Source organism: Niallia sp. 03133 (assembly GCF_052663225.1).
The window spans coordinates 346029-403699 of the sequence record NZ_JBQTCY010000003.1 but is presented as its reverse complement, the minus strand read 5'-3'; the positions used below and the strand labels follow the sequence as shown (position 1 = coordinate 403699).

The following is a 57671-nucleotide window of genomic DNA, read 5'->3' as shown; positions in this document are numbered from 1 at the left end:
ATTATCCGATCTTGTGGGTAGAAGGCGCATGTTTATTATCGCTATGGGACTGTTCGGACTGGGATCTCTTTTGGGAGGATTGTCAGAATCACAGCTTATGTTAATCACATCAAGAGGATTGCAAGGCCTTGGTGCTGCACTGCTATCACCAGCAACTTTGTCGCTAATCATGTCTAATTTTAATGAGGGACCAGAGCGCAACAGGGCAATGGGAATTTGGGCATCAATGGGTGGTGTCGGAATGTCACTTGGCCTCCTGCTTGGCGGAATCCTTACTAGTTACGTCGGATGGGAAGCTACATTCATTGTCAATGTACCTATTGCGATAATTGTAATTCTTCTTGCACCGATGGTGCTTACAGAAAGCAAAATTTCCTCTGTCACGAAGGAGTATGATGTTGCCGGTACGATATCAGTTACATTGGGACTGCTATTAGTTGTATATTACCTCGTTCAGTCCCCAGTAGAAGGATGGTTTAGTACATCGACACTTCCTTATGTACTTATTGGCAGCACTTTTTTGATTGCTTTCATTGCTATTGAAAAACGAACTAAAGAACCTTTAATATCCTTTGGTATTTTTCGCAACCGAAATCTAACGGGAGCTACACTAACTGCTTTTCTATTTTCAGCTTCGTTCGGATCACTTTATTACTTTTTAACGCTTTATACACAAGAAGTACTGGAGTATTCGGCTATTCAATCAGGTCTTAGTTTTCTTCCGCTGACGATTAGCGCTTTTCTAGGAGCTAAGTTGATAAACAGGATGCTCAGCTCTGTTGGTATTGCAGGAACAATTGCTGTAGGGATGGGACTTGGAATTGTTGGTTTCCTTCTGTTGAGCAACCTTTCCGAAACAGGGGCGTTCTGGGGGATTATTCCGGGTACGGTTATTATCGGAATTGGTCAAGCGCTTGTCTTCACAACGATGTTTATAGCAGGCGGCATGGGCATTAATCAGAAAGAGCAGGGCGTAGCCTCCGCACTTATTTCTACTGGTCAGCAAATTGGAGGAGCAATCGGTTTAGCCCTTATTATGGCGATTATTACAGCTAGCCTTGGCTCAAACTCAACACTTGAAATGATGTTACCATCTGAACTAAACGATGCCATTCACACCGCATTTCTGATCTCGGCATCTATTACGCTACTCGGTATTTTAGTTGCCTTCTTTACACTCAAACAGTCTAAGCCATCTAATCTAGAGGAAACCAAGGTTACAGTTTCTCATTAAAGTGCCTTCTTCCAGCTGCCAACAGGCAGCTGTTTTTTTATAGGCAATGCAAAGGGAGATTGGCCTTTTTCTTTCTATACATGTCGTTATGTGTGCTGGGGAAAAATTACATAAGGAGCGAAAAAATAATGATTTTATGAAATCAGCTACGTCTTATTGGTGAGGTTATCGGATATTTAGACCAATATATTGGTGACGAGTTTTTTGAGTATAGAGTAAGATATTTAATCATGAATTTGTATTTGAAATAGAAGCTGTTCCAAAAACTATGAGGTTTTATAGTGTGAGACTCAAAAACGAATAACACCATTGAACTAACGGGGGCGTTAGTTGAAGAAGGAGCTAAATCATTTATTATAGGTAACTCTTTTGGTAGTTCTCCCAGCCAATTCTCACAAACAGAACAATGACCAGGTTTAGATTTCCTTGTTAAAATAGGGTTTGCTTTATTACAGTAAGGGCATTTAAACGATAAATATTGATTATGTTGGGTACAAAAATTCACCAATTGAAAATTCCAAATTAAACGTTCGTATACAATTTTTTGATTTACATAATCATCATTATAACAGGCTGGACACCAGGCTCTTTGACTTCGTAACAATCCTCTTGTGGGGAAAACTTGTGACCAATTTAATAATGTTGTTGCTTTTAAATCCTTTCTACATGTTATTTCTTCAAATATATCTAAAAATCTTGAGCAAGAGTACCCAAACCATTTAACCCATTTGAAGATTTATACAGACCTTCCCCTCCTTTTACTGCTTGATTAGTCAAATATCTCTTTTTCAACAGAGGTGCAATTATTTTCGCTACCATATCACCTGTCCTAATAGAATGTTGCGTTGCTAGACGTGAAATATAACCACTAAAAGATTCAACATTTGGCGTACCTACACCGATTGGTTCTAGATTATACAAGCTACTTCTCGCAATATTTGAATAGATTTCATCATCATGCCCACAAGCATGAGAAACTCCTGGTATTTCTGAAATATAACTTTTTTCTCCTTCTTCTACAATAGGAAGTGCATCCATGTCAGCTCTCAATGCTATTGTAGTTTCCCCTTCGGTTCCTTTAAGAAATCCCACAACACTAGGAGCTTCATAATCTAAAATTTTTATATTTAATTTTTCCAGCTGCTTTTTAATATATTTACATGTTTCGAATTCTTTGCCTGATAATTCTGGATATTTATGCAAGTGTCTTCGATGTTTAATAGCTATTTCTTTTAATTCCATTAAATTATTTATTTTCACTGAGTTCATTTTATTCCTCCTACTAAGCTTATTTTTGGCTTATAATAATTAATTTGAGAGTTAGTTTATTGTTAAATACTACAATAGTTTTCATTATCCAAATAATAAGAATGTTCTATTATTATCATTCATTTTTTTTATACACCAACTTTGCTAATAAAATTTTTATAGATTAGATAAATACACTGTTGACAATTACATAAAACAATAAAGGTATTACTATTAAATTATTCAATCGTTAGTATAAAATGTTCTAATTAGACAAACTCACTAAATAAAATTAACTTTTGGACAATAGAGAAAAATACTGGTTATGTACAGATAGGAAAATAGAAAGGAAGATTTGTAGGGCTCACTGCAACAGGTCTCTTGAAACATTAATGGCAGTGATAGCAAGAAAACCTGTTAAAAAAGAAAAATGGTCAATTTCTATAATTGTGCCGTTTTCTCATTAATTAAGAGGGGCATTAAGATGGCTGAAGAAACACTTGCCTATATATCAATTACTATTCCCATTACTGTTGCATAACAAATACTGCTATGGTTTTAATAGGAGCATCGATCGGTTTTATTACTGCATCAAAAATCCCTTTACTGTAGGTATTGATCAAGAAATTGCAGGGCTTCCATTATTCACAGGAATTACATATCGTATATTGTTATGTATACAGCAGGCGTTGTTTTTATCTGCAGGCATGCTCTGAAAGTAAAAGATATAAAAGGCCCTTCTGGCTTTTAAACGGGAATCCCCATCTCATTCAGCCGCTCATAAATAAATTGAATTCTCTTTTCATACTGTTTTTTCAACTCACCTGGCATCATTAATTGGACAAAGTTTATTTTTTCAAATTAAAAACCCCATCATCAAATTAACAGAGATGATAGGGTTCATAAATATTCAAGCATATAATTTCAATAAGTATATTCAAGCATAAGCTTTCATTTCAAGAAAATTTATGGTTGAAGTCACACATAGACAAATAAAAAACCACCAAATATGTATTTGGTGGAGACGGTGGGAGTCGAACCCACGTCCAGAAACATCGCCACTTAAGCTTCTACGAGTGTAGTCAACATATTCGCATTTCGCTCAAACTTCTGCCTGCTGACTGGCGTCCGATGAGCTAGTCTGATTATTCTCTTCCTTCATCCTCAGACGGTGGATTCCGGCGTAGCCCACTATCGTTGAGTCCCTTACCCTACCACATGGGCGATGGAGGGAGGAACCGCTAAGCGCTATTAAGCAGCTAAAGCGAAGTTGTTTTGTTGTTTGCCAGTTATAGGCTTTGACGTTTTAACGAGGCCGATCCCCTCGACTCGCAACTTAAGCTCGAACTATCCCTGTCGAATCCGTAACGTCCCCATTCGGATAAAATCATGTGATTGTTACATCACGTGATTCACGCATCGTGTGCGTTAACGTTAGGAAGCTCAAAAATAGGAGCTAAAGTTATGTTTGTCGTTATCGACATAAATTATTATAACATACTCCAATCATTTTTCAATTGTAAAGTTTTGGATTACATTTTTTGCCTTTCACGAAGGGCCCGCTCAATGTTTCGGTTTGCTTCTTTCTTTTTCAACGTCTCGCGCTTATCATAGTTTTTCTTACCCTTACCCAACCCGATTAAAACTTTTGCAAAGCCGTTTTTTAAATATAATTTTAACGGTACAAGCGAGTAGCCTACTTCTTTTGTATCGCCGATTAATTTAGCTATTTGTTTATTATGAAGCAATAGTTTTCTTGTTCTTAAAGGCTCATGGTTGTATCTGTTTCCTTGCTCATATGGGCTTATATGCATCCCATATAAAAATACTTCTCCATTATGAATGCGGGCATAGGATTCTTTTAAGTTGACTCTGCCACCACGAATTGCTTTTATCTCTGTTCCTTGCAAAACAATTCCCGCTTCGTATGTTTCTTCTATAAAATAGTCATGATTTGCTTTTTTATTTTGTGCAATCATTTTGCCTTCACCTTTTGGCATATCTCTTCCCCCTGACTCTAGCCACTATTGTAACAAATAATAATCCTACAAACAATTTTAATATACAGGGGGAAATTGTTCCTCCCCCATCAGAAGCTTAACGCCGTTTTTTCTTTCTTTTTGCTTTTGGCGCATTCTCGAAAAATTTTCTTTCTTTTTTTCCTTTTCTCTTTGACTCTCCATTGCCGCCTTTTCTATCTTTGTCTTGGCTGGATTTCCCTTTTCGAGGAGCCCTAGAAGTGCTGCCAGTAGAAAATACTTTTCCATCTTTTTTCGGATCTCTTCGGCGTGTTCCTTTCATGCCGACAATCTCGAAGTCAATGGCACGCTCGTCTTTATTTACGCTGACAACACGAACGGTAATTTCATCGCCGATTCTGAATACTTTGCCTGTTCTTTCCCCAATCATGGCGAAATGGCGCTCATCATAACGATAATAATCATCTGTCATATAGCTTACATGCACAAGACCTTCAATGGTATTCGTCAATTCCACAAACATTCCGAAGTTGGTTACAGAACTGATAATGCCATCATACTCTTCTCCAATCTTATCGAGCATATACTCCGATTTTTTCAATTCATCTGTTTCACGTTCCGCTTCAACTGACCTTCTTTCCATATTGGAAGAATGCTCTGCAATATCGGTCAGGCTGCTGTTCCATTTTTCTTGAGTAGGAGCACTTATATCCCCTTCAATTAAATAGGTTCGAATTAAGCGGTGGACAATCAAGTCAGGATAACGTCTGATTGGCGATGTAAAATGCGTATAAAATTCTGTTGATAGTCCAAAATGCCCTAAGCTTTCAGGATAATATTTCGCTTGCTGCATGGAACGAAGCATAACGGTGGAAATAACCATTTCTTCTGGTGAACCTTGTACTGATTCAATGATTTCCTGTAGTGCACGAGGGTGCACAGAATTCGCCGTTCCTTTTACGATATAGCCAAAATTGGTAATAAATTCAAAAAATCTCCTTAATTTTTCTTCCTTAGGATCCTCATGAATTCGATAAATAAAAGGAACCTGCATCCAATGAAAATGCTCCGCCACTGTTTCATTGGCAACCAGCATAAATTCTTCAATTAGTCTTTCTGCAACAGAACGTTCTCTAAGTACAACATCCAGCGGTTTTCCCTCTTCATCCACCAGCACTTTGGATTCTTTAAAATCAAAATCGATCGCACCACGGGTCATTCTTTTTGTACGCAATATTTGGGCAAGCTCTTCCATTAACTCAAACATTGGTACAAGGGCCTCATATTTACTTCTTAATTCGTCGTCTTTTTCTTGCAAAATAGAATTAACATCAGAATAAGTCATTCGCTCTGTTGTTTTAATAACACTTTGAAAAATTTCATGTGATACTACTTCCCCATTAGGACTAATTTCCATTTCACAAGAAAGCGTCAAACGATCCACTTTCGGATTAAGAGAGCATATCCCATTAGAAAGCCGATGTGGAATCATTGGAATTACTCTGTCCACAAGATATACACTTGTACCTCTTTCTTCTGCCTCCACATCAATCGGTGAATTTTCTGTTACATAATAAGAAACATCTGCAATATGCACCCCAAGCTTATAATGGCCATTTTCCAGCTTTACAACGGTTACGGCATCGTCCAAGTCTTTTGCATCAGCTCCATCAATCGTGACAATCGTTTCGTTTCGCAGATCCCGTCTATTTTCGATTTCTTTTTCATCGATAATTTCAGGCGCATCATTTGCTTGATCTAATACTTCTTCAGGGAAAGCGAGCGGCAATCCATGTTTATGTATAACAGATAAAATATCGACACCAGGATCATTTTTATGACCTAAAATTTTTACAATTGCCCCTTCGGCATTTTTCCGCCCTTCAGGATAAGCAGTAAGTTTTACGACAACCTTATGACCTTCAACCGCACCTTTTGTACTTCCTTTTGGAATAAATATATCCGTTGCGATTTTTTTATCATCCGGAATAACAAAACCAAAATGCTTGCTTTCAGAATAAGTGCCGACAATTTGCTGTACTCCTCTTTCAATTATGCGGACAATCGTTCCTTCCCTGCGCTGGCCGGAGCTTTCAGATGTTACTCTAGCTAATACGATATCTCCGTTCATTGCCGTATTTACTTCGTTGGGAGGGATAAAAATATCATCCAATCCTTGTTCTTCTGGAATAACAAAAGCAAATCCTTTCGCATGTCCAGCAATCTTGCCTCTTACTAAATTCATTTTTTCAGGCAGACCATATCGATTGCTTCTTGTACGAACGACTAAACCTTTTTCCTCCATTTGAACAAGCGCTTTTACAAAATCCTTAAATCCACTGGAATCTTCAATCCCAAATGCCTCTTCCAGTTCTTGCACAGTTAATGGTTTATAGGCTTCATCCTTCATATAAGTTAATAATTTGTCTATATGTTGTTGAATAATATCTTCCAATTTGCAACCTCCTCTATCTCTTCTTTTCTTTTATTCTTTCCAATCTAAGCGCTCTAAAAACGCATAAAAATCATGAAATACTTGTTCTTTTTCTTTATCATGCGTAATAACATGACCGGAATTTTCATACCACTTAATATCTTTCGGATCTCCTTCTACTTCACGGTATATGATATTAGCACTGTCCGTGTTTATCATATGATCATGCCTTGCTTGTATAACAAATACAGGGGCATAAATAAGATCCACATTTTCCCGAACATCCGAAATTAAGTTCTGCAATTCTTTTAATGTATTCATTGGAGCGAATTGAGACATTTCCTGTTCAATCGCTTCTTCTGATTTTTTTTCGCGGATCTTATAATTGCGTGCATATTCTAAAACACCCTCATACATCACTTCTTCGCTTTTTATATACATAGGGGCACACATTGTTATAATACCCTTCACAGGTACAGTGTAACCTAATTTAAGAGAAAATACGCCTCCTAGAGAAAGTCCGCCAACTGCGATTTCCTCATATCCTTGGCTTTTTAAAAATTCGTATCCCTCCATGACATCCTTCCACCAATCTTTTGGACCGTATTGAACTAATTCTTCAGGCGGAACTCCATGTCCTTTATATAAAGGAATATGACATGTATATCCTTTTTCATTTAGAAATCTCCCTAATAAACGCACATCAGAAGTATTGCCGGTGAAACCATGCAAGAGAAGTACTGCTCTTTTATTATCTCCTTCAAATGTTAACGGCTTTTGTTGAACCACTTTCATGTTAGAATCTCCTTTACCTCTAAAAATATCATACCCTGCTTCTTCGTATTCCCTACATCTATGTTACCTTGTTTTAATCGATGCAGTAAAATGTTTACCTTATTAGCAATCATTCGAAACTAAAGATAGGATTTGTTATACTCTCTATTTTAGGCAGAGTTAAAACGAACAATCCAGTATTAAATTCTAATTATAAAGTAAACTTCCATCAGTGGGGGTTTTTCTTCATCCCCGACTGATGGTTAGTTGCACTTATCGGACCTTTACGGGCAGTTTTTCCCCACCTAGCTTCCTCGATTTCTCGGCATCTCGAGGTAAGGATCTTACTGCCCGTTAAGAGTGGGATATACCATTATCCTGTTAAAATATTTAAATGGTCCTACAGATACATCACTTTCTCTTTTATTACCTCGTATCTTTATTTCTTCTATAATAAGTTATTCTGTTTTCTTTTAGACAAAAATCCGAAAAAAACCTGACCTTGAAAGGCCAGGTTTTCCATCTATACCAGTCTAATTTTATAAATCAAAATAGCTTACTGCAATTGTAAGAACAAAAAACAAAATTGCTAAAACAATCGTAGCATTGTGAAGAATTAGATCTAATCCTCTAGCTTTTTGTTTTCCAAAAAGCTGCTCTGCCCCACCTGATATGGCACCTGATAGTCCAGAACTTTTTCCAGATTGCAGAAGTACTACTACTATTAATGCTACTGCAACAATTACTAATAAAGTAATTAAAATTGTGTGCATCATCACACCTCCATTAAGACGAACATTACATTACTATTAATGTAACATATTTTAGAAATTCGAACAATAGATTGTTGAGAATATGATGTATTTCAATCCATCCATCTTATTATATTATTTCCTGTTACTATTATCAGCCAAAAAATCGGCTAATTATTCGATAATCCAATTGAATTGCATAAAAGACTCCCACATACTTAACAGGAGTCTTCATCTGTTTATATATAATTAGATAATACGAGCTGTAATAATGCCTTCAATTTGATTCATTTTTTCTGCTAAAGCAGGAAGAACATCTTCTTCTACATTATTGTCAATATCAACCATTGTATAAGCATAACCGCCTCTGCTTCTGTTTACCATATCAGCTATGTTCAAATTATAGTTTGATAATGCTTGTGTAATTTGTCCAACCATATTTGGAACATTTTGATGAAAAGCAGCTACGCGCAGTTTTCCTGTGTATGGAAGACTTGCATTTGGAAAATTAACAGAGTTTTTGATATTTCCAGTTTCTAAAAACTCTTTTACTTGACGAGCAGCCATAATAGCACAATTTTCCTCTGATTCTTGTGTAGAAGCACCTAAATGTGGAATCGGAATAACATTTTTCATTTTCAACACAGTTTCATTCGGGAAATCTGTTACATAGCGACCAACTTTTCCTGTTTCAAGTCCTGCTTCCATATCATTTTCATTTACAAGCTCACCACGTGAGAAATTGAAAATTTGCACGCCAGGCTTCATAATACTGAAAGTTCCTTGGTTAAACATGCCTTTAGTGTCATCCGTTAATGGAACATGTACCGTAATATAATCAGATTCAGCAAATAATTGCTCAATCGTCATTGCTCGTTGAACATTGCGGGATAAGTTCCAAGCTGTATCAACAGAAATAAATGGATCAAATCCAATTACATCCATATCTAGATCAAGAGCATCATTCGCTACTAGAGCACCAATCGCGCCTAAACCAATTACTCCCAACGTTTTCCCTTTAATTTCATTTCCAACAAACTGCTTTTTCCCTGCTTCCACAAGTTTTGGAATTTGGTTCCCTTCTCCTTCTAATGTCTTTGTCCACTCCACACCAGCAAAAAGGTTGCGGCTTGAAGCCATTAAAGTAGTTAGAACCATTTCTTTTACAGCATTCGCATTTGCACCTGGAGTGTTAAAAACGACAATCCCTTCCTCTGTGCATTTATCGACTGGTATATTATTAACTCCAGCTCCAGCACGTGCGATTGCTTTTAAATTAGCGTCTAGTTCCATCCCATGCATGTTAAAGCTGCGAAGCACAATAGCGTCAGGATTTTCACTATCATTGTCAATAAGATATTTCTCTTGATCTTTTTTAAACACATTTAAACCATTTTCAGCGATATTATTTAATGTTTTAATTGTTTTTACTTTATCTAAGATTACTGTGCCCATTTTATATATCTCCCTTTTTATATAATCTTGGTTTTATATACTCAAATAAATAAGCCATGTCTTTAGCAAAGGAATTTCCTACTATACGAATTTTATAAAAATTATATGTGTAGCCCTCATATCCCTCCTATAAACAGAAAGAGGCAAGGGAAACCAACTCCCTTACCTCTGCCCAGGCGAACGGCTACGACACCATATGCTCCCCCACGGTTATCCGTGCTTCGCCAGTCACATATGGTCTTTTTAATTAATTTCATTTTAACAAAAGATTTAAAAACCTTCAACCACTAATTTTCAAACTTTTTGTGAACTACCTATATTCTATTCTTCTTGAAGATAAAGAGAACCTTCCATCACTGGGGGTTTTTTTCTTCATCCTCCACTGATGGAAAGCTTGCTGTCCACAGGATGTGGATCACACAAATATTGCTACAGGAAGTGGCGACCTTAGTTTGCGGACCTCCCTCGGACTTTTACGGGCAGTTATCCCCCACCTAGCTTCCTTGATTTCTCAGCAACTTGAGGTGGGAGTCTTTCTGCCCGTTAAGCGTGGGATAAAAAAAAATAACTCAACTTTATGAGTATACTTTGAATTTCCCGATCTATTTACTGATTTGCTGTTAAAAATTCATCTAAACAGTCAAATTGTGAGGACATCCCTTCTACTATTCCCATTTGCATTACTTGTTGCAGCTGTTCAGAGGAGTCAAAACTTGATCGAATAGTCAGCAGCGTGCTCTCTTTTTGTTCGTTAAAGCTTAATGTAACTTGTATGCTTGGCATCTCAGCATTTGTGTTTTCGTTTGCATCTGAAAAACTATCTATATAAACAATTTTATTAGGCGGATCAATTTCTTTATACACAGCTTTTCCCCAGGACTCATATCCAAAAAAATCTCCTTGATTCTTATCTGTACATACCATGCAATAATGCCAGATACCGTTCGGTTCAAATTCAAACTTTAGATTTTTTGTTTGCCAGCCTTTTGGTCCCCACCAGCTTGCCAAACGATCTGATTCAGAGAAAGCTTGGAATAAAGCTTCTTTCGGTGCATGAAAAACCCTTTCCATCACAAGATCCTGCCCTTCAACACTAGTTTTCAACTGATTTATTCCTTTGCTTTCAGTCATTTCCATTCCTCCTGCCATCATTTTTTAACTCACTCTCCGTACTATTCGAGTTGATTCAAAAAAGTCCTTCTATTAATAGCTAAAAATAAAACACCCCCATTAACGAATGACTCATTAATAGGGGTGTCCCATAATTTATAAAAGATAAACTTTTACCTTTTATTATTTTTTAAGGTTGTAGAAAGATTTTAAACCATCATATACTGCTAAATCGCCAAGCTCGTCTTCGATGCGAAGAAGTTGGTTGTATTTAGCAATACGGTCTGTACGTGATAATGAACCAGTTTTGATTTGACCAGCGTTTGTTGCAACAGCGATGTCTGCGATTGTTGCATCTTCTGTTTCACCAGAACGGTGAGAAACTACAGCTGTGTAGCCAGCACGTTTAGCCATTTCAATTGCTTCAAATGTTTCAGTTAAAGTACCAATTTGGTTAACTTTGATAAGGATTGAGTTAGCAATTCCTTTTTCGATACCTTCAGCTAATTTTTTAGTGTTTGTAACGAATAGATCGTCACCAACTAATTGTACTTTAGAACCGATACGGTCAGTTAATAATTTATGACCTTCCCAGTCGTTTTCATCTAAACCATCTTCAATAGAAATGATTGGGAATTCATTTACTAATTCTTCATAGAAAGTAACAAGTTCTTCAGAAGTTAAACCAGTACGGCCTTCTCCAGCAAGATCATATTTACCAGTTTCTTTGTTATAGAATTCAGAAGAAGCAACGTCCATTCCTAAGAATACGTCTTTGCCAGGCTCATAGCCAGCTTTTTTGATTGCTTCGATGATTACTTCTAATGCTTCACGGTTAGAACCAAGGTTTGGAGCGAATCCACCTTCGTCACCTACAGCAGTGTTTAAACCTTTTGCAGATAAAACTGATTTTAGTGCATGGAATACTTCAGCACCAGTACGTAAAGCTTCTTTGAAAGTTGGAGCACCAACTGGCAAGATCATGAATTCTTGGAAATCCACGTTGTTATCAGCATGTGAACCACCATTGATGATGTTCATCATTGGAGTTGGCAATTGTTTTGCATTGAAACCACCAAGGTAACGGTATAATGGCAGACCTACTACTTCAGAAGCAGCATGAGCAGCAGCCATAGATACACCAAGGATTGCGTTAGCTCCTAATTTACCTTTGTTTTCAGTACCATCAAGCTCGATCATTGTTTTGTCGATTCCAGCTTGATCTGTAACGTCCATACCGATAATTGCTTCAGCAATTACTTCGTTTACGTTTTCTACTGCTTTAAGAACACCTTTACCAAGGTAGCGAGATTTGTCGCCATCGCGTAATTCTACTGCTTCATATTCACCAGTGGAAGCACCTGATGGCACAAGTGCACGACCGAAGAAACCTGATTCTGTTAAAACTTCTACTTCTACTGTTGGGTTACCGCGTGAGTCTAATACTTCACGAGCATAAACATGTTGAATATATGGCATATTAATTCTCTCCTTTTAATTAACGATTATTTTTTAATAATGGAAGTTCCAGTCATTTCAGCTGGTTTTTCTACTCCTAATAAATCTAGCATTGTTGGAGCTAAATCACCAAGTTTACCATCTGTACGTAAATCAGCACCAGGAACTGTTACAATAACAGGAACAGGGTTTGTTGTATGGGCAGTCATTGGCTTTCCATCTAAAGTTACTACTTCATCTGAATTACCATGGTCTGCAGTAATAATTGCTTTACCGCCTTTTTCTTCAATCAAAGTAATGATTTTGCCTAAGCATTCATCAACTGTTTCAATTGCTTTAATCGTAGGTTCAAGCATTCCGGAGTGCCCAACCATATCAGGATTTGCAAAGTTCAGGATAATTGCATCAAAATTATCTGCTTCAATTTCTTTTAGAAGTGCGTCCGTAACTTCATATGCGCTCATTTCTGGTTTTAAATCGTATGTTGCAACTTTAGGAGAGTTGATCAGAATACGTTTTTCACCAGGGAATTCTGCTTCACGGCCACCACTCATAAAGAAAGTAACATGTGGATATTTTTCCGTCTCTGCAATACGAAGTTGTTTTAATCCATTTTGTGAAAGAACTTCACCTAATGTATTGTCAAGGTTTGTCGGCTTAAATGCCACATACCCTTTTACTGTTTCACTAAAATGCGTTAAACATACAAAGTAAAGGTTCTTTGGATGGTTTTCTCCACGATCAAATGAACGGAAATCTTCATTTGTAAAAGTATTGGAAATCTGAATCGCACGATCTGGACGGAAGTTATAGAAAATTACTGCATCTTCATCTTGAATCGTTGCTACTGGCTCTCCGTTATCTTTTGTGATAACAGATGGCAGAACAAATTCATCGAAAATTCCATTGTTATAATTGTCTTCTACAACGTCTAGTGGGTTGGAGTAGCTAGGTCCTTCCCCGTATGCCATTGCACGATAGGATTTCTCCACACGATCCCAGCGTTTGTCTCTATCCATTGAATAGTAGCGTCCTGAAATCGTTGCAAATTCCCCTACACCGTATTCTTCGATTTTTTCTTGTGTAGCTTTAATGTATTTTTCAGCCGTCTTTTGACCGACGTCTCGGCCGTCAAGAATTCCGTGAATATATACATTTTCCACACCTTCTTCTTTTGCAAGACGAAGAAGTGCAAACATATGTTCAATATGACTGTGAACTCCTCCATCAGACAATAAACCAAAGAGATGAAGATTTTTGCCTTTTTCTTTTACATGTTTTATTGCATTAACGAAGGTTTCATTTTTTTCAAAACTACCTTCTCTAATTGCCACATTCACTCTTGTTAAACTTTGGTAAACAATACGTCCTGCACCTATATTTAAGTGGCCTACTTCCGAGTTCCCCATTTGTCCCTCTGGAAGACCTACAGCTTCGCCGCTAGCCACTAAAGTAGCATGTGGATAATTGTTCCAATATTTATCAAAGTTAGGCTTATTAGCTTGAGCAACCGCATTACCCATACGTTCGCTTCTTAAAGCAAAACCGTCTAATATGATTAATGCTACAGGTGATTTACTCATGCTTTACCTTCCTCCAATAATTGTAGGAAGCTTTGAGCTTCTAAGCTTGCTCCTCCTACTAAAGCTCCATCAATATCAGATTGAGCCATGTACTCTTTAATATTTTCAGGTTTAACGCTGCCGCCGTACTGAATGCGGATGCTTTCAGCAACTTCGCTTGAGAACTGTTCACTAACAACTTTACGAATATGTGCACATACTTCGTTTGCATCAGCAGATGTTGATGATTTTCCAGTTCCGATTGCCCAGATTGGCTCATATGCTACAACTGTAGCTTTAGCTTGCTCGTCTGTTAACCCTTGAAGAGCTTTTTGAACTTGAGCTGCAACAAAGTCATTTGTTTCGCCGTTTTCTCTTTGCTCTAATGTTTCACCACAGCATACAATTGGTGTTAAACCATTTTCAAATGCTGCAATTGTTTTTTGGTTTACCGCTTCATCTGTTTCATTAAAGAATTCGCGGCGCTCAGAGTGTCCAAGCACTACATATTTTACACCGATGTTTTCAAGGGCTACTGGGCTGATTTCGCCAGTAAATGCGCCGCTTTTTTCGAAGTGCATATTTTGTGCACCGATATTTACATCTGTGCCATTTGTAAGTTCTACTAATTGCCCCAAGAATAACGCAGGTGCACAAACAACTGTATCTACGTTTTCACTTGAAGGAACAGAACCTTTAACTTCTTTAATAAATTCTACAGCTTCTGGAAGTGTTTTGTTCATTTTCCAGTTTCCTGCAATAATAGGTTTGCGCATGTTTTGTACATCCTTTCATGCCTATAATTTAAATGCTTATTTGTCGTTTAAAGCTACTACACCTGGAAGTTCTTTACCTTCCATAAATTCCAATGATGCACCGCCGCCAGTAGAAATATGACTCATTTTGTCAGCCAAGTCAAATTTTTCAACTGCTGCTGCAGAATCTCCGCCGCCAATTACAGAGTATGTATCTTGAGATTCAGCAAGAGCCTCTGCCACTGCCTTTGTACCTTTTGCGAATGTATCCATTTCAAATACGCCCATTGGTCCATTCCAAATAACTAATTTAGAGTTTTTAATAACATCTGCATAGATAGCACCTGTTTTTGGCCCAATATCAAGTGCTTCCCACTCTGCAGGAATTTCTTCAATTGAAACCGACTTGATGTTTGCACTTTCAGAGAAGTCATCTGCAACTGTTGCATCTACAGGCATATAAAAGTTAACGCCTTTTGCTTTTGCTTTTTCCATATATGATTTAGCAAGATCGATTTTATCTTCTTCTAAAAGAGATTTTCCAATTTCATGGCCTAATGCTTTTACAAATGTATAAGCTAATCCACCGCCAATAATCAAGTTATCTACTTTATCTAGAAGATTATCGATTACTCCGATTTTATCTTTAACTTTTGCTCCGCCAATAATTGCAGTGAACGGACGCTCAGGATTTGATAATGCTTTCCCTAGAACATCTAACTCTTTTTGCATTAATAATCCTGATACAGCAGGAATGTAGTGTGCAATACCTTCTGTTGAAGCATGAGCACGGTGTGCTGCACCGAATGCATCATTTACAAATACATCCGCAAGATCTGCATAGCTTTTCGCTAATTCTGCGTCATTTTTCTCTTCACCAGCATTAAAACGAACGTTTTCAAGAAGAAGAACATCTCCCTCAGATAACTTGCTGATTTCAGCTATTACAGCCTCTCCATAAGACTCATCTGTTTTCACTACGTTTTTCCCTAGTAATTCTGATAAACGAGCAGCAACAGGAGTTAAACGAAGCTCTTCTACCACTTGGCCTTTCGGACGGCCTAAATGGCTTGCTAAAATAACAATAGCACCTTTTTCTACTAATTCATTAATAGTAGGAAGTGCAGCTTGAATTCTTGTTTCGTCCGTAATTTCCTGGTCCTTCATTGGTACGTTAAAATCAACACGAACAAAAACTTTTTTGCCTTTCAAATCGATATCGCGGATTGTTTTCTTATTCACTTTAGAGACCCCCACTTACATATTTTTAAAATAGCGGAAACAAAAAGTTTCCGCTGTTTGATTAAGGGTGTACAACCACTCTCATATTAGTCAAAACGAAATTACTTAACTAGTTGTGCGAAGTGTTTTACAGTTCTAACTAATTGGTTAGTGTAAGACATTTCGTTATCGTACCAAGCAACAGTTTTAACAAGTTGTTTGTCGCCAACTGTTAATACTTTAGTTTGTGTAGCATCAAATAATGAACCGTAGCTGATTCCGATAATATCAGAAGAAACGATTTCATCTTCAGTGTAACCGAAAGATTCGTTAGCTGCTTCTTTCATTGCTGCATTAACTTGTTCAACTGTTACATTTTCATCAAGAACAGTGACAAGCTCAGTTAATGAACCAGTTTTAACAGGTACACGTTGTGCAGCTCCATCAAGTTTACCTTGTAGTTCAGGCAATACTAAACCGATTGCTTTAGCAGCACCAGTTGAGTTAGGAATGATGTTTTCTGCTGCTGCACGAGCGCGGCGGAAATCACCTTTTGGATGTGGAGCATCTAAAGTATTTTGGTCTCCAGTGTAAGCATGGATTGTAGTCATTAATCCTTCTACGATTCCAAATTTGTTTTGTAAAACTTGTGCCATTGGTGCAAGGCAGTTAGTAGTACAAGAAGCACCAGAGATAACAGTTTCTGAACCATCTAGGATTTCATGGTTTACGTTATAAACGATAGTTTTCATTTCACCAGTAGCTGGAGCTGAAATGACAACATTTTTTGCGCCTGCAGTTAAATGAGCTTCTGCGCTTTCTTTAGTTGTAAAGAAACCAGTAGATTCGATAACTGTGTCTACTCCAAGCTCGCCCCATTTAAGGTCAGCAGGATTTCTTTCAGCAGTAGTTACAACTTTTTTGCCGTTTACTAAGAAGTAGCCTTCATGTACTTCGACTTCCCCTTGGAAAGTACCTTGAGATGAATCATATTTTAAAAGATGTGCCAACATTTTAGTGTCAGTTAAATCATTGATTGCCACTACTTCCAATTCTGGGTTTTCGATAATTTTTCTAAACGCTAAGCGTCCGATACGTCCAAATCCGTTAATACCAACTTTTACTGTCATTATTATTTCCTCCTCTAATTTTAAGGATATTAATATATAAAGGGAATTCCCGTTATATCAAATTTTTCGCAGCACCTTCATCTGTAATTAAGATAGTAGAAGGTGGTGCTTTTTTTAAGTATGCACTAATTGCTTTAGATTTTGATGAGCCGCCAGCTACTGCTATTACATTTGGAACAGTCGTTAAATTTTCAAGCCGAATTCCAATTGTTTCTACTTTATGGACGACTTCTCCAGCTTCGTTAAAGTAATATCCAAATGCTTCGCCTACTGCTTGTGCGTCTTTTATTTTTTCCATGTTGCCTGCATTAGTGCTTCTTCGTTTTGCCATTGCAACAGCTTCACCGATTCCATGAATTAGCATATCCGCAGATTTTATAAGATTAAGCACTTCACTAATATGAGGATCGTTAATAATGCTTTTGTACATCTCTTTGCTTACCTCATCTGGAACATATAGGACACGATGCTTGCTTGCTGTGTGATCTGCCATCATAGCACAAATCGTATTTGCTTGGTTTTTTACGTCTTCTCCAATGCCACCACGAGCAGGAACAAACAATAATTCTCCTTCTGCAACGTCTGGGGTTAACATTTCTGCTACAGAAGCCATTGTGGAACCTCCAGTAACTGCGATGATATTATTCCCTTTGAGCAGAGATTTCATACAGTTTGCTGCAGCAAGACCTAGCTCTTTTTTCACCCATGGGGAATGATCACTATCGCCGGCGACAATAATTACTTTGCTGACATCGAGCTTCTTATGCAGCACCTTCTCCATTTCATTAATACCCGTAACTTCACGCATTACACTAGAAAGACTTTCCAATGTTTCTTCTCCAATTGAAGTGAGCGACATCCCGATATTTGCAATAGAGATAAGCTTTTGCTCTTTTAAAAACTCGACTTCGCTTCGCAATACTCTTTCAGTCATTCCTAAACTTACCGCCAAACTTCTTCTGCCTACAGGCTGCATGTTATAAATGTACTGAAGAATATAATATCTTTTTTGCATAACCGTAAGAAAATCAGGTAATAATCTTTTTTGAATCTCAATAAATGAATACATGATGTAGCTCCTTCACTTGGAGTGGTCATTAGAAGTCCCGCATAGACATATTATGTCCCGGAGGCTGCAAAAAAAATCATTCCTGCTACAAAATCATTCTAACACCAGTATTAAATGAATTCAACTTATATCCGTCCATTTTTTATGAATTTTGACGAAAAAGTGAAGATTTTTCATGTGTAAAAATGTGAAAAAATTCACCTAAATTCCTTACAAAGAAGATGTCAGATTTCCTCACAAAAGCCAAAGAAGAATCCTTATAAAAATAAGAATGTCCCTGCCCTTAAAAAAGAGCAGGGACATTCAGTTAGGAAACGCCCTCGGAGGGAATCGAACCCCCATTTCAAGAACCGGAATCTTACGTGCTATCCGTTACACCACGAGGGCATATTGAGGTATAATAATAGAAACAATATCCAACTAAAGTTTAACTTCCATATTATATGTCATGTTTTCTAATTATGCAAGCCAATATTGTTTAAAAAAATGCTTGTTGGGTATCATGTTTAGGTACATACCTAAACACATCCTTCTTAATTTTGCTGATATAAAATCAATAACAAGCTTTGTCGAATGATAATTTTATACTTACAGGAGTAATCGTTTGACCTTAATTGACCATCCGTGTATCATTATGGTTACATACAGTATTGATTTTGGTCAATATTGAAGAAACACATACTTAAAAAGAATAACTTATCTTAAAAGGAGGATTTGTAATGAATTTAATTCCTACAGTTATTGAACAAACGAATAGAGGAGAACGTGCTTATGATATCTATTCTCGTCTATTAAAGGATCGCATTATCATGTTAGGAAGCGCAATTGATGATAATGTAGCAAATTCCATTGTATCCCAATTATTGTTTTTAGATGCAGAAAATCCAGAAAAAGATGTTTCTATCTACATTAACAGCCCTGGCGGCAGCATAACTGCTGGAATGGCAATTTATGATACGATGCAGTTCATTAAACCGAAAGTGCAGACTATTTGCATCGGCATGGCTGCATCAATGGGTGCTTTCTTACTTGCAGCAGGTGAAAAAGGAAAACGCTACTGCCTTCCAAACAGTGAAGTAATGATTCATCAGCCCCTTGGCGGAGCACAAGGTCAAGCAACTGAAATTGAAATTGCTGCGAAACGCATTCTTTTCTTGCGTGATAAATTAAATGGCATCTTATCCGAGCGCACAGGTCAGCCTATAGACATTATTGCCCGCGATACAGAACGTGACAACTTTATGACTGCAGATAGAGCAAAGGAATATGGATTAGTAGATCATATTATTACTCGCAACTCTTTAACAGATAAATAAGACATATTTAAAAAAGGATGAGGCACCAGCCTCATCTTTTTTTGAAATCTTTATCCATTCAAAAAACACAGTCCCGCTAGTAGTTAAATTTTATTTTAAGCATTATAACAACGCTTACAAAAGTTCAGTTAGTTTATTAAGCGCTTCCAATTCATCGCTACCGTCCGTAATTATTTTTATTGTTGCCCCTGAATGTACAGCTAATCCCATAATCCCCATAATACTTTTTGCATTCACTCTTTTTCCCTCTTTTTCAATATAAACATCTGATAAGTAACTGGTTGCTTCTTGTACAAATATGGCAGCTGGTCTGGCCTGTAAACCTGTTTTTAATTTTACTTTTATTTGCTTCTCCACCATCTTTCTTCATCCCTTTCCTCTTTTGTATTCTACTTCCTATTATACAAGTAAATAAACGAAACACCATCTTTTAATATCGTGAAACTTCCATCAATGAGTACTATTATACACTGACAGAAGTTTCAAAGAAAAGGAATACAACTGCTGGGCTAGAAAAAAGCAGGAGAACAGGAACAATAAAATCAGTTTACTTTATCCCCACGGCGAAGTGCTTCCGCAATTTCATCAATTTTTCTTAATCGATGATTTATTCCCGATTTGCTTATATTTCCGGAAGAGACCATTTCTCCTAATTCTTTTAAGGTTACATCCTGGTAGGCAACTCTCAGTTCCGCAATTTCACGTAATTTATCCGGCAAAATTTGCAGTCCCACCGTTCTGTCTATATAACGGATATTTTCTACTTGCCTTAAGGCGGCGCCAATTGTTTTATTTAAATTAGCGGTTTCGCAATTTACAAGACGATTTACAGAGTTTCTCATATCCCGAACGATCCTAATATCCTCAAAACGGAGCAATGCACCGTGTGCCCCAATGATATTTAAAAACTCAGTAATCTTCTCTGCTTCTTTTAAATACGTGATATATCCTTTTTTTCTTTCAAGAGTTTTGCTATTTAAATCAAATGTATTCATTAACTCGCTTAATGCCGTTATATGTTCTTTATAGAGAGAGAATATTTCTAAATGATAAGACGAGGTTTCCGGGTTATTAACAGATCCTCCTGCAAGAAATGCTCCACGCAAATAAGAACGTTTACAACATTTTTTCTTGACCAGATCTTTTGAAATATCATGGGTAAACATAAACCCTTCTGTTAATATTTGAAGGTCTTCCAGAATTTCTTTTCCTTTAGCGGAAAGTCTTACAATATAAACGTTATTCTTTTTTAAACGCATTTTTTTTCGAACAAGCAGTTCTACCGGAATGTCATAATATTTTTTTATTAATGTATATATTCTTCTTGCAATTGCTGCATTCTCCGTTTGAATGTCTACCACTAATTTTTGATTAGAAAAAGATAGAGTGCCATTCATTTGAATAAGCGCTGATAATTCTGCTTTCCCACAGCAATTTTTAACTTCAATTGTGGTTAATTCCTTTTTTGTCTCTGAAGCGAAAGACATTTCCTTCACCTCCATTAAGAAAAGCTCAAGCGCCTTGCACAACCTTGAAGAAAAATATTTTTTTGACTCAAAAAGTGTTTTTTACTTCTAAGAGGCAAAAGGTTATTTTTTCACAAGTGCCAGGCGCTGGAGCTAGACATCCATCTACTTTTGAATATTGTTAGTTATTCTTTTTAAATAACGCAATATTATCTAATCAAAAGATTAAAAATATAACGCTCTATTCTCCCCATTTTTTCTTGGGAAAAATTATTGTGTAATACATCCTTAATGGATGGCTCGTTCATTTATTAATGAATACAATATTTTCGCAACTTCCACTGTATTATGGCGAATAACATCATCTTCTAAACTGATAATATCACCACAAATTATGTTTAGTCCAAGGTGTTCTAACTGATCTGTATCAAAATTCACAGGTTTCGCTCTTTCCTCATTATATCTTTCCTGAATATCTTCAGGAATATTTTCTCTATTTACAAGAATAGTATCAATAAATGGCTTTTCCATATGATGATAAATAGCCCTTACATGATCACTTGCTGAATAATTAGACGTTTCACCTGCTTGTGTCATTATATTGCATACATACACTTTTTTAGCAGATGCTTTTACGATTTCTTCTCCGATTTCAGGAACGATTAAATTCGGCAAAATACTTGTATATAAACTTCCTGGTCCTATTACAATCAAATCCGCGTGACGAATAGCCTGAAGGGCTTCTGGCAGCGGCGTAGAATTTTTAGGAGTCAAAAAAACTTCCTTTATCTTCTTCTCACTTTCAGGAATGCTCGATTCTCCAGTTACAACAGTTCCATCTTCCATTAATGCATTTAAGACTACGCTGTGGCTTGTTGCAGGCAGGACTTTCCCACGAACATTCAACACTTTGCTCATTTCTTGAATAGCATACGTAAAATTCCCGGTTATAGATGTCATAGCTGCAATAATTAAGTTTCCTAATGAATGGCCAGCAAGCTCGTTGCTGCTGGAAAAACGATGCTGAAACATTTCCTCAATTAAAGGCTCTACATCTGACATTGCAGCTAATACATTTCGAATATCCCCTGGCGCTGGAATATTAAGTTCATCTCTTAATCTGCCAGAGCTTCCTCCATCATCAGCCACTGTTACAATCGCTGTGATATCAACAGGATATTTTTTTAGCCCTCTTAGTAAAACCGATAGACCAGTACCTCCACCGATGATTACTATTCTAGGCTGCTCGCTTTCACTCATGTTTATAAGTCCTTTCTCCTCTGCATATCACGATGAGTAATTTCTACATGATAATCCTTTTCGAAATGGTGTCCAATATATTCAGATAAAGCGACAGAACGATGCTGTCCACCTGTGCATCCAATTGCCACCACAAGCTGGGATTTTCCTTCACGTTTATATTGAGGCAGCATAAATATTAATAAATCAATTACTTTTTCAAGAAATTGATTTGTTTCCGTCCACTTTAATACATAACTAGAAACATCGACATCAAGTCCGGTTTTCGGTCTCATATGCTCAACGTAATGAGGATTTGGTAAAAAACGCACATCAAATACTAAGTCTGCATCTATTGGAATTCCATGTTTAAAACCAAAGCTCATAACATTCACAGTAAAAATGGTTTCTTTATTTACTGAAAACTCTTTTAAAATTTTTTCTCGCAATTCTCTCGGGGTGCTCTGTGATGTATTGTAAATAATCTGTGCCCGGCCCTTTAATTCTTCTAATAATTCTCTTTCGAGCTTAATTCCTTCTAAAGGCAGCCCTGAAGGTGCAAGGGGATGAGATCTTCTTGTTTCTTTATATCTTCTGACTAGCGTACTATCTTCTGCATCCAAAAATAATATTCGAGGAGTTGCCCAAGACTTTGCCAAGCCATCAAGTGCACTAAATAAATTGTCAAAAAATTCTCTACCCCTTAAATCCATTACCAGTGCTACTTTATTCATCTTATTCTCAGATTCCTTCATAAGTTCAAGAAACTTTGGCAAAAGAGTTGGAGGCAAATTATCCACACAGAAAAACCCTAAATCTTCAAAACTTTGAACGGCTACTGTTTTTCCTGCACCTGACATTCCTGTGATAATGACAAATTGTGTCTCATTCACCGCATTCATGTTCATTCCCCCTAATAAATTCAGCTTGGATCAAGACGGTAGCTAATTAATTCAAAATCTGGTGTATACGTAAAAGTTCCATATATCAGCCCGTTTCCATGAATCATATAATCCAATATATGATAATCTCCCTCTGCCATTGGGAGATTGCGAATTTCATCTAATTCATGCCATACTATTTTTCCTTCAGCCGATTCGTCCACATGGATGCCATCGGAATTAGTAGAAAAAAACGTAAACATCATCCATTCTGATACAATCTTATCTCCATCTTTTATAATAAACGTAAAAATCCCTTTAATATTTGGATTTCTTAAGTAGATTCCTGTTTCTTCTCTAAATTCACGAATACATGAGTCTCTTACTGATTCTCCAGGCTCCATCTTTCCTCCTGGAGCTACCCACCAACCTCTTCTTGGTTTCTGTAAAAGCAATACTTTATTATCTTGAAGCAACAAACAATTTGTCACACGCTGCACTAAAATCACCTCGATTGTTTTGTAAACTAGCTTATGTAGAAAATACTGTAATCTATTCTTATTATTATACTATTATTAAGAATCCCCCACAATATATTAGAAAAGTAGAAGCGCAAGTTTAGTTCCGAATGGACTAGCCGATTAAATACGCCACCTCCTGTAGCAACATCGGTACTTGTATATCCTGTACATCCTGTACCGTCGGAGCACTCTGAACGAGATAAGGCGCAACTAACCATCAGGAGTGTTCTTACTCCTGATGGTTAGTTGCGTTCCACAGGATGCGGATCACACAAACGAAGACATAAGGAAGTGGCGATTTTAGTTTGTGTACCTTTCTCGGACCTTTACGGGCATTTTTTCTTCTGCTATCCAGATTTCGGAATGGCTTAATGCCCCTTAAAACGTGATAAGGGAAACACGAAGAACGTAGTGATTCGATGTTGACTTGTCATAAGGAGAAGAACGAGGTGTGAGATGCTTTGTGAACTTGCCGACTTAATTCTCTACTCCCGTGGCAACGCCCATAGACTTGCTTCCTTCAAGTCTGTTGCAGATTCGATTGATTCGCTTCCTTTGAGTCGAAAAAAAAAGAGGGTGTCCTAATAAAGGCTGACAGCACCACGCTACGTGGTAATCTGCCCTTTCCTTTTGGACATCCTCGGAAAAAGATTTATATCTTAAAAGGGGGTCAATTATTATTATCATACCCGAAATATATTGCACTATTGTTACAGTTAAATTAAAATGTTTTAACATAACCTATTCTGACTATGTCGCTAGACTCGAAATTCAATAACATCTTGTCGTCTGAAAGCTTGCAAACAAATCTTTACCTATGGTCTGTATAGACTTTTTCATTCCCTGTTTTTTTATGCTTTTTGTTTTAACGACTCCATTAGTTCTTCTACATAATGCTGTGCACTTTGAGCAGCAATGCTTCCATCACCAGTTGCCGTTACAATTTGACGAAGGGATTTTTCACGGATATCTCCAGCAGCAAAAATACCCGGAACTTTTGTTTCCATATGATCATTTGTTTCAATATAGCCATTTTCATTTGTGATCCCTAAATTTTCAAATGGCTTTGATAAAGGCAGCATGCCGATATAAATAAATACACCATCTGCTTCCAGTTCCTGCTCTGTATTATCAACAGTTGAAACAAGGGTTACACTGCCAACTTTGCCTTCTTTTTCATTAATTGCTTTAATCGTATGATTCCAAATAAAATCAACTTTTTCATTATCGAACGCCCGTTGCTGCAGAATTTTTTGTGCTCGAAGTTCATCACGGCGATGTACAATCGTCACTTGTGATGCAAAACGAGTTAAATATACTCCTTCTTCAACAGCAGAGTCGCCGCCGCCGATTACAAATAATCGTTTATTTTTAAAGAATGCTCCATCACAAACTGCGCAATAAGAAACACCACGGCCACCAAGTTCTTTTTCGCCCGGCACACCAACTTTTTTGTACTCTGCACCTGTTGAAAGAATAACTGCTCTTGCTTTATATTCTTTTGAACCAGCCTTCACTGTTTTATATTCTGATCCGTCCACAATTTCCTTAATATCGCCATATGCATATTCAGCGCCAAATTTTTTTGCATGATTAAACATTTTATTGGATAAATCAGGACCTAAAATACTTTCAAAACCAGGGAAATTTTCCACATCTTCTGTATTGGCCATTTGACCGCCAGGAATACCTCTTTCTATCATTAGCGTCGATAAATTCGCACGGGATGTATAGACTGCAGCTGTCATTCCTGCAGGACCTGCACCAATAATAATAATGTCATAAATTTTTTCTTCTGTCACAACATTCAACTCCTTTTGAAATAACCAAAATAACATACTAAGTTTTCATCTAAAATAAAACAATGTATGGCTAAAGTTCAAACAGCCTGTAATGATATTTACAGCTGCTTTACTATGCATTTATAGTATGACCATCTACTTCTATCCTATATAACAAGGGACTAATAGTCCAAAAATCTGCTCAACGTAACTGTTTCAACATGCAGCTTTCGTTTAGAAGTTTAAACTTAAATGTTGTTTGACTATTTTGATGTATTTTTGCAAAGTCGAAGGCGACAATCCATAGGTAATGGCCATTTCTTGCTGTGATATTTTTTTATTTCTGATTTTATGCCATACATAATCCATTGCTGCTGCCCAGGCACTGCTATTTTTCATTACCACACCGGCTTTATGCAATTCAATAAATACAGAAAACCATTTTAAATATAAACCTGCTTCCACCGTTCCAATTGGCTGATGTATTTTATAGATAGTTTCAGCCGTGCTATGTGCACTTAACAACAGCGGATCTTCTATTTCATATCCCGTTTTAATAAAGGATAAATATTGCTGTTCTAAAGTTGAAAGAACATCCATTTGTTGTATGCTTTGAGAAGATAGTATTTTTTCCTTATACGTGGAAACACTAGTTAAAAATAAGGCAAACAACCTTTCTTCTAAATAGCTGCTTTTCAATCTCTTCATAATAGATGTTAAATGATTTTCAAAGCCATTTTCTTTTTCTTCTCTTTTATTCCAAGGTTCATGCCCTTTTTTCTCTGGATTCTCTTCTAACACACTTCCCCATAAAGCTGACGCTAGATTTTCTCTGCCTGTGAAATAGGCTGCATAAGAAAACCAATAATAAAAAGACGCATCTCCAGCAAAACCTTGTTTATGCAGTTTACTTAACCAAAAATAAGCGGAGCCATATTCTCCTATCAAAGCAAATGTTGATCCAATTTTAAATTGGTGGTCGATGGAAATAGGCTTAATTTTTTGTAAAATATTCGTTAATTGTTTAATATTTTTCTCTTCTTTTTCATAAAACGCAAACACTAATTTATTGCAAAGCGCATGCAAATTCCCCATGTTTTTTTCCAATACTTCATCTAGAATGCTGTTTGCCTTTTTTACTTCTCCTAGATAAAAATAAGCTAACGCCAAGTTGTTGTATGCAGACCAATACTCTGGATAATCGCAGATTACTTTGTTTAACATTTCAACAGCTTTTGGAAAATTCCCTGATTCCAGCAATTCTCTTGCTTCATCTTGTCTATTGATTAAATCATCTTCTTCATATGGATCCTCTTCTTGAAGAAGATCTGACTCTAATGACAACACTTCTAATAAATCTTCTGTTTCTTCTGCAAAATCCCCATTTTCATCTAATTTCAAATATAAATTCGCATGATAATAGGCATCTTTAAAAAATCCTAAATGAGCATAATTATTTGCAAGGAAATAATAACATTCCACCATCTCTTCATCTAATTCTTCGATAATAAGATGAAGGAGCTTATTTGATTTTTGATATTCTCCAATATCTGCATAAACGATTGCCAACTGACAGACAATCATTGGTTCCCCAGGCTCAAAGTGCATGGCTCTTTGCAGATATTTTAATGATTTATAATAATCTTTACGATGATATGCTTTAATACCTTTTGAAAAATAATATTCGCCTGTAGGATTAAATGTAATAAGTTGACCCATCGGTTTTCCTATTTTTGAGTTTTTATTCATAAATCCTCCATCTATCTATTGCAGTTCTTCACTAATAAAGAAACGTAGCTATCATTCAACTAATGTAGTATAACATATGTTAAAGCTTTCGGAGAAGAATCATTAATGGAAGTTTTTTTCTAGTCGCCCATTTCTAAAAACATCTTGGTATATTCTCCAATTTTTTTAGGAGTTCTTCCACCTTTTTATACTCAAAAATAGGGCAACCGATAAGTCAAAAAAAGTGACTCATGAGTTGCCCCATATTTTATATTTACCCCACTCTTAAAGTATCCCTTTATTTCTCTTGATGACGAGTTTCTAATACATTTAATATTTCTGCAAAAGGCAAGCCTTGTTCTCTTAATAAAACAAATAGGTGATACAATAAATCAGCAGCTTCCCATTTTAACTCTTCAGCATCACGATTTTTGGCTGCAATAATAACCTCTGCTGCTTCTTCTCCCACTTTTTTAAGGATTTTATCGACACCCTTTTCAAATAGATAAGTCGTATAAGCACCTTCTGGGCGATTTACTTCTCTTTCTTTTATTACTTGTTCAAGGTTATATAAAATTTGATAGTTTGATAATTCAGAGTCTGATGTAAGTTTATTTTGATAGATGCTTTCTGTAAAACAGCTTGCCGTTCCGTTATGACAAGCTGGTCCTGCTGGATTAACAAGCACAACAAGCGCATCTTTATCACAGTCAAATTTCATCTCAACAATTTTCTGTGTGTTTCCACTTGTTGCACCTTTATGCCAAAGCTCTTGTCTTGATCTGCTGTAAAACCACGTTTCACCTGTATCAATCGATTTTAACAGCGATTTTTTATTCATATAAGCTAATGTTAATACCTCTTTTGTGTCAACATCTTGCACAATTGCCGGAATTAACCCTTTTTCATCAAATGCCAAGTCTTCGATATTCATCTAACAAGCACTCCTCTTTCTTTCAGATATTCCTTTACTTCATGTACAGAAGTTTCTTTATAATGAAAAATGGATGCAGCTAAAGCAGCATCAGCTTTTCCTTCTTGAAAAACTGTTTGAAAATGCTCTGCATTGCCTGCTCCCCCAGAAGCAATAACAGGTACTGTCACAGCTTCACTAACCGCTTTAGTTAAAGCTAAGTCAAATCCCTTTTTCTCTCCATCTGAATCCATGCTTGTTAAAAGAATTTCTCCAGCGCCAAGCTCTACTGCTTCTTTCGCCCATGAAATAACATCTTTATCAACCGCTTTTCTGCCTCCATGCGTATACACACGCCAGGTTCCTATCTCTTCATCAAACTTAGCGTCGATTGCTACTACTATACATTGTGATCCAAAGAAGTTTGCGCCTTCTGTAATTAGCGCTGGGTTAGTAACAGCTGCTGTGTTTAAGGACACTTTATCTGCACCTGCACGCAAAATTTTCTTCATATCCTCCAACGAGTTGATCCCTCCGCCAACTGTAAAAGGAATAGCAAGCTCCGACGCAACTTCTTTTACTACTTCTACCATTGTTTTTCTGCCTTCATGGGATGCAGAGATATCAAGAAAAACTAATTCATCCGCACCTTGCTCATCATAAAATCTCGCTAATTCCACTGGATCTCCCGCATCTCTTAATTGAACAAATTGAACTCCTTTTACTACGCGGCCATCCTTAACATCTAAACATGGAATAATCCTGCTCGTTAACATGAAACATTCACCTCTAATGCTTCCTGTACAGAAAAACGTCCTTCATAAAGAGCTTTCCCAACAATAGCTCCACGAACCCCTGCACCGCTCACTTCTTTTAATATTTTTAAATCGTTTAAACTGCTTACTCCACCTGAAGCAATGACTTCTTTTCCAGTCTCGACCGCCATTTCTTTCACTGCCTCAACATTTGGACCGCTAAGCATACCATCTGTAGCAATATCTGTAAAAATAAACGTTTCAGCACCAGCGTGAGCGAATCGTTTTCCAAGATCAACAGCACGGCTTTCAGATGTGGTTATCCACCCATGTGTTGCAACATAGCCATCTTTTGCATCTATTCCCACCGCTATTTTGTTTCCATATTTACGAATCATTTCAATAGCAAAATCCGGATTTGATACTGCAATGCTGCCAATGATGACACGAGCAATTCCATTATCCAAATAGTGGACGATATCTTTTTCTGTACGAATTCCTCCGCCGATTTGCACCTTGGCATTTAATTTTTGTGCAGCATCTATAACGAACGCATCATTGACTCTTTTTCCGTCTTTTGCTCCATCAAGATCCACCATATGTATCCACTTTGCACCTTGCTCTGCAAAGTTTTTTGCCATCGCAAAAGGAGAATCTCCATAAACGGTCTCTTTATTATAATCTCCTTGCAATAAACGAACACATTTGCCGCCAAGCATATCAATAGCAGGATATATTGTAAAACTCATTCTTTTCATCCTTTCTTCATAAGCTGTGTGAAGTTATTTAATAATTGCATTCCTAACTTACTGCTTTTTTCAGGATGAAATTGCATCCCATACACATTCCCTTTACCCACTACTGCTGGAACTTCCTTATCATAAAGGCTTTTCGCTATGATAACCTCTTCCTCAGTCGCAGCATAGTAGGAGTGAACAAAATAAGCATAATCATTTTGAATATTTTCGGTTAAAGCATTTGTACCATTAAAGGATAATAAATTCCATCCCATATGGGGAACTTTATACGAAGCGCCTTCCTCTGTAACTCCTGGAAATCGAATTACTTTCCCAGGCAATAACTTTAATCCTTCTGTTTGTCCATGTTCTTCACTTTCTTCAAAAAGAAGCTGCATGCCAAGGCAAATGCCCAGCAATGGACGTCCGCTATTTGTATAATCATGAATCATATCGGTTAAACCAGATTCATTCAAACGTGCCATTGCATCTTTAAATGCCCCAACTCCAGGAAGGATTAAAGCATCTGCCTCTAAAAGCTGATCCTTGTCTTCTGAAATAAAATATGGTACATCAAGTCTCTCAAGGGCTTTACTTACGCTAAATAAATTTCCCATTCCATAATCAATAATGCCTAGCATCTTACAGCATTCCTTTCGTAGAAGGTACCCCTTTTATTCTTGGATCAATGGTTGTTGCATCATCTAGCGCCCGTGCCAACGCTTTAAATATAGCCTCTATCATATGATGCGTGTTTTGTCCGTAATGAAGAATAACGTGAAGGTTCATTCTCGCTTCTAAAGCTAATTTCCATAAAAACTCATGCACTAATTCGGTATCAAATGTGCCTACTTTTTGACTTGGAAATTCTGCCCGGAACTCTAAATGAGGGCGGTTGCTTAAGTCAATAACAACTTGCGCCAGTGTTTCATCCATTGGCACAAAGCTGTTTCCATATCTTTTGATGCCTTTTTTATCTCCAATAGCGTCTTTTAAAGCTTGACCAAGACAAATGCCAATGTCTTCAGTTGTGTGGTGGTCATCTACTTCAATATCTCCATTCGCCTGCACCGTCAAATTAAACTGACCATGTTTTGTAAACAAGTCCAGCATATGATTCATAAATGGCACGCCAGTATCAATATCTGCTATACCTTCTCCATCTACATTAAAAGATAATTGTATATTTGTTTCTCCTGTTTTTCTGCTGATTGCCGCTGTTCTTCCCATTCTTACCCCTCCAAACACTACTTCTTATATCTTGATTCTATTGCTCTTGCATGTGCTTCCAAACCTTCTAAACGGGCAAAAGCTGCTATTTTTTCTGCATTTTCATTAAATGCATCTTTGCTGTAAAAAATAACACTCGATTTCTTTTGAAAATCATCTACATTCAACGGACTGGAAAATCTAGCAGTTCCATTCGTTGGAAGCACATGATTTGTGCCGGCAAAATAATCTCCAACTGGCTCTGAGCTGTATCGTCCGATAAAAATAGCTCCTGCATGTCGAATATTCCCCAATAGTTCAAAAGAGTTTTCTGTAATGATTTCTAAATGCTCCGGTGCAAGATCATTAATCGTTTTTACTGCTTTATCCATTGTTTCTTCCACAATAATCAAGCCAAAATCATCAATTGATGCCTGAGCAATTTCTTTACGAGGCAATGTATATAGCTGCTCCTTTACTTCTTCTGCCACTTGTTCTGCAAGCTTGGAGGATGTTGTCACTAAAACGGCGCTTGCTCGCGCATCATGCTCGGCCTGTGATAATAAATCTGCTGCTATTTCATTTGCTCGTGCCGTATCATCTGCCAGTATTGCTATTTCACTTGGACCTGCAATCATATCAATATCTACATCACCAAATACTTCCCTTTTAGCAAGGGCAACATAGATGTTTCCAGGGCCGACAATTTTATCTACCTTTTCTATCGATTCGGTACCATATGCCAAGGCTGCTATCCCTTGAGCACCGCCAACTTTATAAATTTCCTTTACGCCTGCAATAGATGCTGCTGCTAAAACGGCGCTTGGAAGTTTTCCATTTTCACTTGGAGGTGAAACCATAACGATTCTTTCGACGCCAGCCACTTGTGCTGGAATAACATTCATCAACACTGAGGATGGATACGCCGCAGTCCCACCTGGAACATATACTCCTACAGAATCTAATGGTGTAACCTTTTGCCCAAGTATGGATCCATTCTCTTTTGTCACCATCCAAGAAGACTTCAATTGGTTTTGATGATAGCTGCGAATGTTTTCTGCTGCTTCTGTTATAATCGCTACCATGTTGTCATCCATTTCAAGAAACGCTTCTTGAATTTCTTCTTCCGGCACAAGCAGCTCAGTTAACGCAGTCCGGTCAAATTTCTCTGTAAATTTTTTTAAAGCGGAATCTCCGTTATTCCTTACATTTTCAATAATTTCTTTTACAATTGCTCTTTGTTCTTCTGTTCCAGAATCAACGGAACGTTTTGTATAAATTCCTTCTCCACCATTTACTATTTTCATATGGCGACTCCCCTTAAACTGAACTATTTCTATTTAGCGACTGAAGTAGCCTTCACTACATTCGTTAATCTTTCTACCAACTCGCTGATTCGCTCATCCTTCATCCGATAGCTGGCTGGGTTGACGATAAGTCGAGAGGTAATATCCACGATTCTTTCATATTCTATCAAACCGTTTTCGACTAATGTTTTTCCTGTTGAAACAATATCCACAATTCTATCAGATAATCCAATAATTGGCGCCAGTTCAATGGAACCGTTCAATTTAATGATTTCTACTTGTGAACCTTGCTCCCGGAAATAAGCTGCTGCAACATTCGGATACTTTGTTGCGATTCTTGGTGCAAAATCATTTAACTTTGTATTTGGCAATCCAGCAACAGCTAAATAGCATGCACTAATGTTTAAATCAAGCAGTTCATATACATCTCTTTCTTCTTCAAGCATGACATCTTTTCCAGCAATACCTAAATCTGCTACTCCATGCTCTACATATGTCGGTACGTCCATTGGTTTTGCTAAAATAAATCGAAAGTTCTCTTCTTCTACATCAATAATTAATTTTCTGGAATCATCAAACTCTGATGGCAGTTTAAATCCTGCTTCACGCAATAAGTCCGCTGCTTCTTCAAAAATTCGTCCTTTGGGCATGGCAATTGTTAATATATCCTTCATTTCACAACCTCCATTCCAGCTTTCCCTACTAATAAAGTAATTTCCTCGTATTGCTTTGTACATGCATCTACATTGCTCACACCATTTATATCTTGGGCAAACACTTTGATGCCTGCTTCCCTTTTTTCTTTTGCCAGTTCAAACGCTTCTTTTCGGCGGTCAGCACTGAATAAAATGCAGTGAATATTATTCGTTCTTTCTAATTTCCCAAGAGCTTCTAACAAATGGTCCATGCGGATGGCAAATCCAGTAGCGCCTGTAGATCTTCCGAATTTCTCAAGCAATAAGTCATATCTGCCGCCGCTTCCAATTGGAAATCCTACCCCTTCTGCATACACCTCATATAAAATTCCCGTGTAATAGCTCATATGGCTGACTAATGTTAAGTCAAACTTCACAATTTCCGTCTCGTTATAGTCAGCTAAAATTTCCCAAAGCTGCTTTAGTTCATCAATGGCTTTTTTTCCTATTCCATCTTCAATCAGCTCATACGCAAAATCAATGACTTCTTCTCCGCCTCTTAGCTTCAAGAAATGATGCAATCTTTGTTTATCAATGCTTGATAAAGATAATTTATCCACATGCTGGCGGTAGCCAACATAATTTTTTTCATATAAATATTTTGTTAATGCATCGGCTCTTTCTTTTGTACCTAAAATTTGCAAAAAGAATGCCTGCACAAAACCGATATGTCCAATAGATAGTTGAAAGTTTTTCGCTCCTGCTTCTTTTAAAGAAGAAATCATTAAAGCAATGCCTTCTCCATCGGCGCTAATCGTTTGATCCCCGATATATTCCACTCCGATTTGCTCAAACTCTGCCGGACGCCCGCCTTCACGCTGCTGTGCACGAAAAACAGACGCATTATATGCAAGTCGAAGCGGCAATTCTTCATTTAACAGTTTGGATGCTGCAACGCGAGCAATTGGCGCTGTCATATCCGGACGAAGCACTAATGTATGCCCTTGCTGATCCAATAGTTTAAACAGCTGCTGATCCAAAATGGCAGAAGCCGATCCAACGGTCTCATAATATTCTAATGTGGGTGTCTCAATAAATTGATATCCCCATTTTTTAATATCTTCTTCCATTTTTCTTTTTACTTTATTTTTTGTTTCATATATTTCTGGCAATGTATCTCTCATGCCTAATGGCTTTTCAAACATAAATAAACTGCTCATCATTACACCCCATAAAGAATTTTCCGAATGCTTTAGTTCGCTAATATGCTAACAAATTAAAGAGTTATTTGTAGTTTACTCTTCCTTCCACAGTTGGTCAAGTGAAAAACAGACTTTTTCACATCATTTTCATGAACTTTTTTCTTTTATTATGTGCAATATCCATACTATTACGTACAATAGACTGTTTCCTGAAAAGGAATCTGTGGAGCCTACTCCATTCTCTTTTCCTTCAAAAAAAGACAACCCAATAAAATAAGACATGATTATTCTAAAAATGCAAGCTGTTTTCAAGCTTTTTAGAATGGTTCATCTTATTTTGAGTTGCCTTTTTTCTATTCCAGTATATAAACTGGATTGTTTTTTTTTCGTTCTTTCATCTCTGCAGCTGAATAAATGATCGCCATTGGATTGCCGCCAACAAAGCTGCCTGCAGGCACATCTTTATGTACAAGTGTTCCTGCAGAAATAATTGCCCCATCTCCAATTTTTACGCCTGGCAGAATCGTTGTATTTGCACCAATCATTACTTCATCCCCAATTTCTATTTCGCCCAGCCTGTATTCCTCAATTAAATATTCATGGGCAAGAATGGTTGTATTATAGCCGATTACTGAATTCTTTCCAATTTTTATCTTTTCTGGAAACATAATATCCAGCATCACCATTAATGCAAAGGAGGTTTGATCCCCAATTTTCATGCGCAGAAAATTTCGATACATCCAATTTTTACACCGCAAAAACGGCATATATCTTGCTAGTTGAATAACGATAAAATTTTTTATTACTTTTAAGAAAGGAACCGTTTTATACACATGCCAAAGTGAATTAGCTCCACTTACAGGATAGCGGGTCGTTCTTCTCATTCACTCTTCACTTCTGGAATAGACAGCAAATCTTTCATATTATCGAAAATATAGTCTGGGTTATACCCCGCTAAAAATTCTTTCCCCTTTAACGACCATGCTACGCCTGCTGTCAACGTTCCTGCATTTTGCCCAGCTTGTATATCATGATAATTATCGCCAACCATAATGGCTTCCTCTGGTTTTGCATTCAATTTTTCTAATGCTAATAGGACTGGTTCTGGATCTGGCTTTGCCTTTTTAACATGGTTAAGCGCAACTACTACATCAAAAAATTCATCCAGTTTTGTCAGCTTTAATCCCATATCTACAACATCTGCGAGCTTTGTTGTTACGATTGCCAATTTAAATCCTTGTTCTTTTAATGCTTTTATTGTTTCATATACTTCATCAAAAATGGTAACAACTTTATCATGATTGGCAAGATTGTAGGTTCGATAAATTTGAATCATTTCTGCTGCTTTTTCTTTATCGATCCCGCTAAACACGTCCATTAAGGTTGGACCCATAAAAGGAAGAACGTCTTCTCTCTTGTATTTCCCAGGATAATATTGTTCTAATGTATGAAGATAGGATGAAATAATTAATTCATTCGTATTAATTAATGTACCATCTAAATCAAATAAAGCTGTATTTATTTTTCTGCTCATCTAACTCTTCCTTTCATGCATAACGCTGCTCTCTATTAATAGTCAGTGTCTAAATAATGTTTCTTGGCCAACCCGCTTTTTCTTCTATAGGCTATGGCGATAACCGCAAAGGCAACTAAAGCAAGCGAAATTAATTGCGCCATTCTAAAATTCCCTATCATCAAACTGTCCGTTCTCATTCCTTCAATAAAGAATCGGCCAATCGAATACCAAATAATATAAGATAAAAAGATTTCGCCAGAACGCAAATTAACTTTTCGCAATAAAAGTAAAAGAATAAACCCAATAATATTCCATAAAGATTCATACAAAAACGTTGGGTGGTAATACACGCCATCAATATACATTTGATTAATTATAAATTCCGGCAAGTGCAAACTCTCTAAGAAAGCTCTACTTACTTCTCTGCCATGCGCTTCTTGGTTAATAAAGTTTCCCCATCGACCAATCGCTTGTCCTAAAATAATACTTGGTGCAGCGATATCGGCCATTTTCCAAAAAGAGATATTTTTATTCTTTGTAAATATGTATGTTGTTATGATCGAGCCAATTAAAGCTCCATGAATAGCAATGCCTCCATGCCATATCTTCGGTATATCACTTAAATGACTGCTGTAATAATCCCATTCAAAAATAACATAGTAGATTCTTGCTGAAATAATCGCGATTGGTATAGCCCATAACATTAAGTCTGGGAAATCGTCTTTGTCTAATCCCCTTCTATTCCCTTCTCTTATCGCTAATATAAGAGCAAGAATCAACCCGGTTCCGATAATAACTCCATACCAGCGAACATCAATCCCACCAAGTGAAAATGCAATAGGATCTATTGGCTTTATGTCTCCCACTTTTTTTCCTCCTTAACTGTCCTTACTCTTCTGTTGTGCTATTCATCTATTCTTTATCTGATATCACACTGGCAAGTTTGTTCGTAAATTGCTGTGCTGCATTAACACCCATTCTCTTTAAACGGAAATTCATCGCTGCAACTTCAATAATAACAGCTAAATTTCGTCCAGGACGAACTGGTATGGTTATTTTCGTTACTTCCGTATCGATAATCTTCATTTTCTCTTCTTCCAGTCCTAACCGATCATATTGTTTATTTTGTTCCCAAAGCTCTAATGACATAACAATCGATATTTTTTTAAAACTGCGAACCGCACCCGCACCAAACAAAGTCATAACATTAATAATGCCTAATCCGCGAATTTCTAAAAGATGTTCTATTAACTCTGGAGAGCTGCCGACGATGGTCGTTTCATCTTCTTGACGAATTTCAACACAGTCATCCGCCACAAGCCGATGGCCGCGTTTTACTAATTCTAATGCTGTTTCACTTTTTCCTACTCCGCTCTTTCCTGTAATTAATACGCCAACACCATAAATATCTACTAATACTCCATGAACAGCTGTGGTCGGCGCTAATTTTCTTTCTAGAAAATTGGTTAAACGACTGGAGAATAAAGATGTTTTTTGTTTTGACCGCATAACCGGAACGGAATATTGTTCAGAGGCTTCTATTAATTCTGCTGGAACCTCTTTATCTCTTGTTATAATAATTCCGGGTGTAATGTCACTGCAAAGCTGTGTTAATCGCGACTTCCGGTCACCGCTGCTTAATCTACTTGCAAAAGAAAGCTCCGTTTTTCCTAATAATTGAACACGTTCTGCCGGATAATAGTTAAAGTAGCCAGCCATTTCCAACCCTGGTCTAGAAATATCACTGACCGTAATAGGTCTGTTGACTCCTTCTTCACCACTTATTAATTCTAAATCGAACTCCTCAATCACGTCTTTTATTAACACTTTAGCCACTAGAGCTCCTCCTTTAAAAGGTACGATGTTGTTTATATACTAGTTCATTTAAACATTCACTTTATTTTAGCATTATTCACCAAATTTATGCTAGATTCCGCTTCTAAAATACAAGAAACCACACAACTCATTTGGAATTCATTGTTTAAGACAAAAACGAAAGTGGAAGTGTCTTGCTCATTGCTGTGGGTTAAATAACAACAATCTATACGAAAAGAGCCTTTCAAAAAAACTGCCTTCACAAGTCGGATATAACGACATTGCAAGACAGTTTTTTGGTTTTTATTTATTTCGAAATATGGTACTCTGGACAATAATATTAAATAAAGATAATAAAATACTAAAAAATAAACTCATCCCAAAACTCGAAATTTCAAAACTGGCTCCCATTAATTGGGCAGTTAAAGATAATGTTATCGCATTTATGATAAATAAAAATAAACCTAAAGAAAGTATTGTTACAGGCAATGTCAATATGATTAATATTGGCTTCACAATGATATTTAACAAGGATAGAATAACACTGGCGCCTATTGCCGCTCCAATCCCTGATAAATAAAAATAATCTTGAAATAATCCTGCAAGCGCAATAAAAAATATCGCATTAATAACAATACCAACGACCCATCTCATCGAGCTTACACCTCATTTGGCAATACAAATATTAATAGTAAATAAATTAAGCCTAATGGGAAAAAGCCTGTTGGAATCAAAGCAATGACAAATATAACTCTTGCAAGGTTCGCATTAATATTAAACCTCTCAGAAAGTCCACCTATCACTCCTGCTAATTTCCTATTGTTTCTTGAACGTTTCAACTGTTTCATTAATTGGATACTCCCTTCATCCTAACTTTGTTGTATTATTTTTTGTACTTTTATGGATCCAGTTTTTGTATTTGCATCCATAATTGTACGTTGTTCATTCGACTGAACGGATTGAAAGCGAAGTGTCTTTTGAAGGACCTCATTTTTTTCTTCTATAATTTGTATACCCTCCACTTCTACATTAAACCCTCCAAAGTTCGTTTTTAAACTTCCATTGACTGCCAGTTCATTATTAATATTCACTTCTATGCTGCCAGTTGTTCCCTTTATGTCTAGGTACTCACATTCTTTGGCGTGGTTTGTACATACCAAGTTACCATTAAATGATTGTAAATCAACCTTTTGAAAATATCCATCTACCTTGATTGCTCCATTAATTGTTTCCGCATCCAATTCTTCTACTACGCTGTTTACTATTTCAATACTTCCATTCGCTGCATCAGCTTCCGCTTTTTTTAATTGACCAGCTTGGATCGTTATTTTCCCATTTGCTGTTTTTGTATATACTTGTTCTGCTGTCAGCTCGTATGTTTTGATTGGACCATTAAATAACCGAACCTTCACTATTTTATACTCTTTTTTGGGAATATAAATAGTGGAATAAAGCTTCATCCACTTATGATGAACTATTAATTCCAATTGATTATTATCTGCTGAGATATCCACTTCTTTTAAAAACGTTTGTTTTGCTTCCTCCAATGTTTGGACACGGTAGATTTTCGCTTTGCATTCTACTCTAATTTCGGGTTGATCCCATGGAATGACTTCTACTTCTCCGTTTGGAATATCAACATCAATATTTTCAGGGGTTAGATCTGTATATTGAAAAATATGAGAAACTTCTTCAAAACGACCAAAATTCAAATCCAAATCTACATCTTTTACTTTTTTTATTGTAGAATCAACAAACTCAAATAATTTATCTTTTGCTGACTGAAATTTAAAAGAGGATGGCTCCTTTTTCTTTTCTTGGAATATCACATCCGTTGATAAATCATTTATCGGTTCTTCTGTCGGAGTGCTTGCTTTAGCTAAATCTCCATGATCCAATTTTTCCATTAATGCAAGTGCTTCGTCCACCGTTAATTTCCCGCTTTCCACTAACTCTAAAATTCGTTTTTTTTCTTCAGCCATTTTTTATTCCTCCATTTATAATAGTCTAACCAGGAGCAAGCTTTCCGTTTCACCTTTTTTCTTTTTCTGATCTTTTGCTTTTCCTTCTTATACGATTCATCCTCTAGAAAGTTTCATCTCCACAATTGTGTTTCCCTTCCATCATTTTTATTTTATGTAGATAATAACTCAATAAGAATACTGTCCAAATTGCAAAAAAAAGAAATGCAAGATGCATTTCTTTAAGACTGAAGAAAAACTAGCTGCTCAAAAGACTTTTTATCGAGAAACAACACCCTCCAGCTTCTCTATTTGCCCTTTCATGCGCAGCCTGTCTCTCTCAAGGATAGGTTTTAAATATTTTCCAGTATACGATCCGCCTAATTCAGCAATTTCTTCTGGTGTTCCTGCACCTAAAATGGCGCCTCCTTTATCTCCACCTTCTGGACCTAAATCGATAATATAGTCTGTTGCTTTAATAACATCAAGATTATGTTCAATTACAAGCACCGTATCTCCATTCTCTACCAGCCTTTGCAGCACAACTAAAAGTCTGGAAATATCATCCACATGCAATCCGGTTGTTGGCTCATCTAAAATATAAAATGACTTCCCAGTTGAACGACGATGCAGTTCAGAAGCCAGTTTTACGCGCTGTGCTTCTCCTCCAGATAGAGTCGTTGCCGGCTGTCCAAGTGTTATATATCCTAATCCAACATCAACAATTGTTTGCAGCTTCCGTTGGATTTTCGGGATATTTTCAAAAAAGGATACAGCATATTCTACGGTCATTTCTAATACATCCGAGATATTCTTTCCTTTGTATTTTACTTCTAATGTCTCACGGTTATATCTTTTTCCATGACAAACTTCACAAGGCACATAAACGTCTGGAAGAAAATGCATCTCAATCTTTATGATTCCATCGCCTCTGCACGCCTCACATCTTCCACCTTTTACATTAAAGCTGAACCTACCTTTTTTATATCCGCGCACTTTTGCTTCATTTGTTGTTGCAAACACATCACGAATATCATCAAATACACCAGTATAGGTTGCAGGATTAGATCGAGGTGTACGTCCAATCGGAGACTGATCAATATCAATCACTTTTTCTAAATGCTCTATTCCTTTTATCTCTTTATGTTCACCAGGCTTTGCTTTTGAACGATTGAGCTTTTGCGCTAAACTTTTATGAAGTATTTCATTAATCAGCGTACTTTTCCCAGAACCTGAAACACCTGTAACTGCCGTAAACACACCCAAAGGTATTTTAGCATCCACATTTTTTAAGTTATTTTCTTTTGCACCTACTATTTCAATAAACCTTCCATCATTTTGTTTTCTTTCTAATGGAAGAGGAATAAATTTTTTGCCTGATAAATATTGCCCTGTAATAGAATTCTTATCTTTCATCACTTGCTTCGGCGTCCCAGTTGCGATAATTTCTCCACCATGCACTCCTGCACCTGGTCCCACATCAATAAGATAATCAGCTTCCATCATCGTATCTTCATCATGCTCTACTACAATTAACGTATTTCCAATATCCCTCATATGCTTTAATGTTTCGATCAGTTTATCATTATCCCTTTGATGGAGCCCAATAGACGGCTCATCTAGAATATATAATACCCCTGTTAATCGAGATCCAATTTGTGTAGCCAATCGAATCCTTTGAGCCTCTCCTCCGGAAAGTGTTCCTGCCGCCCTGCTTAAAGTTAAATAATCTAAGCCGACATTTATTAAAAATCCTAACCGCTCTGTTATCTCCCTTAAAATGAGATTGGCAATTTGTTTTTCTTTAGCAGTTAAAGATAAATTATTGAAAAAATCATTTGCTTCAACAATGGATTTTTTTGTTACTTCTCCAACATGCAAGCCATTTACATGTACTGCTAATGCTTCTTTTTTCAAACGGTAGCCTTTACAAGCTGGACAATGCTGCTGCGCCATATATTTTTCCATTTGTTCTCTAATATAATCCGAGCTCGTTTCTTTGTATCGTCTTTCTACATTTCGTATAACGCCTTCAAACTGAATATCATTTTCTCTAATTTGCCCAAAATCATTTTCGTATCGAAAATGAATTTTTTCTTTTCCCGATCCATATAAAATCTTATCTAAAAGATTTTTGGGTATATCTTTTACTGGAATATTTCTATCGATTCCATAATGATTGCAGACACTTTCCAATAACTGAGGATAATATTGTGAACTAATGGACTCCCACGGAGCAATCGCATTTTCTTTTAATGTCAAATGCTTATTCGGTATGACTAAATCAATATCTACTTCCAGTTTTGTTCCAAGACCGTCACAATCTGGACAAGCGCCGAACGGGCTGTTAAAGGAGAATAATCTTGGTTCTAATTCTCCTATAGAAAAGCCGCAAATAGGGCAGGCATGGTGTTCACTAAAAAGCAATTCTTCCTCTCCGATTACGTCAATTATTACTTTCCCTTCCCCAAACTGTAATGCAGATTCTAAAGAATCAGCCAATCTTGCTGCAATTCCTTCTTTTACCACTAGACGATCGATCACTACTTCAATATTATGCTTTTTATTTTTTTCGAGGGAAATGTCATCTCCTATTTCATGCATTTCTCCATCGATTCGCACACGCACATATCCTTGTTTTTTAATATCCTCCAGAACCTTTACATGCGTTCCTTTTCTTCCCGAAATAACAGGAGCCAATACTTGAAGTCGAGTTCTTTCAGGATATTCCAGAATACGATCTACCATTTGTTCAATTGTCTGAGATGTAATTTCGATGCCGTGTTCTGGGCAAGTTGGTCTTCCAACTCTTGCATATAATAACCGCAGATAGTCATAAATTTCCGTCACCGTTCCCACCGTTGATCTAGGATTTCGGCTTGTTGTTTTCTGATCAATTGAAATGGCAGGAGAAAGCCCTTCAATAGAATCAACATCCGGTTTATCCATTTGTCCTAAAAACTGACGGGCATATGCTGATAAAGATTCTACATACCTTCTTTGTCCCTCTGCATAAATTGTGTCAAATGCAAGAGAAGATTTTCCCGAACCAGATAAACCAGTAATGACTACTAGTTTATCTCGTGGAATGGTAATATCAATATTTTTCAAATTATGAGCTCTTGCTCCTTTAACAATTAACTTATCTTTTGCCATTCTCTCACCCCTCTGCTTTTAATTCTAATAGCAAGTCACGCAGCTCTGCAGCTCGTTCGAAATTCAGCGCTTTTGCTGCTTCTTTCATTTTTGCCTCCATTTGAACAATCATTGCTTCTTTTTCTTTCTTCGACAGTTTTCCTAGTTTAGCATTTGTTTCATATTCGTCAGGCTCTTCTGCAACTTGTGTAGCACGTATTGATTCTCTAATGCCTTTTTTAATTGTTTGTGGTGTAATGCCATGTTTTTTATTGTATTCTTCTTGAGTTTCACGGCGTCGTTTCGTTTCACTAATCGCCAGCTCCATCGAATTGGTTATTTTATCTGCATACATAATAACGTGGCCATTTGAATTCCTTGCTGCACGTCCGATCGTTTGTATCAAGGAACGCTCCGAACGAAGAAATCCTTCTTTATCTGCGTCTAATATGGTTACAAGGGAAACTTCCGGTATATCCAATCCTTCCCTCAGCAGGTTAATTCCAACAAGCACATCATATTTTCCAACACGTAGCTCTCTAATTATTTCGATTCGTTCTAATGTTTTTATCTCAGAATGCAAATATTGCACTTTTATCCCAATTTCTTTTAAATAGTCGGTTAAATCCTCTGACATTTTTTTCGTTAAGGTTGTTACTAACACTCGTTCATTCCGTTTAATTCTATCCTGTATTTCTCCTATTAAATCATCTATTTGTCCCTCAATAGGACGAATATCAATTGTTGGATCCAATAGTCCTGTCGGACGAATAATCTGCTCTACCATCTCAGGCGTATGTTCTAATTCATACGGACCTGGAGTGGCAGAAACACAAATCATTTGATGGATATGCTGTTCAAATTCTGGAAAGGTTAATGGTCTATTATCCAATGCTGAAGGCAATCGGAAACCATGATCTACTAATACACTTTTTCTGGCCTGGTCACCATTGTACATCCCCCTAATTTGCGGAAGCGTAACATGTGACTCATCAATTACAATCAAAAAATCTTCAGGAAAATAGTCCAACAATGTATAAGGCGTTGATCCTGGCGGGCGTAAAGTTAAATGTCTGGAATAGTTTTCAATGCCTGAACAGAAACCCATTTCCCTCATCATTTCCAAGTCATAACGAGAGCGTTGTTCTAAACGCTGTGCTTCTAATAATTTATTATCTTCTCTTAACTTAGCCAATTGCTCTTCTAATTCTTTTTCAATATTTTCGATTGCCAGCTTCATTTTTTCTTCTCTTGTAACGAAGTGGGAAGCCGGAAATATAGCAATATGGTTTCGATCACCAAGAATTTCACCTGTTAGCGCGTCAACTTCCCTTATCCTGTCAATTTCATCTCCAAAGAATTCTATTCTCACACAGTGTTCATCACGAGATGCAGGAAAAATTTCTACTACATCTCCTCTAACTCGAAATGTACCGCGCTTAAAATCGATATCATTGCGGTCATATTGAATATCCACAAGTCTCCGAAGCAGCTGGTTTCTTTCCAATTCCATTCCCGTTCGCAAAGACACGACCATTTCTTTATATTCTTCTGGAGAACCTAAACCGTAAATACAAGATACGCTCGCTACAATAATGACATCTTCTCTTTCAAAAAGCGATGAAGTGGCAGAATGTCGAAGTTTATCGATTTCATCATTAATACTTGCATCTTTTTCAATAAATGTATCCGTCTGAGGCACATAAGCTTCCGGTTGATAGTAGTCATAATAGCTGACAAAATATTCAACAGCATTGTTTGGAAAAAACTCTTTAAACTCGCTATATAGCTGTCCAGCCAATGTTTTATTATGGGCAATAATCAAAGTCGGCTTTTTTACTTCTTTTATTACATTGCTTATGGTAAAAGTTTTTCCAGTACCAGTAGCACCAAGTAAGGTTTGCATTTTTTTGCCGGATTTACTTCCTGAAACTAACTCCTTGATGGCCCTTGGCTGATCTCCTTGTGGAGAGTAGTTCGAAACAAGATCAAATTCCTGACTCACGTAATATATCCTCCTCGTTCCATCCTAGTAAAAAAACAGGATAATATACACTTTGGGCAACTCCCTGCTTCCAAATTGCTTCCATTTAACCCTGTTCTAAAAGACGTTATTTTAAAACTCAAATGCATCCATTTTGTATAAGAATAGCTCCTTATATACGCATTGAATTTTCATTTATGTACATTTATAAAGACTGTACCATTGTTTTTGAATTTGCTATCAACCAAAAAATAATATAGGAGTTTATTTCATCTCCATTCATTTTTCAAAAATATTTTAATTTATATCCAACCGCTAAAACGAACATTTGTTCTTTATAATAATATATCATATTCGAATATAAAAATCATCTTTTCACACTTAAACTTAAAACAACAATTTTCCTCCTAGTGCTAAAAGGATGAGTGGAAAATTTCAAGCGGAGTGGCGAAGGGAGCAAATCACTTCAACTGCTGATCAGACAGATTTTTCCTTTGTTTTCTTTATCCATATATCTCCATTCTACCACAATAGATAGATTTCAAACCAGAAAAAACGAACGAACATTCGTTTCGGACTATCTGACAATACTTCTTTTATTTATTGCTCCTCTTCCTTAAAGATAAATCGTTTCCAATTAGCTTTAAATCTTTAAAACCTTCAAAATAGTAGAAAAAAGAATGACTATACACGAACAGAGCTACCCTTTTACTAGCAAGTACTCCTGTACGATAAGTCATTCTTTCTTTTATCCTATACGTTTCACTGATCGTTCTTTTAACCATTGGCTCATCCAAAATCCAACCGTTAATGAAAACGAATCGATAACAATTAACAAAAATGTATCTGTATACCCTTTATAAACAGAGGCTGCGATCAAAGCTACTGTTAACATTAATGCAAGTACTCGATTATACGTTACACTAGAAAAAAGCATTACTATTATTCCTGGGAAAAAAAGTGCGGCTGCATATTTGATCACAAAAAAAACACCTCTTTTTTACTTAAGCAAAATTTGTTTGCTCCACTTGAAAGCCTAATTTTGTTAAAGCACTTGCTAAATTATTAAAAATAGAAATTTTACTAAAATCAATGCCAAGCTGAATCGCGGTTTGGGCAATTTCCGGTCTTAATCCTGATAGATATGTATGAACTCCAATTAATTTTAATGCCTGCATCACTTGAAAAAGCTGATGTGCTACCATTGTATCAATAATAACGACTCCTGATAAGTCGATAAATAAGTTTTCTATATGCTTTTCGCTGCACTGGGCTAGCGTTGCTTCCATTATAATATGTGCTCTTTTGGTATCAATATCACCAATCAATGGCAAAACACCAATGCCACGGGCAATAGGAATTACGGGACAGCTAAGCTCATGAATTGTTTCCTGCTGTGCATACAATTGCTCGAGTTTAAATTTATCATAATATTCAATAAATATATTTGTAAACAGATCAAATGCAAAATTTGTTAAACCAATCCATTTAAATACAGCTTGGACCGATAATTTTTGGGGATCTTTATCGGCAAACTTCTCAATATAGGAAATAAAAATAGATTTCGTTTGGTTCAATTGTTGAATAGATTCTACAATTGGAACAGCATCATTTGATCGCTTCTTCGCAACAGATACAGCCCAATTTGTTAAAGTCGCTTCATACACACTCTCTTCTTCCAAAAATACATTCATCACATTTTCCACTAACGTTTGATGACTATCAATCAGCAGCTTCAACGTCTCTTCTGAATTATTTGTAGAATAGAATGTAGATGTACTATTTTCTATTGTTTGCAGCCAGTCATTACACATGTCCTCTGCATGATTCATTAAGTATGTATATAACTCTTTCATACATTCTGCCACTTAGGGATCCTCCTATGTTTCACACTTAAAATATCAAATCAAGCTGACGACAAATATTGTCGAGCAGCCTTGCATTCACTTTTCAACACGTTAATTGAATACAAGATACCCTCCATTTTCCTCATCATGGTTTAAACAATATACCATCCAAGTTAATAATATATATTGATCATGTTGGATTTGAAGGAATCGATTATGTAGGGGATTATCAGAGTAGAATAATCTATTAATAACAGAAATTTTTCTGCTTTTCCGTCGGAATACTACTCACCTAATTTTTTCAATTTTTAATTAAACCAGTGGCAAGTATTTGAAAAAGAGGCTTAACAGAAGATGACCTTTTTTTGGCATTGCGCAGCATAATGATAATCTCATTCAATTCATGTGGCGATAACTCTTCTATTATCCAATCAGCCAGCTCCTGATGACTTATAGAGATGTTTCGAAAGGGAATCTTAATTGTTCGGCATTTCATTAATTCATTTCTTATTATATTTATATGGTAATCATATTTCGTTAATGTTGACTTCTGTAACTCCTCATGAAATGGAAATGACTTATCATTCCCCATATCTCCACCCCTCCCCTGAAATAATTACATTTTTTCACAAGCATCTTAATATAGTTTTAAATAATATATCTCTATTAGTACATGTAAGAGTAAATATATCTATTTAATAGAAATAGGTCAAACAAGAAAAGAATAATTCCTTTTAATTGCAGAAAATTAGGAAATAGGTATGATTCCATCTAGTAGATTAGTAGGTTTTCTTATATGTTTTTATAAGGTAATATTTACTAATAAAGTAACCTTCCATCAGTGGGGGTTTTCTTTATCCCCACTGATGGTTAGTTGCACTTATCGGACCTTTACGGGCAGTTATCCCCCGCCTATCTTCCTCGATTTCTCGGAATCTTGAGGCGGTGGTCTTACTGCCCGTTAAGAGTGGGATAAAATAATTATTTGTCCTATTCCCCACACATCAAGTAACCATTTTTTTGTAAAGGAGAACATGAAATGGATATGGAACATACAACAGAGCCTATTATTGGAAATCTACTAAACGATGATATCTTTTCAAATTCCATACAAGGTCTTTTGCTGCTTAAAAAAGGTACTATTTTAAATCAAACACATATTGAATTATTAGAAAAACATCTAGTTGACCCCTTCAAAGTTATTCCATCATTTGTTTCCAATTCTATATCTGTTGAACAAACGTACCATAGTCTTTTAAATGAAGTAAAAAAAGTATTTTCACATATTTTAAAAAGGGAAGAGGAAGGGGTGGAACAACTGCTTTCTCACTTTTCAAAAATGGTTGAACTGTGTTTACACGATTTCTCTACATTAGATATCATTCATAAACATATTTCCCAATCCGATTATATATATCAGCATAGCATAAATGTTGGCATTATCTCTGCCCTGATCGGAAATGTATTAGGCTATTCAAAAAAAAATTGTCAGCTGCTTGGACAGATGGGCTTATTTCATGACATCGGTATGCTAACAATCACCCCGTCAATTTTAAAAAAAGAAGGCAAATTAACGGAAAAAGAATATAAAGAAATACAAAAACATACGATGCTAGGAAAAAGCATTCTTTTTTCTATAACACAATTAGATATTCTTATTTCAAGAACTGCTTTATTGCATCATGAAAGAATAAATGGAAAAGGCTATCCATGCAACCGTTTCGAAAAAGACATACCTTTCATGATTCAAATTGTTTCAGTTGCCGATGCATTTAATAGCATGTGTACCTCAGATCTATATAAAGATAAAAAAACTTATTTCGAAGCTATTGATGAACTAATCAGTGAAGCATACGGCAATACCTTAAACCCTGCCATTGTTATTCCGTTTACACAATTTATTATGAGAAAACAGCTTTTTAAAAAGGTAAAATTAAATAATAATGAAACAGCAGAAATTATTTTCATCCACCAAAATGAACCACATTTGCCGCTGGTTCGTTTAAAAAACAACTATGTTGATTTACGAAAAGCTTCCCCATTAAAAATTACTAGTCTAGCATAGATATTCTATTCCCGCAAAATAAGAGTTTTACACCAAAAAAGAAAAGTTTTGTCTCGTAAAAGTTGTAAAAATAACCTTTAGAGGCATCTTTTCTTATTATTTTTTTACCGTCTGCTGTTTCACTAATTTTTTTTGCCGCTATATTTATCCCACTCTTAACGGGCAGTAAGACCCCCACCTCAAGGTGCTGAGGAATCGAAGAAGCTAGGTGGGGGAAACTTGCCCGTAAAGGTCCGATAAGTTCAACTAACCATCAGTGGAGGATGAAGAAAACCCCCACTGATGGAAAGGTTCACTTTATACAGCTTGTTTCTGCAGCTGAACTTCAGTAGGTAGTCTCTCGATTCAGACAAAAAAAAAACGAGGAAGGGTAGCTCTCCTCGTTTCAAATTGTATAGAAAAAGTTTAATAATGCAATATCTAACCAGCGGCGGACAGCTAAGTCGCTATTAAACGCCTTTAAATGCTTTACGGTAAATATCAGCCAACTCTGTTACAAGTGGTAGTTTTGGATTAGCAGTTGTACATTGATCTTCGAATGCACGGTCAGCTAAATAGTCTACTTTTGCTTCAAAATCTTTTGCATTAACTCCATTTGCTTCAATGCTCATTGGAATGTTTAGTTCTTTTGCAAGGCGGACAACCGCACGGATAAAGCTTTCTACACCTTGTTCTACCGTATTTGCAGGCAATCCTAATATTCTTGCTAGTTCTGCATAACGTTCATCTGCTTTAAAATGTTCATATTTAGGAAAAGCAGTGAATTTTTTTGGTTTTTCTGCATTATAACGGATAACATGCGGCAAAAGAATTGCGTTAGAGCGTCCATGGGCAATATGGAATTCAGCTCCTAATTTATGTGCCAAACTATGGTTGATTCCTAAGAATGCATTAGCAAAGGCCATCCCTGCAATAGTAGATGCGTTATGAACTTTTTCTCGAGCTTCCTCATCAGATCCATTTCGGTATGCTTTAGGCAAATATTCAAATATTAATTGAACTGCTTTTACTGCAAGAGCATCAGTATAATCATTCGCCATAATAGACACATATGCTTCCACAGCATGTGTTAATACGTCCATTCCAGTATCTGCTGTAACAGCTGGCGGCACTGTCATAACAAACTGAGGATCAATAATAGCAACATCTGGTGTTAATTCATAATCAGCTAAAGGATATTTAACATTTTGTTCTTTATCTGTGATTACGGCAAAAGATGTCACTTCAGATCCTGTTCCAGATGTAGTTGGAATGGCAACAAATTGTGCTTTTCCACCTAAGTTTGGATATTTATAAATTCTTTTTCTTATATCTAAGAATTTTTGTTTTAAGCCGAAGAAATCCTCATCTGGATGTTCGTAGAATAACCACATTCCTTTCGCAGCATCCATTGGAGAACCACCGCCAAGCGCGATAATGCAGTCAGGCTGGAATTTTGCCATCATTTCTGTTCCTCTAACAACTGTGTCTAATGATGGATCTGGTTCTACATCAGAGAAAACTTCCACTTGAACTAAATTCTCTCGTTTTCTCAAATGATAAAGTAATTTATCTACATACCCAAATTTGACCATGTATGGATCTGTTACAATAAATACTCTAGATATATCCGTCATTTTTTGTAAATATTGTACGGAATCTTTTTCGAAATAAATTTTTGGTGGAACTTTAAACCATTGCATATTATTTTTTCTTTTTGCCAGTTTTTTTACATTTAATAAATGAACATCTGTTACGTTAGTAGATACAGAGTTTCTGCCATAAGATCCACAGCCAAGTGTTAATGATGGCATATAGGCATTGTAAATATCGCCGATTGCCCCTTGAGAAGAAGGTGCATTGTTGATAATGCGGCATGCTTTCATTCTTAGTGCAAATGCTTTTGTTACTTCTTCATCTTCAGAATGGATGACTGCAGAATGTCCTAATCCGCCAAACTCCAGCATTTCCTCTGCTCTTGTAATTCCTTCTTCTGTTGAATTTACTTTATAGCATGCAAGTACAGGGCTTAGTTTTTCTCTAGAAAGTGGATGATCCGGTCCAACAGCTTCTAATTCTGCAATTAGTATTTTTGTATCTTCCGGCACTTTTACTCCTGCTAAATTTGCAATATAATGGGCTGATTTCCCAACAATATTTGGGTTGACTGCACAAGTATTTTCGTTGATTACTAGACTTTCTACTTTCTTTTTCTCTTCTTCATTTAAAAAATAGCAATTATTGCGCTGCAGTTGATTTTTTACTTCATCATAGATTTCTTTATCAATAATGACCGCTTGTTCAGAAGCACAAATCATTCCATTGTCAAATGTTTTAGAAAGAATTAAATCATTTACTGCTCTTTTTACTTTTGCTGTTTTTTCAATGTAGCAAGGAACATTACCAGCACCAACTCCAAGTGCAGGCTTCCCGCAGCTGTAAGCAGATTTCACCATTCCCGGACCTCCAGTAGCAAGTATTAGCGCAATTCCAGGATGGTTCATTAACGCTTGTGTTGTTTCAATCGACGGCTTTTCAATCCATTGGATACAGTTTTCAGGTGCACCTGCTTTAACAGCTGCATCTCTTAAGATTCTAGCAGCCTCACTACTGCATTTTTGAGCGGATGGATGGAATGCAAACACGATAGGATTGCGTGTTTTAATGGCAATAATCGCTTTAAACATAGTAGTTGATGTTGGGTTTGTAACAGGTGTAACACCAGCTATAACACCAATTGGATCCGCAATTTCTACAATGCCATTTACTTGGTCATCATTGATTACTCCAACCGTGCGATCGTATTTAATATTATGATAAATATATTCTGTTGAGAATATATTCTTAATGATTTTATCTTCATAAACGCCTCTTCCTGTTTCTTCAACAGCAAGCTTCGCCAAGTACATATGTTTATCTAAACCAGCCAAAGCCATTTCTTTCACAATATTGTCCACTTGTGCTTGATCTAATTGATAAAATTCATCCAAAGCTTTTTTTCCTTTTGCAGCTATTTCATCAATTATAGCGTTCACGTCTTTTTTTGCTTTTACATCTTTTTCAACAACTGACATCTAAATCCCTCCACTTAATTAGAGAATGCTTTTAAACAACTTTGTGAAAATATTCACAATTATACCTTAAAGAAAAACTACTTTTTGAGTAGCTAATTTTCAGGGATGACCACATCCTTTTATACAATAATATAATTTAATGATGTCTCAACATTTTGTTGGTAAAGATATTTAGAAATGAGTTCCTTAGCTTCTAAATTTATCTTTGCTTTTCTTTACACCCTTATAATATACCGATTTGAAATATGCATCAATAGGTTAAATTAAATTTTGTTCAACATTTCACAAAGTCTTTCACATTTCGTTCACAATTGCTTTCGATGCTTCTTTTTTCTAAGAGCATGCTGGATTTTCCTGTGCGCAAATCTTTTTAACAATTGTTACTTTTATAGTTTGCTAAAAAAAGATTGCTGTAGACCCACCTTGTTTTCACTTGATATGATAATAAAGTTGAACAGGAGGGTCTGAAGTGGAAAAAAAATACAAGGACTTAAAAATCGGAGAACAGGCAGCTATTTTAAGTATTGCTGTATACATTCTATTATCGATCATTAAACTAATCATTGGATTTTCAACTAATTCAGAGGCCTTGCAAGCGGACGGTTGGAATAACTTCACTGATATTATTGCATCAACAGCTGTTTTAATCGGTTTACGGCTTTCACAGAAACCAGCAGATAAGGATCATTTATATGGTCATTGGAAATCAGAAACAGTTGCTTCGTTAATCGCCTCTTTTATAATGATGGCAGTCGGATTGCAAGTATTGTACAATGCAATCACTGTTTTTTTAGACGGCAGTCAAAAAGCTCCAGATCTGATTTCTGCCTATACGGCAATCGGCTCTGCTATTATCATGTATTTTGTTTATCGCTATAACCACAACATTGGATTGAAAATAAAAAGTCAAGCTGTGAAGGCTGCTGCTAAAGACAATCTTTCTGATGCAATGGTAAGCATCGGAACAGCTGTCGGTATATTTGGCTCTCAATTTCACCTAACTTTTCTTGATCCACTAGCTGCTTGCATTGTTGGCATCCTAATTTGCAAAACAGCATGGGATATTTTTCGAGAAGCATCTCATTATTTAACAGATGGTTTTGATGAATCATTAATAGACTCCTATCGGCATACCATTTCTGCTGTTGCTGGAGTAAAAGAAGTTAGGGATATTAAAGCTCGAAATTATGGAAATAGTGCCGTGGTGGATGTAGTTATTTCAGTACATCATGATTTAGATTTAGTTCACGCCCATAATATTTCCACCTATGTCGAAGAACAATTAATCCAAGAACATGATGTGCTAGAAGTACATGTTCATATTGAACCGGATTAAAGGGGAAATGGAAACATTTAGGATCATTTGCCGTTTATAAGCAGAGAAAGCAAACGGCTAAATGTGCTAATCTAGTTTCCCTTTCTTCCTTCCATATATGAAAAAATGAGGAAATTCAATTTGTTTAGAAGACAGTTGGATCTCCTCTTTTTTAAAGATAAGAAAGTATAAGTTTTCTGAAGTCTGACGGGTGTCTAGCTCCAGCGCCCTATCGACTTCAACGCTTCCCTCACCTCGTCTATGATAAGTCAACATCGAATCGCTACGCTCTTCGTATTTCCTTTATCTCACTCGATTCAGTCCAGCTTTTTCCGTCGATGAGCAAGGGCGCTTGCGCTTTTCTTAATAGGCTTTTGCCCAATACACCAATTCTTTCGCTTTTTTGCCACAGCATACACATTCTTCTCCTATATGCTCTTGTTCAAATGGAATACATCTTGATGTAGCACCTGTATCTTCTTTTATTTTATCTTCACAAGCTCTGTCTCCACACCACATTGCTTGAATAAAGCCAGTTTTTGTATTTTCTGTATATTGTTTAAACGCATCATACTGAAAAGCTTTGTGTGTATTTTCGTCTAGATGGTCTGCTGCCTTTTTAAATAATGCTTGTTGAATATCTTCAAGCATTTGTTTTAGCTGTTCTTCTAATTGATCAAGCGAAACGGTTTGTTTTTCGCCAGTATCCCTTCTGACTAGCACTACTTGTTTCTGGTCGATATCTCTTGGACCAGCCTCTAGACGAACAGGGATCCCCTTCATTTCATACTCATTAAATTTCCAGCCTGGTTTTTTATCACTTGCATCTATTCCGACGCGTGCTATACGGGAAAGCTGTTCTTTTAATGTGTAAGCAAAATCAAGAACCCCTTCTTTATGCTGCGCAATCGGAACGATCATCACCTGCGTTGGAGCAGCATTAGGCGGAACAACTAACCCTCTGTCATCTCCATGCACCATAATCATGGCTCCAATAATCCGTGTTGTAAATCCCCATGATGTTTGCTGAACATATTGCAAATTTCCTTGTCTGTCACTGAATTGAATGCCAAATGCTTTGGCAAATCCATCCCCAAGATTATGGGATGTTCCAGATTGAAGTGCTTTCCCATCGTGCATAAGACTTTCAATGGTATACGTGTATTTCGCTCCAGCAAATTTCTCTTTTTCTGTTTTTTTCCCTTTTATTACTGGAATGGCAAGTATTTTCTCACATACTTCTCCGTAAACTTGAAGCATTTGCACCGTTTCTTTATCTGCATCTTCTATTGTTTCATGACATGTATGCCCTTCTTGCCATAAGAATTCCAATGTCCGCAGGAAAGGTCTTGTTGTTTTTTCCCATCTCACTACATTTGCCCATTGGTTATATAATTTTGGCAGATCCCTATAAGAGTGAATGATGTTTTTATAATGCTCGCCAAACAGCACTTCTGATGTAGGACGAACACATAAACGCTCCGTTAACTGCTCTTCCCCGCCATGCGTTACCCATGCTACCTCTGGTGCAAAGCCTTCGATATGATCCTTTTCTTTCTGCAGCAGACTTTCAGGAATAAATAATGGCATATAGACATTTTCATGGCCAGTTTCTTTTATACGCTGATCTAATTCATTTTTTATCTTCTCCCAAATTGCAAATCCGTATGGACGGATAATCATCGAACCGCGGACACTCGAATAATCAATCAATTCTGCTTTTGTTACAACATCTGTATACCATTGAGCAAAATCTTCTTCCATCCGTGTTATTTTTTTGACAAATTCTTTACCCATAAGCCATCACCTCATTTAATTTAAGAAAATAACTCCATTACAAGCAGAAAAAAATGCCATCTTACAAAAAATGATTTTAAACACAAAGAAGCTTTGCCTTCTATTAGGGACCAAAAATTGGCGGTACCACCCTAATTTAAAGCAAAGCTTTACACTCATCCATGATAACGGTATTGAACCGCTGCGATCTTCAAAGTATCCGAACAGAACGAAAGAGACAGGTTCAACAGATGTCTATAGAATTCTTCCAGCGACTGAATTCCTCTCTTGGAATAGACAGGACTATTTACTAATTCTCTTTATAGTTTCATTATTTTACTTTTATCCCACTCTTAACGGGCAGTAAGACCCCCACCTCAAGGTACTGAGGAATCAAAGAAGCTAGGTGGGGGATAACTGCCCGTTAAGGTCCGATAAGTGCAACTAACCTTCAGTGGGGGATGAAGAACCCCCCACTGATGGAAAGGTTCACTTTATATATTTTTATAAATAATAAACGAATAGTCCAATTATTGTCAAATATCTATCTATTTTTTATTTATCTCAGTTAAAAGATAATGTTATTTTTGGGAAGGGAATTTCCGAGACTCCTGCTAAAAAAACGGGCTGGCAAGACCCCTTAAGACGACAAGCGAGGAGACTTGCCGGTTCGTCCACGGAAAAGCGAGTAGATTCCCTGACCATTCAAAAATCTACAATAAAAATTTAACAAAGACCTCCATGCAAATAAAGATTTGCACCATGGCACATGAAAAGAAGCAGTCTCCCTATTTTTTAGCACAAAGCAGCCGGCATACACGAAGATTCCTATGGGATTAGCGGGACAGTCGAGACCCCACAGGAGCAAAGCTCCGAGGAGGCTTGACGCCCGCCCCATGGAAAGCGAAGTGTATGCCGGCTGCGGACTACCACAAGAACACCACACTTTTCAGGGTAGACACAGACACCCATGCAACAAAACTTGCACCAAGGCACATGAAAAGAAGCGGCTCGGCGCTCGCCCGCGGAAAGCGAAGTGTATTCAACCTGCAGAACCATTTTTTCAGGGTAGCCATTTAATCAAACATTATTACCAAATAGCCACACTGCCATCTGTACGAGATTCTGTTCCACCGTAATACACACCCGTTTCTGGATCTCGCCAAATGATTTGCGCCCTTCCACATTCATTCGAATCAATAGACATCGTAATTTCATGTCCCTTTCTTCCTAATCCTTCAATAATATGACGAGGAACATTTGTTTCCAGCATAATCTTTTTATCGCCAAACCATTGCCAGCGAGGGGCATCAATGGCAGCCTGTGGATTTAATCCAAATTCAATCATATTCATTAATACTTGCACTTGACCTTGGGGCTGCATAAATGCTCCGATTACACCAAAAGGACCAATTGGAGTATCACCTTTTGTAATAAAGCCTGGAATAATTGTATGATACGTTCTTTTACCAGGTTTTAAACAGTTTACATGATTAGGATCCAAAGAGAAATTATGGCCTCTGTTCTGCAGTAGAATGCCCGTTTCAGGTACGACTAAACCAGAGCCAAAATCTCTGTAATTGCTTTGAATAAAGGAAACCATATTTCCTTCATCATCTGCAGCTGCGACATAAACAGTACCGCTATGCTGTGGTTTTCCAGCTTGAGGCAGACTTGCAGTATCTTTAATCTGCTTTCTGCGTTCATCTGCATACTCATCTGACAACAGCTCTTCTAATCTTACTTTCATATCTTCTTTTTCGCTAATAAATTCTTTTCCATCTGTAAAAGCCAATTTCATTGCTTCTAATTGAGTATGATACGTATCGACTTGCTCTTTTTCATGGAACTTATAGCCTTTTAAAATGTTTAATGCCATTAAAACAACTGTGCCTTGACCGTTAGGCGGTATTTCCCAAACATCATACCCTTTATAGTTGGTTGATACTGGCGTCACCCATTCAGGGTAAAAATTAGCTAAATCTTCTTTTCTAATTTTCCCGCCATATTTTCTGGAAAATTGATCTATTTTATCAGCAAGCTCACCGCGGTAAAAAGATTCTCCGTTGCTTTCCGCAATGCTTTCTAATGTAGTAGCAAAGTTTTCCGATTTCCAAACTTCTCCTATTTGCGGAATTTTCCCATTTGGAGCGAAAGTATCAAAGAATGCTTCATGTTCTTCTCCATTTACTAATTCTTTAATTTTGTTAACTCCATTCATCCAATTCCTTCCTGCTGTTGGAGAAAGAGGAAACCCTTCTCTTGCATACGTAATCGCAGGCTTAAGAACCTCACTTAAGCTTAATTTCCCAAATCGTTTGGAAAGTGCCGCCCAAGCAGATGGCGCTCCTGGAACGGTAACTGGAATGAAGCCTCTTTCAGGCATAGAGGAAAAGCCAGCTTCTTTCACTGCTTCCACTGTTGTTTCCATTGGAGCAGGACCACTTGCATTTAAACCATAAAGAGAATTATTCATCCAAACAATCGCAAAAGCGTCTCCACCAATCCCATTAGAAGATGGCTCCACAACGGTTAAACAAGCAGCTGCTGCAATGGCTGCATCCACTGCATTTCCACCCATTTTTAATATTTCCATCCCTGCTTGCGCCGCCAGCGGCTGAGATGTGGCAACCATTCCTTTTTTTGCAATCGAGCATACTCTTTTTGAAGAATATGGATAGGTTAAAAAATAATCATTCATTCTAATTAACTCCTCTCTTTATGGCTAAAAACAAAATTTTTATGCGTTTTTCATGTAAACATCCAATGCTGCTTGAATGCCTGCCCCTTTGTTTACTTCTACACCATGTCGTATTAAACATGCTTCCAAGCTTGCTAATGCAAATAGAACATTTTCTTTGCGGCAGCTGTAACCCATTGTTCCAATTCTCCAAATTTTCCCATGAAGTGGACCGAAGCTGCTTGCTATTTCAACGCCAAACTCTTGCAGCATCATGCTTCGTACAGATTCTGCATCTACGCCTGCTGGAACGTTAATACAAGTAACCGTTGGCAGCTTAGAACGGCTGTCTCCAAACAATTCTAACCCCATGCCTTCAATACCAGCCATAAGTGCTTTTTCATGATATTTATGACGTTCAAATCTTGTTTCTAAGCCTTCCTCCAATACAATTCTTAATCCTTCATGTAAAGCATATAACATCGAAGTTGCTTCCGTATGGTGGTTTAGTCTTCTTGGGCTCCAGTAATCCTGAAGCTGGCTTAAATCTAAATAATTGCTAATAATAGGATGATGGGAAGATTTTTCTGCTAACTCAGAGTCTGTTGCAATTCCTCTTTCTACTTTTTTACGTTGAAGAAGAATTTTCTCTA

The 57671-nt window shown here is 36.8% G+C and carries 49 protein-coding genes, 1 tRNA gene, 1 other RNA gene, 1 pseudogene, 1 riboswitch and 1 other annotated feature (2 of these 54 cut by a window edge); of the genes and pseudogenes, 5 read left to right on the top strand and 47 right to left on the bottom strand.

Translation table 11 applies throughout. The features are described from left to right. Both ACTYBU_RS06455 and ACTYBU_RS06450 read left to right on the top strand, forming a co-directional pair. Nucleotides 1-1234, top strand: the 3' portion of a protein-coding gene (locus ACTYBU_RS06455; protein WP_445488120.1) for an MFS transporter. 191 nt of this gene lie to the left of the window's left edge; the window shows 1234 of its 1425 coding nt (coding positions 192-1425); its start codon lies beyond the left edge, outside the window; its stop codon occupies nucleotides 1232-1234. A gap of 155 nt (nucleotides 1235-1389) precedes the next feature. After that, complete coding sequence (locus ACTYBU_RS06450) at nucleotides 1390-1485, top strand: DUF3658 domain-containing protein (RefSeq protein ID WP_445488147.1); 96 nt, start codon at nucleotides 1390-1392, stop codon at nucleotides 1483-1485. 281 nt (nucleotides 1486-1766) lie between these two features. On the opposite strand, the pseudogene ACTYBU_RS06445 reads toward ACTYBU_RS06450, so the two are convergent. From ACTYBU_RS06445 to ACTYBU_RS06370, 16 genes and pseudogenes are all read right to left on the bottom strand, one after another. Next, nucleotides 1767-1838, bottom strand: a pseudogene (locus ACTYBU_RS06445) (hypothetical protein); the annotation flags it as partial. 83 nt (nucleotides 1839-1921) lie between these two features. Then, nucleotides 1922-2503, bottom strand: a complete 582-nt coding sequence (locus tag ACTYBU_RS06440) for a M20/M25/M40 family metallo-hydrolase (RefSeq protein WP_445488118.1) — start codon at nucleotides 2501-2503, stop codon at nucleotides 1922-1924. A 995-nt stretch (nucleotides 2504-3498) separates the two neighbouring features. After that, nucleotides 3499-3857, bottom strand: a transfer-messenger RNA (tmRNA) gene (ssrA, locus tag ACTYBU_RS06435). Nucleotides 3858-4014: 157 nt separating this feature from the next. After that, complete coding sequence (gene smpB / locus ACTYBU_RS06430) at nucleotides 4015-4482, bottom strand: SsrA-binding protein SmpB (protein WP_445488116.1); 468 nt, start codon at nucleotides 4480-4482, stop codon at nucleotides 4015-4017. A 97-nt stretch (nucleotides 4483-4579) separates the two neighbouring features. Then, nucleotides 4580-6916, bottom strand: coding sequence for a ribonuclease R (gene rnr, locus ACTYBU_RS06425; RefSeq protein WP_445488114.1), 2337 nt, complete (start codon nucleotides 6914-6916; stop codon nucleotides 4580-4582). A 30-nt stretch (nucleotides 6917-6946) separates the two neighbouring features. Further along, nucleotides 6947-7690: an alpha/beta hydrolase gene (locus tag ACTYBU_RS06420; protein ID WP_445488112.1), complete on the bottom strand. Its 744-nt coding sequence runs from the start codon at nucleotides 7688-7690 to the stop codon at nucleotides 6947-6949. A gap of 518 nt (nucleotides 7691-8208) precedes the next feature. Continuing rightward, the gene (gene secG / locus ACTYBU_RS06415; protein WP_445488110.1) at nucleotides 8209-8442 is read right to left on the bottom strand and encodes a preprotein translocase subunit SecG; all 234 of its coding nucleotides are present in this window, start codon (nucleotides 8440-8442) and stop codon (nucleotides 8209-8211) included. Between the two features lie 228 nt (nucleotides 8443-8670). Then, entirely contained in the window at nucleotides 8671-9876 is a 1206-nt protein-coding gene (locus tag ACTYBU_RS06410; protein ID WP_445488108.1) for a phosphoglycerate dehydrogenase, read from the bottom strand. A gap of 163 nt (nucleotides 9877-10039) precedes the next feature. Then, nucleotides 10040-10118, bottom strand: a riboswitch (ZMP/ZTP riboswitch). Between the two features lie 364 nt (nucleotides 10119-10482). Further along, the gene (locus ACTYBU_RS06405) at nucleotides 10483-11007 is read right to left on the bottom strand and encodes an SRPBCC family protein (RefSeq protein WP_445488106.1); all 525 of its coding nucleotides are present in this window, start codon (nucleotides 11005-11007) and stop codon (nucleotides 10483-10485) included. A 162-nt stretch (nucleotides 11008-11169) separates the two neighbouring features. Further along, complete coding sequence (gene eno / locus ACTYBU_RS06400; RefSeq protein ID WP_445488104.1) at nucleotides 11170-12465, bottom strand: phosphopyruvate hydratase; 1296 nt, start codon at nucleotides 12463-12465, stop codon at nucleotides 11170-11172. A gap of 26 nt (nucleotides 12466-12491) precedes the next feature. After that, nucleotides 12492-14027 (bottom strand): 2,3-bisphosphoglycerate-independent phosphoglycerate mutase, encoded by a 1536-nt coding sequence (gene gpmI, locus ACTYBU_RS06395; protein ID WP_445488102.1) that lies wholly within the window; start codon nucleotides 14025-14027, stop codon nucleotides 12492-12494. Next, a complete protein-coding gene (gene tpiA, locus ACTYBU_RS06390; protein WP_445488100.1) occupies nucleotides 14024-14782 on the bottom strand; it encodes a triose-phosphate isomerase in 759 nt (252 codons plus the stop codon). Before tpiA ends, gpmI begins: the two co-directional genes overlap by 4 nt. A gap of 36 nt (nucleotides 14783-14818) precedes the next feature. After that, entirely contained in the window at nucleotides 14819-16003 is a 1185-nt protein-coding gene (locus ACTYBU_RS06385) for a phosphoglycerate kinase (RefSeq protein ID WP_445488098.1), read from the bottom strand. Between the two features lie 101 nt (nucleotides 16004-16104). Continuing rightward, nucleotides 16105-17112 carry a type I glyceraldehyde-3-phosphate dehydrogenase gene (gap, locus tag ACTYBU_RS06380; protein WP_445488096.1) on the bottom strand — a complete coding sequence of 336 codons (1008 nt, stop codon included), beginning with the start codon at nucleotides 17110-17112 and terminating at the stop codon, nucleotides 16105-16107. Between the two features lie 52 nt (nucleotides 17113-17164). After that, on the bottom strand, nucleotides 17165-18181 hold the full coding sequence (locus ACTYBU_RS06375; RefSeq protein ID WP_445488094.1) for a sugar-binding transcriptional regulator: 1017 nt from the start codon (nucleotides 18179-18181) through the stop codon (nucleotides 17165-17167). 315 nt (nucleotides 18182-18496) lie between these two features. Beyond that, a tRNA-Arg gene (locus ACTYBU_RS06370) sits at nucleotides 18497-18568 on the bottom strand. A 332-nt stretch (nucleotides 18569-18900) separates the two neighbouring features. Here ACTYBU_RS06370 and clpP point away from each other — a divergent pair. Continuing rightward, entirely contained in the window at nucleotides 18901-19497 is a 597-nt protein-coding gene (gene clpP / locus ACTYBU_RS06365; protein WP_445488092.1) for an ATP-dependent Clp endopeptidase proteolytic subunit ClpP, read from the top strand. A gap of 114 nt (nucleotides 19498-19611) precedes the next feature. Here clpP and ACTYBU_RS06360 read toward each other — a convergent pair whose 3' ends face one another. The 27 genes from ACTYBU_RS06360 to ACTYBU_RS06230 all read right to left on the bottom strand — a co-directional run bounded on the left by ACTYBU_RS06360 (nucleotide 19612) and on the right by ACTYBU_RS06230 (nucleotide 46721). Then, complete coding sequence (locus ACTYBU_RS06360; RefSeq protein WP_445488089.1) at nucleotides 19612-19857, bottom strand: HPr family phosphocarrier protein; 246 nt, start codon at nucleotides 19855-19857, stop codon at nucleotides 19612-19614. 182 nt (nucleotides 19858-20039) lie between these two features. Then, complete coding sequence (whiA, locus tag ACTYBU_RS06355; RefSeq protein ID WP_445488087.1) at nucleotides 20040-20984, bottom strand: DNA-binding protein WhiA; 945 nt, start codon at nucleotides 20982-20984, stop codon at nucleotides 20040-20042. Between the two features lie 267 nt (nucleotides 20985-21251). Next, a complete protein-coding gene (locus tag ACTYBU_RS06350) occupies nucleotides 21252-22223 on the bottom strand; it encodes a gluconeogenesis factor YvcK family protein (RefSeq protein ID WP_445488086.1) in 972 nt (323 codons plus the stop codon). A 2-nt stretch (nucleotides 22224-22225) separates the two neighbouring features. Then, nucleotides 22226-23110: an RNase adapter RapZ gene (gene rapZ / locus ACTYBU_RS06345; protein WP_445488084.1), complete on the bottom strand. Its 885-nt coding sequence runs from the start codon at nucleotides 23108-23110 to the stop codon at nucleotides 22226-22228. Between the two features lie 14 nt (nucleotides 23111-23124). Continuing rightward, entirely contained in the window at nucleotides 23125-23583 is a 459-nt protein-coding gene (locus ACTYBU_RS06340) for an NUDIX hydrolase (RefSeq protein WP_445488083.1), read from the bottom strand. 872 nt (nucleotides 23584-24455) lie between these two features. After that, nucleotides 24456-25406, bottom strand: coding sequence for a thioredoxin-disulfide reductase (gene trxB, locus ACTYBU_RS06335; protein WP_445488081.1), 951 nt, complete (start codon nucleotides 25404-25406; stop codon nucleotides 24456-24458). A 213-nt stretch (nucleotides 25407-25619) separates the two neighbouring features. After that, nucleotides 25620-27134 (bottom strand): tetratricopeptide repeat protein, encoded by a 1515-nt coding sequence (locus ACTYBU_RS06330; protein WP_445488079.1) that lies wholly within the window; start codon nucleotides 27132-27134, stop codon nucleotides 25620-25622. Nucleotides 27135-27411: 277 nt separating this feature from the next. Further along, nucleotides 27412-28047, bottom strand: coding sequence for a bifunctional phosphoribosyl-AMP cyclohydrolase/phosphoribosyl-ATP diphosphatase HisIE (hisIE, locus tag ACTYBU_RS06325; protein WP_445488077.1), 636 nt, complete (start codon nucleotides 28045-28047; stop codon nucleotides 27412-27414). Continuing rightward, nucleotides 28044-28802, bottom strand: coding sequence for an imidazole glycerol phosphate synthase subunit HisF (hisF, locus tag ACTYBU_RS06320; protein WP_445488075.1), 759 nt, complete (start codon nucleotides 28800-28802; stop codon nucleotides 28044-28046). Before hisF ends, hisIE begins: the two co-directional genes overlap by 4 nt. Next, the gene (hisA, locus tag ACTYBU_RS06315) at nucleotides 28796-29530 is read right to left on the bottom strand and encodes a 1-(5-phosphoribosyl)-5-[(5-phosphoribosylamino)methylideneamino]imidazole-4-carboxamide isomerase (RefSeq protein ID WP_445488073.1); all 735 of its coding nucleotides are present in this window, start codon (nucleotides 29528-29530) and stop codon (nucleotides 28796-28798) included. Before hisA ends, hisF begins: the two co-directional genes overlap by 7 nt. 5 nt (nucleotides 29531-29535) lie before the next feature. After that, nucleotides 29536-30159 (bottom strand): imidazole glycerol phosphate synthase subunit HisH, encoded by a 624-nt coding sequence (gene hisH, locus ACTYBU_RS06310; protein ID WP_445488070.1) that lies wholly within the window; start codon nucleotides 30157-30159, stop codon nucleotides 29536-29538. Between the two features lies 1 nt (nucleotide 30160). Next, nucleotides 30161-30748 (bottom strand): imidazoleglycerol-phosphate dehydratase HisB, encoded by a 588-nt coding sequence (gene hisB / locus ACTYBU_RS06305; RefSeq protein ID WP_445488068.1) that lies wholly within the window; start codon nucleotides 30746-30748, stop codon nucleotides 30161-30163. Between the two features lie 17 nt (nucleotides 30749-30765). Continuing rightward, the gene (gene hisD, locus ACTYBU_RS06300) at nucleotides 30766-32034 is read right to left on the bottom strand and encodes a histidinol dehydrogenase (RefSeq protein WP_445488067.1); all 1269 of its coding nucleotides are present in this window, start codon (nucleotides 32032-32034) and stop codon (nucleotides 30766-30768) included. A gap of 29 nt (nucleotides 32035-32063) precedes the next feature. After that, nucleotides 32064-32708 (bottom strand): ATP phosphoribosyltransferase, encoded by a 645-nt coding sequence (hisG, locus tag ACTYBU_RS06295; protein ID WP_445488065.1) that lies wholly within the window; start codon nucleotides 32706-32708, stop codon nucleotides 32064-32066. Next, the gene (locus ACTYBU_RS06290; protein WP_445488063.1) at nucleotides 32705-33889 is read right to left on the bottom strand and encodes an ATP phosphoribosyltransferase regulatory subunit; all 1185 of its coding nucleotides are present in this window, start codon (nucleotides 33887-33889) and stop codon (nucleotides 32705-32707) included. Before ACTYBU_RS06290 ends, hisG begins: the two co-directional genes overlap by 4 nt. A gap of 335 nt (nucleotides 33890-34224) precedes the next feature. Further along, on the bottom strand, nucleotides 34225-34755 hold the full coding sequence (locus ACTYBU_RS06285; RefSeq protein WP_445488061.1) for an acyltransferase: 531 nt from the start codon (nucleotides 34753-34755) through the stop codon (nucleotides 34225-34227). After that, nucleotides 34752-35405: a pyrophosphatase PpaX gene (ppaX, locus tag ACTYBU_RS06280; protein ID WP_445488060.1), complete on the bottom strand. Its 654-nt coding sequence runs from the start codon at nucleotides 35403-35405 to the stop codon at nucleotides 34752-34754. The genes ACTYBU_RS06285 and ppaX overlap by 4 nt, the downstream gene beginning before the upstream one ends. A gap of 35 nt (nucleotides 35406-35440) precedes the next feature. After that, entirely contained in the window at nucleotides 35441-36253 is an 813-nt protein-coding gene (lgt, locus tag ACTYBU_RS06275; RefSeq protein ID WP_445488059.1) for a prolipoprotein diacylglyceryl transferase, read from the bottom strand. Nucleotides 36254-36299: 46 nt separating this feature from the next. Beyond that, nucleotides 36300-37223: an HPr(Ser) kinase/phosphatase gene (gene hprK, locus ACTYBU_RS06270; RefSeq protein ID WP_445488057.1), complete on the bottom strand. Its 924-nt coding sequence runs from the start codon at nucleotides 37221-37223 to the stop codon at nucleotides 36300-36302. 282 nt (nucleotides 37224-37505) lie between these two features. Beyond that, nucleotides 37506-37856: a phage holin family protein gene (locus tag ACTYBU_RS06265; RefSeq protein WP_445488056.1), complete on the bottom strand. Its 351-nt coding sequence runs from the start codon at nucleotides 37854-37856 to the stop codon at nucleotides 37506-37508. Nucleotides 37857-37861: 5 nt separating this feature from the next. Then, nucleotides 37862-38050 (bottom strand): PspC domain-containing protein, encoded by a 189-nt coding sequence (locus ACTYBU_RS06260; protein ID WP_445488055.1) that lies wholly within the window; start codon nucleotides 38048-38050, stop codon nucleotides 37862-37864. A 21-nt stretch (nucleotides 38051-38071) separates the two neighbouring features. Continuing rightward, nucleotides 38072-39184 carry a DUF4097 family beta strand repeat-containing protein gene (locus ACTYBU_RS06255; RefSeq protein ID WP_445488054.1) on the bottom strand — a complete coding sequence of 371 codons (1113 nt, stop codon included), beginning with the start codon at nucleotides 39182-39184 and terminating at the stop codon, nucleotides 38072-38074. Nucleotides 39185-39442: 258 nt separating this feature from the next. Continuing rightward, complete coding sequence (gene uvrA, locus ACTYBU_RS06250) at nucleotides 39443-42319, bottom strand: excinuclease ABC subunit UvrA (RefSeq protein WP_445488053.1); 2877 nt, start codon at nucleotides 42317-42319, stop codon at nucleotides 39443-39445. 4 nt (nucleotides 42320-42323) lie between these two features. Next, a complete protein-coding gene (uvrB, locus tag ACTYBU_RS06245; RefSeq protein ID WP_445488051.1) occupies nucleotides 42324-44303 on the bottom strand; it encodes an excinuclease ABC subunit UvrB in 1980 nt (659 codons plus the stop codon). 727 nt (nucleotides 44304-45030) lie between these two features. Then, nucleotides 45031-45264, bottom strand: a complete 234-nt coding sequence (locus tag ACTYBU_RS06240; protein ID WP_445488050.1) for a DUF2198 family protein — start codon at nucleotides 45262-45264, stop codon at nucleotides 45031-45033. 22 nt (nucleotides 45265-45286) lie between these two features. Further along, the gene (locus ACTYBU_RS06235; protein WP_445488049.1) at nucleotides 45287-46150 is read right to left on the bottom strand and encodes an STAS domain-containing protein; all 864 of its coding nucleotides are present in this window, start codon (nucleotides 46148-46150) and stop codon (nucleotides 45287-45289) included. Between the two features lie 280 nt (nucleotides 46151-46430). Further along, nucleotides 46431-46721, bottom strand: coding sequence for a hypothetical protein (locus ACTYBU_RS06230; protein ID WP_445488047.1), 291 nt, complete (start codon nucleotides 46719-46721; stop codon nucleotides 46431-46433). Between the two features lie 447 nt (nucleotides 46722-47168). On the opposite strand from ACTYBU_RS06230, the gene ACTYBU_RS06225 reads away from it, so the two are divergent. Further along, nucleotides 47169-48194 (top strand): HD-GYP domain-containing protein, encoded by a 1026-nt coding sequence (locus ACTYBU_RS06225; RefSeq protein WP_445488046.1) that lies wholly within the window; start codon nucleotides 47169-47171, stop codon nucleotides 48192-48194. 449 nt (nucleotides 48195-48643) lie between these two features. On the opposite strand, the gene adhE is transcribed toward ACTYBU_RS06225, so the two are convergent. After that, complete coding sequence (gene adhE, locus ACTYBU_RS06220) at nucleotides 48644-51247, bottom strand: bifunctional acetaldehyde-CoA/alcohol dehydrogenase (RefSeq protein ID WP_445488044.1); 2604 nt, start codon at nucleotides 51245-51247, stop codon at nucleotides 48644-48646. Nucleotides 51248-51716: 469 nt separating this feature from the next. Between adhE and ACTYBU_RS06215 the strand changes: the two genes are divergently transcribed. Then, nucleotides 51717-52583: a cation diffusion facilitator family transporter gene (locus ACTYBU_RS06215; RefSeq protein ID WP_445488042.1), complete on the top strand. Its 867-nt coding sequence runs from the start codon at nucleotides 51717-51719 to the stop codon at nucleotides 52581-52583. Nucleotides 52584-52925: 342 nt separating this feature from the next. Here the strand turns inward: ACTYBU_RS06215 and proS are convergent, their stop codons facing one another. The 3 genes from proS to ACTYBU_RS06200 form a co-directional block, all read right to left on the bottom strand. Next, nucleotides 52926-54359: a proline--tRNA ligase gene (gene proS / locus ACTYBU_RS06210; protein WP_445488040.1), complete on the bottom strand. Its 1434-nt coding sequence runs from the start codon at nucleotides 54357-54359 to the stop codon at nucleotides 52926-52928. 102 nt (nucleotides 54360-54461) lie between these two features. Beyond that, nucleotides 54462-54671: a binding site (T-box leader), on the bottom strand. Nucleotides 54672-55428: 757 nt separating this feature from the next. Further along, the gene (gene ggt / locus ACTYBU_RS06205; RefSeq protein WP_445488039.1) at nucleotides 55429-57039 is read right to left on the bottom strand and encodes a gamma-glutamyltransferase; all 1611 of its coding nucleotides are present in this window, start codon (nucleotides 57037-57039) and stop codon (nucleotides 55429-55431) included. A 39-nt stretch (nucleotides 57040-57078) separates the two neighbouring features. Further along, nucleotides 57079-57671: the final stretch of a pyridoxal-phosphate-dependent aminotransferase family protein gene (locus tag ACTYBU_RS06200; RefSeq protein WP_445488037.1), read on the bottom strand. It continues 640 nt past the right edge of the window; the window shows 593 of its 1233 coding nt (coding positions 641-1233); its start codon lies beyond the right edge, outside the window; it ends in the stop codon at nucleotides 57079-57081.

Coding starts and splice junctions, on each gene's coding strand:
- ACTYBU_RS06440 (WP_445488118.1), bottom strand. CDS start 2,503: ATGAACTCAGTGAAAATAAATAATTTAATGGAATTAAAAGAAATAGCT.
- smpB (WP_445488116.1), bottom strand. CDS start 4,482: ATGCCAAAAGGTGAAGGCAAAATGATTGCACAAAATAAAAAAGCAAAT.
- ACTYBU_RS06420 (WP_445488112.1), bottom strand. CDS start 7,690: ATGAAAGTGGTTCAACAAAAGCCGTTAACATTTGAAGGAGATAATAAA.
- secG (WP_445488110.1), bottom strand. CDS start 8,442: ATGCACACAATTTTAATTACTTTATTAGTAATTGTTGCAGTAGCATTA.
- ACTYBU_RS06410 (WP_445488108.1), bottom strand. CDS start 9,876: ATGGGCACAGTAATCTTAGATAAAGTAAAAACAATTAAAACATTAAAT.
- ACTYBU_RS06405 (WP_445488106.1), bottom strand. CDS start 11,007: ATGACTGAAAGCAAAGGAATAAATCAGTTGAAAACTAGTGTTGAAGGG.
- eno (WP_445488104.1), bottom strand. CDS start 12,465: ATGCCATATATTCAACATGTTTATGCTCGTGAAGTATTAGACTCACGC.
- gpmI (WP_445488102.1), bottom strand. CDS start 14,027: ATGAGTAAATCACCTGTAGCATTAATCATATTAGACGGTTTTGCTTTA.
- tpiA (WP_445488100.1), bottom strand. CDS start 14,782: ATGCGCAAACCTATTATTGCAGGAAACTGGAAAATGAACAAAACACTT.
- gap (WP_445488096.1), bottom strand. CDS start 17,112: ATGACAGTAAAAGTTGGTATTAACGGATTTGGACGTATCGGACGCTTA.
- ACTYBU_RS06375 (WP_445488094.1), bottom strand. CDS start 18,181: ATGTATTCATTTATTGAGATTCAAAAAAGATTATTACCTGATTTTCTT.
- clpP (WP_445488092.1), top strand. CDS start 18,901: ATGAATTTAATTCCTACAGTTATTGAACAAACGAATAGAGGAGAACGT.
- ACTYBU_RS06360 (WP_445488089.1), bottom strand. CDS start 19,857: ATGGTGGAGAAGCAAATAAAAGTAAAATTAAAAACAGGTTTACAGGCC.
- whiA (WP_445488087.1), bottom strand. CDS start 20,984: ATGTCTTTCGCTTCAGAGACAAAAAAGGAATTAACCACAATTGAAGTT.
- ACTYBU_RS06350 (WP_445488086.1), bottom strand. CDS start 22,223: ATGAGTGAAAGCGAGCAGCCTAGAATAGTAATCATCGGTGGAGGTACT.
- rapZ (WP_445488084.1), bottom strand. CDS start 23,110: ATGAACATGAATGCGGTGAATGAGACACAATTTGTCATTATCACAGGA.
- ACTYBU_RS06330 (WP_445488079.1), bottom strand. CDS start 27,134: ATGAATAAAAACTCAAAAATAGGAAAACCGATGGGTCAACTTATTACA.
- hisIE (WP_445488077.1), bottom strand. CDS start 28,047: ATGAATATCGAAGACTTGGCATTTGATGAAAAAGGGTTAATTCCGGCA.
- hisF (WP_445488075.1), bottom strand. CDS start 28,802: ATGTTAACGAGCAGGATTATTCCATGTTTAGATGTTAAGGATGGCCGC.
- hisA (WP_445488073.1), bottom strand. CDS start 29,530: ATGAGTTTTACAATATATCCTGCTATTGATATGCTTGGCGGCAAATGT.
- hisH (WP_445488070.1), bottom strand. CDS start 30,159: ATGCTAGGCATTATTGATTATGGAATGGGAAATTTATTTAGCGTAAGT.
- hisB (WP_445488068.1), bottom strand. CDS start 30,748: ATGGGAAGAACAGCGGCAATCAGCAGAAAAACAGGAGAAACAAATATA.
- hisD (WP_445488067.1), bottom strand. CDS start 32,034: ATGAAAATAGTAAATGGTGGAGAAGGAATTTATACAAAACGTTCCGTT.
- hisG (WP_445488065.1), bottom strand. CDS start 32,708: ATGAAGGATATATTAACAATTGCCATGCCCAAAGGACGAATTTTTGAA.
- ACTYBU_RS06290 (WP_445488063.1), bottom strand. CDS start 33,889: ATGAGCAGTTTATTTATGTTTGAAAAGCCATTAGGCATGAGAGATACA.
- ACTYBU_RS06285 (WP_445488061.1), bottom strand. CDS start 34,755: ATGAGAAGAACGACCCGCTATCCTGTAAGTGGAGCTAATTCACTTTGG.
- ppaX (WP_445488060.1), bottom strand. CDS start 35,405: ATGAGCAGAAAAATAAATACAGCTTTATTTGATTTAGATGGTACATTA.
- ACTYBU_RS06265 (WP_445488056.1), bottom strand. CDS start 37,856: ATGAGATGGGTCGTTGGTATTGTTATTAATGCGATATTTTTTATTGCG.
- ACTYBU_RS06260 (WP_445488055.1), bottom strand. CDS start 38,050: ATGAAACAGTTGAAACGTTCAAGAAACAATAGGAAATTAGCAGGAGTG.
- ACTYBU_RS06255 (WP_445488054.1), bottom strand. CDS start 39,184: ATGGCTGAAGAAAAAAAACGAATTTTAGAGTTAGTGGAAAGCGGGAAA.
- uvrA (WP_445488053.1), bottom strand. CDS start 42,319: ATGGCAAAAGATAAGTTAATTGTTAAAGGAGCAAGAGCTCATAATTTG.
- ACTYBU_RS06230 (WP_445488047.1), bottom strand. CDS start 46,721: ATGGGGAATGATAAGTCATTTCCATTTCATGAGGAGTTACAGAAGTCA.
- ACTYBU_RS06225 (WP_445488046.1), top strand. CDS start 47,169: ATGGATATGGAACATACAACAGAGCCTATTATTGGAAATCTACTAAAC.
- adhE (WP_445488044.1), bottom strand. CDS start 51,247: ATGTCAGTTGTTGAAAAAGATGTAAAAGCAAAAAAAGACGTGAACGCT.
- proS (WP_445488040.1), bottom strand. CDS start 54,359: ATGGGTAAAGAATTTGTCAAAAAAATAACACGGATGGAAGAAGATTTT.
- ggt (WP_445488039.1), bottom strand. CDS start 57,039: ATGAATGATTATTTTTTAACCTATCCATATTCTTCAAAAAGAGTATGC.